General features: G+C 72.5%; 44 protein-coding genes and 2 pseudogenes (1 of these 46 running past the window's edge). 26 read left to right on the plus strand and 20 right to left on the minus strand.

Features of this window, described 5'->3' with window-relative positions; all coding sequences use genetic code 11:
- Positions 1-327: 327 nt before the first annotated feature.
- The 3 genes from ACFW6B_RS30300 to ACFW6B_RS30310 all read left to right on the plus strand — a co-directional run bounded on the left by ACFW6B_RS30300 (position 328) and on the right by ACFW6B_RS30310 (position 7458).
- Positions 328-1839 carry an MFS transporter gene (locus ACFW6B_RS30300; protein ID WP_386600914.1) on the plus strand — a complete coding sequence of 504 codons (1512 nt, stop codon included), beginning with the start codon at positions 328-330 and terminating at the stop codon, positions 1837-1839.
- A gap of 420 nt (positions 1840-2259) precedes the next feature.
- The gene (locus ACFW6B_RS30305) at positions 2260-4542 is read left to right on the plus strand and encodes a M4 family metallopeptidase (RefSeq protein WP_386600916.1); all 2283 of its coding nucleotides are present in this window, start codon (positions 2260-2262) and stop codon (positions 4540-4542) included.
- A gap of 372 nt (positions 4543-4914) precedes the next feature.
- Entirely contained in the window at positions 4915-7458 is a 2544-nt protein-coding gene (locus tag ACFW6B_RS30310) for a discoidin domain-containing protein (protein WP_386600918.1), read from the plus strand.
- A 75-nt stretch (positions 7459-7533) separates the two neighbouring features.
- On the opposite strand, the gene ACFW6B_RS30315 is transcribed toward ACFW6B_RS30310, so the two are convergent.
- From ACFW6B_RS30315 to ACFW6B_RS30330, 4 genes are all read right to left on the minus strand, one after another.
- Positions 7534-7851 carry a hypothetical protein gene (locus tag ACFW6B_RS30315; RefSeq protein ID WP_386600920.1) on the minus strand — a complete coding sequence of 106 codons (318 nt, stop codon included), beginning with the start codon at positions 7849-7851 and terminating at the stop codon, positions 7534-7536.
- 270 nt (positions 7852-8121) lie between these two features.
- On the minus strand, positions 8122-9075 hold the full coding sequence (locus ACFW6B_RS30320; RefSeq protein ID WP_386600922.1) for a Ppx/GppA phosphatase family protein: 954 nt from the start codon (positions 9073-9075) through the stop codon (positions 8122-8124).
- 200 nt (positions 9076-9275) lie between these two features.
- Positions 9276-9752, minus strand: coding sequence for an ATP-binding protein (locus ACFW6B_RS30325; RefSeq protein ID WP_386600925.1), 477 nt, complete (start codon positions 9750-9752; stop codon positions 9276-9278).
- A gap of 116 nt (positions 9753-9868) precedes the next feature.
- Positions 9869-10297 (minus strand): OsmC family protein, encoded by a 429-nt coding sequence (locus tag ACFW6B_RS30330; protein ID WP_386600927.1) that lies wholly within the window; start codon positions 10295-10297, stop codon positions 9869-9871.
- 167 nt (positions 10298-10464) lie between these two features.
- On the opposite strand from ACFW6B_RS30330, the gene ACFW6B_RS30335 reads away from it, so the two are divergent.
- The 4 genes from ACFW6B_RS30335 to pgm all read left to right on the plus strand — a co-directional run bounded on the left by ACFW6B_RS30335 (position 10465) and on the right by pgm (position 15172).
- Positions 10465-11232: an LmeA family phospholipid-binding protein gene (locus ACFW6B_RS30335; protein WP_386600929.1), complete on the plus strand. Its 768-nt coding sequence runs from the start codon at positions 10465-10467 to the stop codon at positions 11230-11232.
- A gap of 114 nt (positions 11233-11346) precedes the next feature.
- Positions 11347-12177, plus strand: a complete 831-nt coding sequence (locus ACFW6B_RS30340; RefSeq protein ID WP_386600931.1) for a PP2C family protein-serine/threonine phosphatase — start codon at positions 11347-11349, stop codon at positions 12175-12177.
- A gap of 192 nt (positions 12178-12369) precedes the next feature.
- The gene (locus ACFW6B_RS30345) at positions 12370-13365 is read left to right on the plus strand and encodes an MASE1 domain-containing protein (RefSeq protein WP_386600933.1); all 996 of its coding nucleotides are present in this window, start codon (positions 12370-12372) and stop codon (positions 13363-13365) included.
- Positions 13366-13531: 166 nt separating this feature from the next.
- On the plus strand, positions 13532-15172 hold the full coding sequence (pgm, locus tag ACFW6B_RS30350; RefSeq protein WP_386600935.1) for a phosphoglucomutase (alpha-D-glucose-1,6-bisphosphate-dependent): 1641 nt from the start codon (positions 13532-13534) through the stop codon (positions 15170-15172).
- Between the two features lie 40 nt (positions 15173-15212).
- Here pgm and ACFW6B_RS30355 read toward each other — a convergent pair.
- Positions 15213-15539 (minus strand): annotated as a pseudogene (locus tag ACFW6B_RS30355) (hydrolase); the annotation flags it as partial.
- Positions 15540-15586: 47 nt separating this feature from the next.
- Between ACFW6B_RS30355 and ACFW6B_RS30360 the strand changes: the two are divergent.
- A pseudogene (locus ACFW6B_RS30360) lies at positions 15587-15913 on the plus strand (hypothetical protein).
- Positions 15914-16195: 282 nt separating this feature from the next.
- Here the strand turns inward: ACFW6B_RS30360 and ACFW6B_RS30365 are convergent.
- From ACFW6B_RS30365 to ACFW6B_RS30385, 5 genes are all read right to left on the minus strand, one after another.
- The gene (locus ACFW6B_RS30365; protein ID WP_386600937.1) at positions 16196-16528 is read right to left on the minus strand and encodes a putative quinol monooxygenase; all 333 of its coding nucleotides are present in this window, start codon (positions 16526-16528) and stop codon (positions 16196-16198) included.
- Between the two features lie 187 nt (positions 16529-16715).
- Positions 16716-17519, minus strand: coding sequence for a phosphatase PAP2 family protein (locus ACFW6B_RS30370; RefSeq protein WP_386600939.1), 804 nt, complete (start codon positions 17517-17519; stop codon positions 16716-16718).
- A 1-nt stretch (position 17520) separates the two neighbouring features.
- Entirely contained in the window at positions 17521-18474 is a 954-nt protein-coding gene (locus ACFW6B_RS30375) for a YihY/virulence factor BrkB family protein (RefSeq protein WP_386600941.1), read from the minus strand.
- Positions 18474-20216 (minus strand): diacylglycerol kinase family protein, encoded by a 1743-nt coding sequence (locus ACFW6B_RS30380; RefSeq protein ID WP_386600942.1) that lies wholly within the window; start codon positions 20214-20216, stop codon positions 18474-18476. Before ACFW6B_RS30380 ends, ACFW6B_RS30375 begins: the two co-directional genes overlap by 1 nt.
- A 187-nt stretch (positions 20217-20403) precedes the next feature.
- The gene (locus ACFW6B_RS30385; protein WP_386600944.1) at positions 20404-20901 is read right to left on the minus strand and encodes a lamin tail domain-containing protein; all 498 of its coding nucleotides are present in this window, start codon (positions 20899-20901) and stop codon (positions 20404-20406) included.
- Positions 20902-21069: 168 nt separating this feature from the next.
- On the opposite strand from ACFW6B_RS30385, the gene ACFW6B_RS30390 reads away from it, so the two are divergent.
- The 4 genes from ACFW6B_RS30390 (at position 21070) to ACFW6B_RS30405 (ending at position 23079) form a co-directional block, all read left to right on the plus strand.
- Positions 21070-21330, plus strand: coding sequence for a DUF6400 family protein (locus tag ACFW6B_RS30390; protein ID WP_386600946.1), 261 nt, complete (start codon positions 21070-21072; stop codon positions 21328-21330).
- Entirely contained in the window at positions 21317-21574 is a 258-nt protein-coding gene (locus ACFW6B_RS30395) for a hypothetical protein (protein WP_386600948.1), read from the plus strand. Before ACFW6B_RS30390 ends, ACFW6B_RS30395 begins: the two co-directional genes overlap by 14 nt.
- 396 nt (positions 21575-21970) lie before the next feature.
- Positions 21971-22462: a hypothetical protein gene (locus ACFW6B_RS30400; protein ID WP_386600950.1), complete on the plus strand. Its 492-nt coding sequence runs from the start codon at positions 21971-21973 to the stop codon at positions 22460-22462.
- 248 nt (positions 22463-22710) lie between these two features.
- Positions 22711-23079, plus strand: coding sequence for an alpha-amylase (locus ACFW6B_RS30405; RefSeq protein WP_386600952.1), 369 nt, complete (start codon positions 22711-22713; stop codon positions 23077-23079).
- 60 nt (positions 23080-23139) lie between these two features.
- Here the strand turns inward: ACFW6B_RS30405 and ACFW6B_RS30410 are convergent, their stop codons facing one another.
- The 4 genes from ACFW6B_RS30410 to ACFW6B_RS30425 form a co-directional block, all read right to left on the minus strand.
- Positions 23140-23799 (minus strand): hypothetical protein, encoded by a 660-nt coding sequence (locus ACFW6B_RS30410; RefSeq protein ID WP_386600954.1) that lies wholly within the window; start codon positions 23797-23799, stop codon positions 23140-23142.
- On the minus strand, positions 23796-25463 hold the full coding sequence (locus ACFW6B_RS30415; protein WP_386600956.1) for a protein kinase: 1668 nt from the start codon (positions 25461-25463) through the stop codon (positions 23796-23798). Before ACFW6B_RS30415 ends, ACFW6B_RS30410 begins: the two co-directional genes overlap by 4 nt.
- Before the next feature lie 169 nt (positions 25464-25632).
- Positions 25633-26688: a PucR family transcriptional regulator gene (locus ACFW6B_RS30420; protein ID WP_386600958.1), complete on the minus strand. Its 1056-nt coding sequence runs from the start codon at positions 26686-26688 to the stop codon at positions 25633-25635.
- Positions 26689-26868: 180 nt separating this feature from the next.
- Complete coding sequence (locus tag ACFW6B_RS30425; RefSeq protein ID WP_386600960.1) at positions 26869-27438, minus strand: TetR/AcrR family transcriptional regulator; 570 nt, start codon at positions 27436-27438, stop codon at positions 26869-26871.
- A 71-nt stretch (positions 27439-27509) separates the two neighbouring features.
- Here ACFW6B_RS30425 and ACFW6B_RS30430 point away from each other — a divergent pair, with 71 nt between their 5' ends.
- The gene (locus ACFW6B_RS30430; protein WP_386600962.1) at positions 27510-28001 is read left to right on the plus strand and encodes an FBP domain-containing protein; all 492 of its coding nucleotides are present in this window, start codon (positions 27510-27512) and stop codon (positions 27999-28001) included.
- 173 nt (positions 28002-28174) lie between these two features.
- On the opposite strand, the gene ACFW6B_RS30435 is transcribed toward ACFW6B_RS30430, so the two are convergent.
- On the minus strand, positions 28175-28840 hold the full coding sequence (locus ACFW6B_RS30435) for a hypothetical protein (protein WP_386600964.1): 666 nt from the start codon (positions 28838-28840) through the stop codon (positions 28175-28177).
- 397 nt (positions 28841-29237) lie between these two features.
- Between ACFW6B_RS30435 and ACFW6B_RS30440 the strand changes: the two genes are divergently transcribed.
- The 3 genes from ACFW6B_RS30440 (at position 29238) to ACFW6B_RS30450 (ending at position 32301) form a co-directional block, all read left to right on the plus strand.
- Positions 29238-29660 (plus strand): ATP-binding protein, encoded by a 423-nt coding sequence (locus ACFW6B_RS30440; RefSeq protein WP_386600966.1) that lies wholly within the window; start codon positions 29238-29240, stop codon positions 29658-29660.
- Between the two features lie 56 nt (positions 29661-29716).
- A complete protein-coding gene (locus ACFW6B_RS30445) occupies positions 29717-30241 on the plus strand; it encodes a hypothetical protein (protein WP_386600967.1) in 525 nt (174 codons plus the stop codon).
- A 167-nt stretch (positions 30242-30408) separates the two neighbouring features.
- The gene (locus ACFW6B_RS30450; protein WP_386600969.1) at positions 30409-32301 is read left to right on the plus strand and encodes a glycoside hydrolase family 15 protein; all 1893 of its coding nucleotides are present in this window, start codon (positions 30409-30411) and stop codon (positions 32299-32301) included.
- A gap of 58 nt (positions 32302-32359) precedes the next feature.
- Here the strand turns inward: ACFW6B_RS30450 and ACFW6B_RS30455 are convergent, their stop codons facing one another.
- Complete coding sequence (locus tag ACFW6B_RS30455; protein ID WP_386600971.1) at positions 32360-33181, minus strand: maleylpyruvate isomerase family mycothiol-dependent enzyme; 822 nt, start codon at positions 33179-33181, stop codon at positions 32360-32362.
- A 349-nt stretch (positions 33182-33530) separates the two neighbouring features.
- Between ACFW6B_RS30455 and ACFW6B_RS30460 the strand changes: the two genes are divergently transcribed.
- The 3 genes from ACFW6B_RS30460 to ACFW6B_RS30470 all read left to right on the plus strand — a co-directional run bounded on the left by ACFW6B_RS30460 (position 33531) and on the right by ACFW6B_RS30470 (position 38981).
- Complete coding sequence (locus ACFW6B_RS30460) at positions 33531-33875, plus strand: DUF1330 domain-containing protein (RefSeq protein WP_386600972.1); 345 nt, start codon at positions 33531-33533, stop codon at positions 33873-33875.
- A gap of 672 nt (positions 33876-34547) precedes the next feature.
- Complete coding sequence (locus ACFW6B_RS30465) at positions 34548-35969, plus strand: alpha/beta fold hydrolase (protein ID WP_386600974.1); 1422 nt, start codon at positions 34548-34550, stop codon at positions 35967-35969.
- A gap of 207 nt (positions 35970-36176) precedes the next feature.
- Positions 36177-38981, plus strand: a complete 2805-nt coding sequence (locus ACFW6B_RS30470) for a hypothetical protein (protein ID WP_386600977.1) — start codon at positions 36177-36179, stop codon at positions 38979-38981.
- 127 nt (positions 38982-39108) lie between these two features.
- Here the strand turns inward: ACFW6B_RS30470 and ACFW6B_RS30475 are convergent, their stop codons facing one another.
- On the minus strand, positions 39109-40263 hold the full coding sequence (locus ACFW6B_RS30475) for a S1 family peptidase (RefSeq protein WP_386600979.1): 1155 nt from the start codon (positions 40261-40263) through the stop codon (positions 39109-39111).
- 422 nt (positions 40264-40685) lie between these two features.
- Between ACFW6B_RS30475 and ACFW6B_RS30480 the strand changes: the two genes are divergently transcribed.
- The 6 genes from ACFW6B_RS30480 to ACFW6B_RS30505 all read left to right on the plus strand — a co-directional run bounded on the left by ACFW6B_RS30480 (position 40686) and on the right by ACFW6B_RS30505 (position 50206).
- On the plus strand, positions 40686-41849 hold the full coding sequence (locus ACFW6B_RS30480) for a serine/threonine-protein kinase (protein ID WP_386600981.1): 1164 nt from the start codon (positions 40686-40688) through the stop codon (positions 41847-41849).
- Between the two features lie 212 nt (positions 41850-42061).
- Positions 42062-43834, plus strand: coding sequence for a hypothetical protein (locus tag ACFW6B_RS30485; RefSeq protein ID WP_386600983.1), 1773 nt, complete (start codon positions 42062-42064; stop codon positions 43832-43834).
- A 321-nt stretch (positions 43835-44155) separates the two neighbouring features.
- A complete protein-coding gene (locus tag ACFW6B_RS30490) occupies positions 44156-45433 on the plus strand; it encodes a family 16 glycosylhydrolase (protein WP_386600984.1) in 1278 nt (425 codons plus the stop codon).
- Between the two features lie 172 nt (positions 45434-45605).
- Complete coding sequence (locus ACFW6B_RS30495; RefSeq protein ID WP_386600986.1) at positions 45606-46802, plus strand: glycoside hydrolase family 64 protein; 1197 nt, start codon at positions 45606-45608, stop codon at positions 46800-46802.
- A gap of 185 nt (positions 46803-46987) precedes the next feature.
- Positions 46988-49081, plus strand: a complete 2094-nt coding sequence (locus ACFW6B_RS30500) for a SpoIIE family protein phosphatase (RefSeq protein ID WP_386600988.1) — start codon at positions 46988-46990, stop codon at positions 49079-49081.
- A gap of 258 nt (positions 49082-49339) precedes the next feature.
- The gene (locus tag ACFW6B_RS30505) at positions 49340-50206 is read left to right on the plus strand and encodes a YhjD/YihY/BrkB family envelope integrity protein (RefSeq protein WP_386600990.1); all 867 of its coding nucleotides are present in this window, start codon (positions 49340-49342) and stop codon (positions 50204-50206) included.
- A gap of 21 nt (positions 50207-50227) precedes the next feature.
- Here the strand turns inward: ACFW6B_RS30505 and ACFW6B_RS30510 are convergent, their stop codons facing one another.
- Positions 50228-52315 carry a SpoIIE family protein phosphatase gene (locus ACFW6B_RS30510; RefSeq protein WP_386600992.1) on the minus strand — a complete coding sequence of 696 codons (2088 nt, stop codon included), beginning with the start codon at positions 52313-52315 and terminating at the stop codon, positions 50228-50230.
- Positions 52316-52566: 251 nt separating this feature from the next.
- On the opposite strand from ACFW6B_RS30510, the gene ACFW6B_RS30515 reads away from it, so the two are divergent.
- Positions 52567-55059 carry a SpoIIE family protein phosphatase gene (locus ACFW6B_RS30515; RefSeq protein ID WP_386600994.1) on the plus strand — a complete coding sequence of 831 codons (2493 nt, stop codon included), beginning with the start codon at positions 52567-52569 and terminating at the stop codon, positions 55057-55059.
- Between the two features lie 31 nt (positions 55060-55090).
- Here ACFW6B_RS30515 and ACFW6B_RS30520 read toward each other — a convergent pair whose 3' ends face one another.
- Together ACFW6B_RS30520 and ACFW6B_RS30525 are read right to left on the minus strand one after the other, a co-directional pair.
- Positions 55091-56809, minus strand: a complete 1719-nt coding sequence (locus tag ACFW6B_RS30520) for a SulP family inorganic anion transporter (protein ID WP_386600996.1) — start codon at positions 56807-56809, stop codon at positions 55091-55093.
- Between the two features lie 52 nt (positions 56810-56861).
- A protein-coding gene (locus ACFW6B_RS30525; protein WP_386601069.1) for a cation-translocating P-type ATPase crosses the window boundary here: on the minus strand, positions 56862-57671 show its end. The gene runs 1908 nt beyond the window's last position; the window shows 810 of its 2718 coding nt (coding positions 1909-2718); its start codon lies beyond the right edge, outside the window; the stop codon is at positions 56862-56864.

Raw genomic sequence — 57671 nt, forward strand, 5'->3', positions numbered from 1 at the left:
ACTCCCCCGAGCTCTTCGAGCAGGGGGTACCCCCAGAGCACGCACCAGACGCCGCGAGGCCGCCCTTCGGGCGACGACGGGAATTTGACGACAGGCCCTAGGCCCAGCCGCATGGGGCCCGTTCCGGGGAACGGGCCCCATGGGCGTGCGCCCGTGAAAAACCGGGCCGGCCGGGCAGGAGCGCCCGCACGGCGGGAGCGGTTGTCACCGGCACGGAACCGTGTCCCCGCCGGGCGGGGCTTCGGCCCGGGCGGCGCGGCCCCGGGCCCGTGTTGCCTTCCGCCCCCCGCCCGAAGATGGTGGGGACGGCGGAGAGGAGTCCCCGGCGTGGAACCGGACGGGCAGGCAGACGGGCGGGGGGACCGCGCGCAGGCACCCGCCGAAGGGGCCGATCCGCAGCGGTGGCGCGCTCTGTGGGTCACCCTGACGGCCGGGTTCATGAGCCTGCTCGACGTCACCATCGTCGCCGTCGCCCTGCCCTCCATGCAGCACGCGCTGCACGCCTCCGCCCCGTCGATCCAGTGGGTCGTCTCCGGGTACGCCCTCACCTTCGCCCTGGTCCTCGTGACGGCCGGCCGCCTGGGCGACGCGATCGGCCGACGGCGGATCTTCCTGCTCGCGCTCGCCGCCTTCGTCCTGTGCAGCGCCGCGGCCGGCGCCGCGCCGACGATCACGCTCCTGATCGTGGCGCGGCTCGCCCAGGGCATGGCCGCCGGGTGTCTGGCGCCGCAGAACTCCGCCCTCGTCCAGCAGATGTTCCGGGGAGCCGAGCGGGGGCGGGCGTTCGGGCTCTTCGGCGCCACCGTCGGCATCTCCAGCGCGGTGGGCCCCGTCGTCGGCGGCCTGATCCTGATGCTCGCCGACGGGCCACAGGGCTGGCGCTGGATCTTCTACGTGAACGTGCCGGTCGGAGCCGTAGCCTTCCTGCTGGGCGTGCGCCTGCTGCCCAAGGTCGCCCCGAGACGGCGGGAACGGCTCGATCTGCGGGGCGTCCTGATGCTCGGCTGCGGGGTGCTCGCGCTGATGCTTCCGCTGATCCTGGCCGAGTCCGGCGGCGTACGGAGGCTGTGGTGGCTCTTCCCGGCGGGCCTGGGCCTCCTCGTGGTGTTCGCCCGGTGGGAACGGCGTCTGACGGCGGCCGGCGGGCAGCCGCTCCTGGACCCGCGCCTGGTGACGAGCACGCGCGGCTACGCGGCCGGAGCGTCCATCGCCGCCCTGTACTTCGTGGGGTTCGGCGGGGTGTGGCTGGTGTTCGCGCTGTACTTCCAGAACGGCCAGGGCTTCTCCCCGCTGAGGTCGGGGCTCGCGGTGACGCCCTTCGCCATCGGTTCGGCCGCGGCGGCCGTGGTGGCCGGACGGCTCGTCGAACGGCTGGGCCGGCTGCTGACCGTCTGCGGGCTCGCCGCGGTCGTCCTGGGGCTGGGCGGTGCCGTCCTGGTCCTGTGCCTCGTTCCGGGGGACAGGGCCGTGTGGTGCGCGGCTCCGGCCCTGCTCGTCGGCGGTCTCGGCAGCGGCTGTGTCATCTCGCCGAACGTCACCATGACGCTCCGGGACGTGCCGGTGCGGATGGCGGGCGCGGCGGGCGGCGCGCTGCAGACGGCCCAGCGGCTGGGCGGCGCCGTCGGTACGGCGGCGCTGCCGGGACTCTTCTACGTGGTGCTCGGCACCGGACGGCACGAGTTCCGCCCGGCCCTGGCGATCGCCGTGGGCTCCGGGATCGCGGCCGTGCTGGGCGCCCTCGCCCTGGCCGTCCACGACTGGCTGCGCGATCACGGGTCCCGGCCGCCGCGCCGCTCCTCCGCGTCGTCGCACGAGCACACCCGCGCCGGCCGGCCCTGAGAGGGACCCGCGGGAAGCCCGTATCGCGGGGCGCTGACTCCCTGTCAGGTTCACAGCCTCCGCACAGCGGCCGAAAAGATGTGACGGGCGGATGAACTCGCAGTAGACGATGATCAGTTCAAGCCGTTGTCTTGTCGCCTTCATGACAAAGACGCCCGGACGGTGTCACTCTGCTGATGAACGCTCACACATCGTTCACACCCCCTCCGCACGACCACCTCCCAGGCGCCACCCCTCTCCTCCACCCCACCCCCCACGCGACTCACACGACTCACGCGGCCCACGTCCGCGAGCGCCTTCGTGCGGTACTTCCCTGCTCCTGCCCGACCAGCCCTCCGACCATCGCGGACCGGCCGCATCCCGCCGGTCCCGGACGCTTGGGGCTCCACCCGAGCCGACCCCCCGCAGAAGGAGACGGCATTGAACCGGCAGCACACCTCCGTCCGTCGGCGCAGACGCGCCGCGGTCCTCGCACTCACCGCCGCGAGTTCCTTACTGGTCCTCGCCGTCCGGCCCGACTCCGCGGCCGCCGCCCCCGCGGACCCCGGCCCCGCCAAGGCCGCGGCCCGGATCGTCGCGGAACCCCGGTCCTCCGTCCTCCCGGCCCGGCTGTCGCCCGCCCGGCACGCCGCGCTGGTCAAGAGCGCGGGAGCGGCGGCGGGTGCCACCGCGGAGCGGCTCGGCCTCGGCGCCCGGGAGGAACTCGTCGTCAAGGACGTCGTCCAGGACAGGGACGGCACGACCCACACGCGCTACGAGCGCACCTACGCGGGACTGCCGGTGCTCGGCGGTGACCTGGTCGTGCACGAGAAGAGCGGCCGGAGCACCGTGTCCGGGACGAGCCGGGGCGCCCTCGCCGTGCCGAGCGTCAGGCCGGGCGTCTCCGCCGACGTCGCCGCGGCGAAGGCCCTCGCCGTGAGCCGGAAGGCGGCGGTCACGCGGTCCCGGGCCGACGGGGCGCCGCGGCTCGTCGTCTGGGCCGGCGGCACCCGGCCGGTCCTCGCCTGGGAATCGGTGATCGAGGGCGTCCAGCGCGACGGCACGCCCAGCGAACTGCACGTCGTCACCGACGCGGTCTCCGGCAAGGTCGCCTCCCGGTACGAGGGCGTCGAGACGGGCACGGGGACGGGCCAGTACGCGGGTGCGGTGCCGCTCTCCACCACGCTGTCCGGATCGACCTACCAGCTGGTCGACGGCGACCGTGCGGGCCACCGCACCTACGACCTCAACCAGGGAACCTCCGGCACCGGGACCCTGTTCACGGACGACAACGATGTCTGGGGCAGCGGCACCCAGAGCGACCGGCAGACGGCCGGCGTCGACGTCGCCTTCGGAGCGGCGGCGACCTGGGACTACTACAAGGAGGTGTACGGCCGCAACGGGATCCGCAACGACGGCGTCGCCGCCTACAGCCGGGCCCACTACGGCAACAACTACGTCAACGCCTTCTGGCAGGACAGCTGCTTCTGCATGACCTACGGCGACGGGTCCGGCAACGCCAAGCCGCTGACGGCGCTGGACGTGGCGGCCCACGAGATGAGCCACGGCGTCACCAGCGCCACCGCGAACCTGACGTACGCGGGGGAGTCCGGCGGCCTCAACGAGGCGACCTCGGACATCTTCGCCGCGGCGGTGGAGTTCCACGAGAACCTCGCGGCCGACGTGCCCGACTACCTGGTCGGCGAGAAGATCGACATCCGCGGCACCGGCGCGCCGCTGCGCTACATGGACAAGCCGTCCAAGGACGGTTCCTCCCGCGACTACTGGGACTCCTCGCTGGGCGGCATCGACGTCCACTACTCCTCGGGTCCGGCGAACCACTTCTTCTACCTGCTCTCCGAGGGCAGCGGCGCGAAGACCGTCAACGGGGTGTCGTACGACAGCCCGACCCGTGACGGCCTGCCGGTGACCGGCATCGGCATCGAGAACGCGGCCGGGATCTGGTACCGCGCGCTGACGACCTACATGACGTCGTCGACCAACTACGCCGGCGCGCGGGTCGCCACGCTGCGGGCCGCGGGCGACCTCTACGGGACGTACAGCCCCACCTATCTCGCCGTCGCCGACGCCTGGGCCGCCGTCAACGTCGGCGACCGCATCGCCCTGGGCGTCAACGTCACCCCGGTCGCCGACCAGACCTCCGGGGTCGGCCAGGAGGTGTCCCTCCAGGTGGGCGCGTACACCACCAACACCGGCGCGAGCCTGACCTACACGGCCACCGGACTGCCCGACGGCCTGTCGATCAGTGACACCGGACTGATCTCCGGGGTCCCCGTCACGCCGGGGACCAGCGACACGACGGTCACCGTGACCGACAGCACCGGCGCGTCCGTGTCGACGGCCTTCCACTGGCGGATCGCGTACGTCTACGCCAACGGCACGCGCGTGGACATCCCCGACGTGGGTCCCGCGGTCGAGTCGCCCATCACGATCACGGGCAGGCCGGGCAACGCCTCGGCGACCACCGAGGTCTACGTCGACATCGTCCACACCTACCGCGGTGACCTGACGGTCGACCTGGTCGGCCCCGACGGAACCGTGTACTCCCTGTTGAACCGCAGCGGGGGATCGGCCGACAACGTGGACCGGACGTTCACGGTGGACGCCTCCGCGCAGCCGGTCGACGGCACCTGGAAGCTGCGTGTCCGCGACCTCGCGTCGATCGACGTGGGCTACATCCGGCAGTGGAGGATCACGCCCTGATCCACGGCTGACCCACGACCGACCCACGACCGACCCACGACCGAGCCACGCCCGGCCGGACCGCCCCCGCGGTCCGGCCGTTCGGCGTCTTCAAGCCTTGACGGGTCCGAGCGGCTCCCCGACCGCCGACGGCACGCCTTGTCCCGGTCACAGCCCTTTTGGTGACCGGTCGACAAGGTTCAGGCGCACACGAGTTGAAGAAACTCGTGTCGCGGGACTTGCCACCATCATGGTTCATTACTTAAATCAAACCGTGAACTAAGAGAGCCGGAAGGTCAGTTCACAGTCCTCCCCCTCGTAAGCGGCTGTTTTCCCAGTCGCTCAGCAAGTGTGTCCGCTCCGCTCGTCACCCCACCCGCATGGAGTCACGGCATGAAACTCAGAACCCTGGGTGTCGCGCTGGCCGCAATGGCCGCGCTCGTCACCCTGCCCTTGCCAGGGCCGGCCGCCGCGGCCGAACTACCGCTGTCCCAGGGCAAGACGGCCACCTCGTCGTCGGACGAGAACGGGGGCACCCCCGCCTCCTACGCCGTCGACGGCAACACCGGCACCCGGTGGTCCTCGGCCGCCACGGACGCCCAGTGGCTCCAGGTCGACCTCGGCGCCTCGGCGACGATCACCAAGGTCGTCCTCAACTGGGAGGCCGCGTACGGAAGCGACTACCGCATCCAGACGTCACCGGACGGCAGCACCTGGACCGACATCAAGACGGTGGCCGGCGGCGACGGGGGAACCGACACCCTCGACGTCTCGGGCCAGGGCCGCTACGTACGGATGAACGGCGTCCACCGCGCTACCCCGTACGGCTACTCCCTCTGGGAGTTCCAGGTCTTCGGCACCAGCGGCACCGGCACGCCGGAGACCTGTGACACGGCCAACGCGGCACAGGGCAAGGCGGCCACCGCCTCCTCCGCCGAGAACGCGGCGAGCTCCGCCTCGGCGGCCTTCGACGGCAACACCGGAACGCGCTGGTCGAGCGCCTTCTCCGACCCGCAGTGGGTCCAGGTCGACCTGGGCGCCTCCACCGACCTGTGCCGGGTCGACCTCAACTGGGAGGCGGCGTACGGCAAGGCATTCCAGATCCAGTCCTCCACGGACGGCCAGAACTGGACGATCCTCAAGTCCGTCACCGACGGCACCGGGGGCACCGCCTCCTACGACGTCTCCGGCAAGGGCCGTTACGTACGGATCTACGGGACGACCCGGGGCACCGCCTACGGGTACTCGCTGTGGGAGGTCGCCGTCCACACCGGAACGGGCAGCAGTGTCCCGCCCGTGCAGGGCGGTGGTGACCTCGGGCCCAACGTCATCGTCGTGGACCCCTCGACGCCCAACCTGCAGGCCAAGTTCGACCAGGTCTTCGCCCAGCAGGAGTCGAACCAGTTCGGCTCCGAGCGCTACCAGTTCCTGATGAAGCCCGGCACCTACAACAACATCAACGCCCAGGTCGGCTTCTACACCTCGGTCTCGGGCCTCGGCCAGAACCCCGACGACGTCCACATCAACGGTGACATCACCGTGGACGCGGGCTGGTTCAACGGCAACGCCACCCAGAACTTCTGGCGTTCGGCGGAGAACCTGTCGATCACCCCGTCCAACGGCACCGACCGCTGGGCCGTGGCCCAGGCGGCCCCCTTCCGCCGCATCCACGTCCGGGGCGGCCTCAACCTGGCCCCGAACGGCTACGGCTGGGCCTCCGGCGGCTACATCGCCGACTCCAAGATCGACGGCACCGTCGGCCCGTACTCCCAGCAGCAGTGGTACACCCGTGACAGCTCCGTCGGAGGCTGGACCAACGGCGTCTGGAACATGACCTTCACGGGCGTCCAGGGAGCACCGGCGACGAACTTCGACTCCGGCCCGTACACCACGCTCGACAACACCCCGGTCTCGCGCGAGAAGCCCTACCTCTACCTGGACGGCAGTGCCTACAAGGTCTTCGTGCCCTCCAAGCGCACCAACGCGCGCGGTGTGTCCTGGCCGAACACGGCCGGTACGTCCATCCCGCTCGACCAGTTCTACGTCGTCAAGTCCGGCGCGACCGCGCAGACCATCAACGCGGCCCTCGCCCAGGGTCTCAACCTGCTGTTCACGCCGGGTGTCTACCACCTCGACCAGACGATCAACGTGACCCGGGCCAACACCGTCGTCCTGGGCCTCGGCCTCGCGACGATCATCCCGGACAACGGCATCGACGCCATGCACGTGGCGGACGTGGACGGCGTCAAGCTCGCCGGATTCCTCATCGACGCGGGGCGGTCCAACTCCGACACCCTGCTGCGGATCGGACCCTCGGGTTCCTCCGCCGACCACTCCGCCAACCCCACCACCATGCAGGACGTGTTCGTGCGGATCGGCGGTGCGGGCCCCGGCCTCGCCACCAACTCGGTCGTGGTCAACAGCGACGACGTCGTCGTCGACCACACCTGGATCTGGCGTGCCGACCACGGCGAGGGGGTCGGCTGGGACACCAACCGCGCCGACTACGGCCTCGTGGTCAACGGCGACGACGTCCTGACGACCGGCCTGTTCGTCGAGCACTTCAACAAGTACGACGTGCTGTGGAACGGCGAGAGGGGGCGCACGATCTTCTTCCAGAACGAGAAGGCGTACGACGTGCCGAGCGCCGCCGCCGTCACCCACGACGGCATCGTCGGATACGCGGCCTACAAGATCGCCGACTCCGTGGCCGTGCACGAGGCGTGGGGTCTGGGGAGCTACTGCAACTTCACCACGGACCCGTCGATCGTCCAGACGCACGGCTTCCAGGTCCCGGTGAAGACCGGGGTGAAGCTGCACAGCATCCAGGTGATCTCCCTGGGCGGCAAGGGCCAGTACGCCCACGTCGTCAACAACACCGGTGCCCCCACCTCGGGGTCGGACACCGTCCCGTCCAAGATCACGCAGTTCCCGTGATCCCGGACGGCGCCGGCTGACGGGCGCGCGGGTGCCGGTGCTCCACCCCGGTCCGGGGGAGCACCGGCACCCGTGTCAGATCCGCGTCGTGCCGCGAGGCGCGGCGAGCCGCACGTCATGGGCGCGGGGCGTCTCCGCGTCGGGCGGCCCCGCCGGTTCCACCCCCGCGGCGTGCGCGAGGAGACGGCGGGCCAGTTCACGCGCCTCGGCGGCGGTGAGCGAGGCCCACACCCCGTGCTCGTCGCCCTGGTCGGGACCGACGTCCAGCGTCACGCGGCCGATGAGCCGGCCCGGCGTGGACAGCCGCAGCTCCTTCACGGAGATCCTGCGGCCGCACGAGGTCACCAGAGGCGACTCACCCGCCCGTGGCCGCCGCTGTCCGGACTCCGTCATCGCACTCACGCCTTTCCACGAGCAGAACCGCCGGTGGGTCCACCGCTCCGGGTGGAACTCCGCGTTCCGGCATCCGCCGGACTGTTCAGGTCAGCGCCGGGTGGTACCGGTTTGTTCCCCACCCCCGCACGCCGCCCCCGCCCGTGGCGGGACGGCCCGGCCCGTCCTCGGGCCCCGTGCCGCGAACACACGGCCGTGTCCGCGTGGTTGACGGATGCCCGCCCGGTGCGCGGCGAAGGCGCGGACCGGGCGGCCGGCGACCGCTCCGCGTCAGCGACGGGCGGAGCCCTTGGTGCGCAGGGCCCCGAGGCGCTCCAGGAGCAGGCCCTCCCGGGTGGACCAGGGGGAGATCTCCACGCTCGTGGCCCGGCACGCCTCCATCAGGGCTTCCGCGACGAGCGCCCCCGCCAGGGACTGTCCGGCCCGGTGACGTGAGATGCCGGGCAGCCGGCCGCGGCCCGCGGACCCGTTCTCGGCGAGGACGCCCACCGCGGCCCGTACCTCGTCGAGGGTCAGCCGCTGAGGGGCGCGGGAGCGGTCGCGGCCCGCGGTGGTGTAGCGGGCGAGCTGCGTGAAGGTCTTGGAACAGGCGAGCACACGTCCGTCCGGGGCGGCGCGGGGCAGGTCGGTCACCTCGGCGAGTCGGCCGCTCAGATGGTCACGCACCTCGGCGAGGCGCCGCTTCGAGGACACGGCCTCGTCGAGCTTCCAGGCGCGGGTCACCGTCCGGGCGCCGAGCGGCAGGGAGTGGGCCGTCCGGGGCCGCGCGGACGTCCCGGACGCGACCTCCACGGTCCCGCCGCCGATGTCCAGCACCAGCAGGGAGCCGGGCCGCCCGCCCGCCCAGTGATGTGCGGCCACATAGGCCAGCCGGGCCTCCTCCTCGCCGGACATCACCCGAAGCCGGGTACCGGTGGCGTCGGCCACCTGGGCGAGGACCTCGTCGCGATTGGGCGCGTCGCGGATCACCGACGTGGCGAACGCGTACACCTCCGGGAGCGCGCCCTTGTCCTCGGCGAGGGTTTCGGCCACGGCCCGCTGCACGCTGCGCACGCCCGACTTGCCCAGACGTCCCGTGGCGTCCAGCGTCTCGTGCAACTGGAGCCGGACCTTTCGGGACAGCACCTCTTCCATGGCGATCCCGGCGCGGCGCCGCGCCACGGTGAGCAGAGCGCTGTGACACCCGACGTCTAGTACACCTGCCTGCCGCACTGTGTTAACCACCCGTTTCCCTGTCGAAGAGGATTCGCGAACTCACCATTGTCCCGTAAGCCGGTCATCGTGACACGGCACGATGAGGTTTTGGCTTGTCAGAAGCCCGTCAAGGGGTCACCGGGGTGTCACGGCGTCACCGGACGGCCGTAGAAGGGGATTTGGCGCGCGTCACCGCGCGCCCGCTGCCGCGCCGGTGATGCAGGGGGGCGTCAGGTGACGGAGTGACCCATGCCGTCGTCCGGCGTGTCGGCCAACGTCACCACGGCGGTGATCCGCTTGCCGACGGGCTCGCGGTGCACCTCGAAGGCGTGGCACAGGGCCATGACGATCTCCAGCCCGTGCTGGCCCACACGGCCCGCGTCGGCGGCGCGCGCCACCGGAAGGGCCGGGTCGGAATCCCACACGGTCGCCCTGACGGTGCCCCGGTCGACCGCCAGCGACAACAGGCACGGTCCGCTCGCGTACTTGACCGCGTTGGTGACCAGTTCGCTGACGACCAGCGGGACCACGCCCATCACCCGTCCGGAGACGGGCAGCCCGGCGACCGCCTGCACCCGCGTCAGGAAGTCACGGGTGAACGCCCGCGCCTCGGCGATGCAGACGGAGTCACCGTCGTACGCGACCGAGGCCTCGATCAGCGCGCTCCGTCGTCCCTGCTGTCCCGCTTCGCTCACCGGCTGGCCCATACGATCCGTCCCGCGTCCACCTCTTCGACTTTCGCCGTCTGCCCCGGAAATCCGGCTTCACTCCACCCGGCCGCGCATTCGTCCGCGGGGCCCGGCGCGGTCGGGGTTCGGCGCGCTCAGGGTTCGGTGACCGTCACGGTGACCGGGGTGCCGGTCTCGATCGTGCGGCTGACCGTGCAGAGCCGGTCGTGCGAGGTCTTGACGGCGCGGGGGAGGATGGCCCGGGCGCGGTCGCCGGCCTCGCCCTCCGGGAACGCCACGGAGAAGGTGACCGTGAGGCCGGTCATCCGGTTCCCGAGGTCGTCGCTGATCTTGTCGCCGGTCACCTCCAGGGTGAACCGCGTGGGCTCCGTGTGGCGGCCGGTCGCGACGTCGACATCGGCCGCGGTGCAGCCCCCGATGGCGGCGAGCAGCAGTTCGACCGGGGTGAACTCGTCCTCCCCGGTCGTTCCGAAGGCGATCGTCCCGCCGCGCGCGTTCGTCGCGGTGAAGTGCCCGGTGCCGGTCCGCTCGACGGTGACGCGGCGCAGGTTGTCGTGAGTCATACCGCCGACCCTAATGTCGCTCCGCCTCACCCGCCTCGGACGCGCCTTCGGCCGCCCGTGCCGTCCCGCGCCCCGCGCGACCGCCGTACCGCCGGATTTCCCGTGGAACCCACCCGTATGCTCCCGCAGGTACTCACCTTCCTGACCATGATCGGAGCCAACCCCTCGTGAACCGTCGCCGTCGTATCGTCGTCACCGCGGTATGCCTGGCCGCCGTGACCGCGGCAGTCGTGACCACCGACCTCGTCGTGGAGCACAGGGTGCGGGGCCGGGTCGCGGAGAGCGCCGAGTGCCGTCTCGGCGCGGCCGAGGGCATACGGGTCGACCTCGACGACACCCTGGCCGGACTCAAGGCGCTCACCGGGACGGTCGGCGCGGTCCACGTCAGTGCCGAGGGCGTACGCCGACAGGGCACCGACATGGACGTCGACGCGCACCTGCGCGACGTGTCGACCGACGGCGCCACGGCGGGCGGAACCGCGACCGCCACCATCGCCTACGACGCGCTGGACCGCAGCGCCGGTGTGCGGTCCGGTGCCGGTGCCGACGGGCTGAGGACGGGCACGGACGGCACGCGGCTCACCCTCACGGGTGCGGCGGGCGGTACCGGGCTGCCGGTCACGGTGGCCACCACGCTGTCCACGACGTCACACAGCCTCACCATCACCCCCGTAAGCGTCCTGCTCCTGGGCCGCGAAGTCCCGGTGTCGGCGGTCTCCGCGCTGCCGGGCGCGTCGGAGCTCGCCACCGAACTGGAGCCGCGCACCATCGACGTCCAGGAACTCCCGCGGGGCACCGCGCTCGTCGGCGCCCACGCCGAGAGCGCCGGTCTCGTCCTGGACTTCACGGTGGCTCCCACCGACGCGGAGCGGGCGGTCAGGACGGCGTCCGCGGCGTCCGCGTGCGCTTCCGGGAGGGGCCGGGCCGACGGCTGACCGCCGGCCGTTCCCGGTCGATGTCGGGTCCCGGCGTTCCGGTCGTTATCATCCGTTAGTGGTGCTTTTTTGGTATTAGCCTCTCTTCGTGCGGTTCTTCCTCCGGAGTGGTCGATGTCCCGCAAGCAGCCGGGGGGCGACGACGAGCTGCTCGCCAGGCTCGGATCGCTGACGGCCCAGGCACGTGAACGCGCGGAGTTCCAGCGCTCACAGGTCGAACTGGCCATCGCGCTGCAACGCGGCATGCTGCCGGGAGACCTGCCCTCCGCCCCGGGATTCGACGTCGCCGTGCAGTACGCGCCCGCCTGCCACGGCCTCAACGTGGGCGGGGACTGGTACGACGCCTTCCGGCTGTCCGACGGGCGCATCGGCCTGTCCATAGGCGACGTGCAGGGCCACAACACCGAGGCCGCCGCGTTCATGGGGCAGGTCAGGGTCGGCCTGCGCGCCCTCGCCTCCGTCACCGGCGATCCCGGGGAACTCCTCGCCCGGACCAACGACCTCATCCTGTCCCTCGGCTCCGACCTCTTCGCGACCTGCACCTTCATGCGGCTCGACCCGGCCACCGGCGTACTGGAGAGCGCGCGGGCCGGACACATACCCTGCGTCTGGGCGTCGGCCGACGGGAAGTCCGGCATCGCCGAGGACGAGGGCGGGCCGCCGCTCGGCATCATGGCCGGGACGCGGTACCCGGTGACCCGGCACCACCTCACCACCGGCGGAGTCTTCCTCCTGCTGACCGACGGTGTCGTCGAGGGTCCGGCGATGGACGTGGACGACGGGCTCGACCAGGTCGTACGCCTCGCCGGAGTCGCCGTCGGCGCGGGCCTGTCGGCCGGTTCGCTGGCCGCCGCGGTGATCAAGGGCGCCGAGGGGGTGGGACACGAGGACGACGCGGCCGTCCTCGTGGTCCGCCACGGCGCGCCCACCGTCCCGTTCCGGTGACACGCCCCTGTCCCGCTCCTGCGCCGCGCCCTTGTCCCGCTCCTGCGCCGCGCCCTCGTCCGGCCGCGGTGGCGCGGCCTGTCGTCCGGCCCGTGCGGCACGTCCGTGCGGCCGCGACGCGGCTGCCACGGTCACTCGCCGCACACGGGCGCTCGCCTCGCCGACGGGGCCCCGGCGGTGTCTGATGGCTCTGTGGTGGCTACACAGGTGATGCGCCGACCGGCCGTCATCGCTCTTCAGACGCTCTTGATCGCCGCCTGCTACTACGGAGCGGGGCGGCTGGGACTCATGCGGCGGCTCAGCGTCGAGGGAGCGGTGTTCACACCCATCTGGCCCCCCACCGGCGTGGCCGTCGCCGCCCTGCTGCTCCTCGGGATCCAGGCGTGGCTCGGGATCGCGATCGGGGCCCTTCTGGTCGTCCTGTCCCTCTCCTCGTTCTCCTCGCTCCAGCTCTCCGCGGCCGGCATCGTCGCGGGCAACACCGTCGCCCCGGTCTGCGCCTACCTCCTGCTGCTCGCGGTGCACTTCCGCACCGATCTCAGTCGGCTCCGCGACGGACTCGCCCTGGTGTTCCTCGCGGCCCTGGGCGCCATGACGATCAGCGCGACCGCGGACGTGGGCCTGCTGGTCGGCACGGACAAACTCGCCCCGGGCGACTTCTGGCCGGTCTGGCTGGCCTGGTGGGTGGGCGACGCGATGGGCGTCCTGATCGTCACCCCGGTCATCCTGATGCTGTACTCGATACGGGCCCCGGTGAGCCTGGTGCGATGGCGGGAGGCCGCCGTCGTCCTCGTCGCGGCGGCCGTCATGGTGCCGGTCGCCACCCGCAGTTCCCTCAGCATGCTGTTCCTGGTCTATCCGCTGCTGATCTGGGCCGCCCTGCGGTTCGAGCTCCCGGGCAGCCTGCTGTGCGCCCTCTTCGCCTCGGTCATGGCCACCGTCGCGGCCACCGAGGCGACGGGCCCGTTCCAACGGCTGAGCCAGAGCGAGGTCATGGTCAAACTGCAGGCCTTCAACGGGTCCATGGCCCTGACGGCCCTCCTCCTGTCCGCCGTGATCACCGAACAGCGCAACACCAGACGCTCCGTGGAACTGGCCTGCCAGGAACTGGTGGAGGTCCTCGAACACCTGACGGCGGGGAACCCCGCGCCCAGACCGCCTCCGGTGGAGGAGGACGGCCGCGCCTGACCACGGTGATCCGCTGCCGCTCACCCCTCAGGTGCCCGGCCGCTCCCGTGAAGGGGGCGCGGTCCGGCGCCGTCTCCGGCCGTCGCGGGCACGGTGCCGCCGTCCGGCCCGGTGGGGAAAGATGAGACCACCAGCGAAGAACCACCGATGCGGAGGTGCGGGCACAATGCAGCACGAGCGAGCGGGCCGTCCGGCCGGCCCCGAGGACCTCGTCGACGTGGCCCGGTTGGTCACGGCGTACTACGCGCTCCGTCCCGACCCGGCCGAACCCGGTCAACGCGTTTCCTTCGGTACCTCCGGACACCGCGGTTCGTCCCTGGCCACCGCGTTCAACGAGGACCACATCGCCGCGACCAGCCAGGCCATCTGCGAGTACCGCGACGGCCGGGGCACCGACGGCCCGCTCTTCCTGGGCGCAGACAGCCACGCGCTCTCGGAACCCGCGAAGGCCACCGCCCTGGAGGTGTTCGCGGCCAACGACGTGACGGTGCTCCTCGACGGCGCGGACGGCTACACGCCCACTCCGGCGGTGTCGCACGCCATCCTCACGTACAACCGCGGACGCTCCACGGGCCTCGCGGACGGTGTCGTGGTCACCCCCTCCCACAATCCGCCGGCCGACGGCGGCTTCAAGTACAACCCGCCGAACGGCGGCCCGGCGGGATCCGGGGCGACCTCCTGGATCCAGGACCGGGCCAACGAACTCATCAGGGACGGCCTCAAGGACGTACGGCGCGTCCCGTACGCGAGGGCGCTCGCCGCACCCGGCACCGGCCGGTACGACTTCCTCGGCGCCTACGTGGCCGATCTGCCGCAGGTGCTGGACCTGGACGCGATCCGCGCGGCTGGCGTCCGCATCGGCGCCGATCCGCTCGGCGGGGCCTCGGTCGCCTACTGGGGGCGCATCGCCGAACAGCACGCGCTGGACCTGACCGTGGTCAACCCGCTCACCGACCCCACCTGGCGGTTCATGACGCTGGACTGGGACGGCAGGATCCGCATGGACTGCTCCTCGCCGTACGCGATGGCCTCGCTCATCGAGCGGCGCGACCGCTTCCAGATCTCCACGGGCAACGACGCCGACGCCGACCGCCACGGGATCGTCACCCCCGACGGCGGACTCATGAACCCCAACCACTATCTGGCCGCCGCCATCGCCTACCTCTACACCCACCGGGAGCGGTGGCCCGCCGGTACGGGGATCGGCAAGACCCTGGTGTCGTCCGGAATGATCGACCGGGTCGCCGCCGACCTCGGCCGCCGGCTGGTCGAGGTGCCCGTCGGGTTCAAGTGGTTCGTGGACGGACTGGCCGACGGCTCCCTCGGGTTCGGCGGCGAAGAGTCGGCGGGCGCCTCCTTCCTGCGCCGCGACGGCTCCGTCTGGACCACCGACAAGGACGGCATCATCCTGGCCCTGCTCGCCTCCGAGATCACGGGCGTGACCGGCAAGACGCCCTCCGAGCACTACGCCGGGCTCACCTCACGCTTCGGGGAGCCCGCCTACGAGCGCATCGACGCCCCGGCGACGCGCGAGGAGAAGGCCCTGCTGGCCAAGCTGTCGCCCGCCCAGATCACCACCGACGAGCTCGCCGGGGAGCCGGTCACCGCGGTCCTCACCGAGGCGCCCGGCAACGGCGCGCCCATCGGCGGCATCAAGGTGACCACCGGGAACGCCTGGTTCGCGGCCCGCCCCTCGGGCACCGAGGACGTGTACAAGATCTACGCGGAGTCGTTCCTCGGAACCGGTCACCTGCGCCGGGTGCAGGACGAGGCGAAGGCGGTGGTCTCCGCGGCCCTGTCCGGCTGAGACCGCCCCGAAGGCGCCGTGGCCCCGTCCCACGGCGCCTTCAGCCGTACATCGCCACCCGGTACAGCGCCGCGAGCGCCTCGTCCACGGGATGGGGCTCCGGCGCCCCGGAGGGGCCGAGCCCGTTCCACCGCTGCGCGTTCACCGCGACCGCCATCAGCCTCCCGCCGGCCGCGCGGGCCATGGCCAGCGTCCCGCCGCCCCAGACCGTGCCGCCGTGGCCCCAGAAGGTGCCCTGCCCGGGGCCCTCCATGGGATGCAGGCCCAGGCCGTAGTCGATGGTCCTGAGTTCCTGGGAGACGACCGGGACCGTGCGCCGCATCTCCGCGAGCGACGACGGTCCGACGATCTCCCCGGCCAGCAGCAGCGTGGGAGGGAACTGGGGTTCCTGTCTCGAATGCGTGACCTCTGCGGATGGTGGTCGTTGGGTGGGGTGACGGGCTGTTCGGGCCGGATAGGGCTGGGGGTGACGGTGTGGGCGATTTGCGTTCGGTGGGGGCGTCGTTCGTGGTGCCCGGTCCGTCGGGTGTCGCGGTCCGTGACCGGCTGAAGGGCCTCACCAGCGATGGGTACGGGCATCGGACCGTCCAGGCCCGACCAGACGTCCCAGGGCGTGAGGCGTTGTTCATCAGCGGCCTCCGGCCGCGGGCCGCCCCCGCATCCCCGGACCACGGACACGATCCGTGCCGCCCGGACGCGGAGCGAACACGGGCGACCTGGGGGTACCTCCCACGCCCTTAAGGCAGTGGGGGAACCCAGCACCGTTCGGGGTGTTCGGCTGAGCATGGGGTCTGGCAACAGGACTCATTCCCGCTCAGTCCCTAGGAACGGTAGGCGTACGGCAGGTACTCGGCGAGGCCGTTGGTGTGGTTGAGCAGCATCCGGACCACGATCGCGTCGCCGTGCTCCGACAGCGCCGAGCGGGCCAGGCAGCCCGCGCGGCACTGTGGGAGGGGCGCGCCCGAGCGGCCGGGCCTCCTCCTCCGGGGCTGTGGCTCGCGCCGGGGTGCCCCTGGAGCATCCCTAGGGCTGTTCTTCGACGGCCATCTCGCCCAGGAGAGACCAGTCGTCCTGGGGGATCTTCACGTTCACGATGCGCGGTGTCGCGGTCAGGTGGCGGGGCAGGCTCTGCTGAGCGGCCTTGAAGTGCGCGGACTGTACGTGGGACGCCCCGGCCTCGTCGTCCCGGAAGGCCTCGACCAGGACGTACTCCGTGGGGTCGTCCAGGCTCCGGGACCAGTCGAACCACAGACAGCCGGGCTCGGCCCGGGCGGCCGCCGTGAAGTCGGCGGTGATCTCCGGCCACTTCTCCGCGTCCTCGGGGCGGACGCTGAACTTGGCGGTGATGAAGATCATGAGGGCTCCTCGGGTCGGGTGTCGAGCCATTCTGTGCCGTTCACGGCGGGTCGACACCATGACCCCGTAGGCCGATCGGGGGAACCACGGGCCGGGCCGGGCGTCCGGGAGCGCCCGCCGCCCCGTCCGTGGGCCCGGGCCGGCGAACCGTCTCCCGCGCCACCGTCCGCGGCGCCGGAACGGACCGTCAGGTGACGGTCCGTTCCCCGGTACCGCCGGGAGCCTCGTCCTCGGGCCGTTCGCCGGTGAGCTCGGGCTCCAGACCTCCGCCGACGTCGGCGTGAGGCCTCCCCGTGTCGGCGCGCCAGGCCTCGAACGCCCAGGCGGTCAGGGTGACGACGGTCAGACCGAGCAGCCAGCCGCCCAGCACGTCGCTGAACCAGTGGACGCCCAGCGCGACGCGGGTGAAGCCGACCCCGGTCACGGAGAGCACGGCGGCGGCCCAGCACGGCGCCCGCCAGGAACGCGGTACCAGGGGCAGCAGGACCAGCAGCAGGACGGCGAACGAGGTGGTGGCGGTCATGGCGTGGCCCGAGGGGAAGGAGAACCCGGGCGCCCGTGCCACCGGATCCTCCAGCGACGGACGTGCCCGCTCGACGACCGCCTTCACGAGAAGTCCGATGAGCCCGCCGGCCACCGCCGTCACCGCGGCCCACGCGGCCAGACGCCATGCCCGGCGACGCACCAGCCAGAGGGTCAGCAGCGCGACGGCGGTGCGCAGGGTGACCGGGTCCCAGACCAGGTCGGAGAGGAAGCGCAGGGTGCTCGTCCAGGCGGGATGGGCCAGGGCGATCTCGTGCAGCCGGCGGGCGGCGCCCGCGTCCAGCCGGCGCAGGGGCCGCCACTGCCCCTCGACCAGGACGAGGAGCAGGCCGAAGGGGACCGCGGTGACCGCGGCCGCCGCGGCCGCGCCGAGCAGCCGGGCGCCGAACCTGCGGTCCGCCGCCCGGCGACGGTCCCGCGGGTTTTGGACCGTGACGCGCGTCGTCATCTCAGACCCCCGGATCGGGCAGGACGGGACCGGGACGCCGTGCGCGCGAGGCTTCGAGCTGCGCGGCGAAGGCCAGTCCGAGGAACAGGGCGATCGAGGTCAGATACGCCCAGAGCAGGAGCGACATGAAGGCGCTGAGGGGGCCGTAGACCGTGTCGAAGGTGCCACTGACCTCCAGGTAGAGGCTCAACAGCCAGGTCAGCGCCGTCCACAGCACCAGGTACACGGCGGCACCGAAGACCAGCCAGGTGTAGCCGGGCTGGCGACGGCGGGGCGAGCGGCGGAAGACCGCGCTGGCCGAGACGAGGGCGAGGAGCAGGCCGGAGGGCCAACGCAGCACGCTCCAGGCGGTCCTGGCGCCTCCGTCGAGGTGATAGACCGTCACGACCGCGGACGCCAGGTCGTCGCCGGCCACCATCAGGACGAAACCGAGGCCGAGGGGGATTCCCGCGCTCAGGGACATGACCAGGCCGCGCAGGTACTTCCGGTGGAAGACGCGGTCGCGTTCGTTCCCGTAGATCCGGTTGGCGCCGCGCTCGATCTGGCACATCGCGGTGGTCACGTTGACCAGAGAAAAAACCAGCCCGAACCACAGGGCGACCTGCGCCCCGTCGCCCGCCGTGCGCCGGCTGCGGCGCAGCGCGTCGTCGACGACACCGGCGCTCGGTCCCGCGGTGATCCGGCGGATCGTCAGCTCGGCGACCCTGCCCACGTCCTCGGTGTGCACGGCGGAGGACAGGCCGACGAACGCGATGGCGAGCGGGACGATGGACAGCACCGTCTGGAGGGCGAGCGCGCGGGAATGGCTGAACCCGTCGGCGTAGCGGAACCGGACGAACGCGTCGCGCAGCAGGGGCCAGCCGCCGTACCGGCGCAGCGAGGCCAGGGCCTCGTCGGCGGACAGCTCGTCGCCGGACATGGCACGGGTCTCCGGGACCTTCGTCGCGGTACCCATCACTTCTCCCGGAACGGCAGCAGGACGGTCAGGGCGCCGGGCCGCACCTCCGCGGTGAGACGCCGGCCGGGACCCACCGGATCCCCGTCGAGTTCCCGGGACCGGGGCGTGTCGAAGGTGAGTTCGGCGCGCCGGAAGGTGAAGAACTCCACGGGGACCCCGTCGTGACGGCCGCCCTCGGCCGTGAGGGTACGCGCGGTGGACGGCCGGCGGGGCGTGACGCGCCCGCGCAGCAGCGTCCGCAGGGCCCGGAGCCAGCCGCCCGGTCCGCGCGGGTCGAGGACCAGGAGGTCGAGCAGTCCGTCGTCGGGACGGGCGGCGGGCAGCAGGGTGACCCCGCCCTGCACGGCCGCGACGTTGGCGACGAGCACCATGCGGGCCGTGCGGCGGAAGGCGGGCGCCCCGTCGAGCCGGATCGTCACCCGCATGCGCGGTGTGCGCAGGGTTCCGATCCCGGCCAGCGCGTACGCCGGCCAGCCGAGGGCGGCCTTGGCGCGCGGATCGGTGCGTTCCATCATCGCGGCGTCCAGACCGGCCCCGGCCATCGCGGCGAACCGGGTCGCGGGCAGGCCGTCGCCCTCGATGCTCCCGAGGTCGAGCCGGTGCGGAACGCCGTCCAGCGCGGCTTCGAGCGCGGCGGTGGGGGAGAGCGGCAGACCGAGGTTGCGGGCGAGCAGATTGCCGGTCCCGCAGGGGACGACGGCCAGGGGGACGCCGCTGCCGGCCAGGGCGTCGGCGACCGTGCGGACCGTTCCGTCACCGCCGCAGACCACGACGAGTTCCGCGCCCTCGCGGAGCGCGCGGGCCGCCTGTCCGGCCCCGGGGTCCTCCGCGGTGGTCTCCAGGAACACGGGTTCGCGGTGACCGTGCCGTTCGAGGGTCCGCCGCAGCTCGTGGCGCTCGGACTCGCCGGTCACCGTGGGGTTGAGGATGACGGCGGTCGTGCCGGGCGGACGCTCGTCGACGTGCGGGGCCGCGGGTGCGCCCTCCGTGGAGGGCGCGGCGGTCACGGACCGGTCGGCCGGCAGCGCGCGTCCCACGATCAGCAGGGACAGACCGCCGTTGACGAGCCCGCCCAGGACGTCCGTGGGGTGGTGCATGCCCCGGTACAGCCGGGCCGCGGCCACGAGCAGCGGCAGGAGCAGCAGCAGTCCGGCCACGATCCTGCGCCACGGTCCGCGGAGGCGGGAGAGCGCGAGAACCGCCAGACCCGCGTAGAGCGCGGTCGCCGCCCCGGTGTGCCCGGAGGTGTAACTCGACGTGGGCGGTGACGCGTCGAGGCGGTCCACGTCCGGCCGGTGGCGGTCCACCGACTCGGTGATCGCGAGGAAGACCAGCGACTGGAGCGATACGGCGACGGCGAGGAAGACCGCCTGACGCCACATCGGGAGGCGGGGCACGAGGAGCAGCCCCAGACAGGCCAGAAGCGTGCCGGCGACGACCGTGAGGGTGTTGCCGGCCTCCGAGGCGACGGACGACAGCGTGGTGAGGGTGCCGGTGCGGGCCTGTTCGAGGCGCTCGTTCACGGTGTCCTCGGCCGTCAGCGGCCACAGTCCGCGGGCGGGACCGGTGACGAGCAGTCCGAGGCCCACCATCGACGCCGCCTGGCACGCGGTCAGCGCGGCGACGCGGGCGGCGGTCCGGCCGGTGCCCCGGGGCAGTGCGAACGAGCGGGCCGCGCCCACTGCTTCGGTGCGGCCGCCGGTCGCTTCGGCGGCTCCCTCCGGTACGGCGGTCGGCATCGGGGTCTCCCAGGGGCAGCGCGGTGCGGCCGGTCTCCGCCCGGGACGCGCTTCCTCCCGGGTCCACGGCCGTCTGCCCCCGATCGCCCGGGACAGACCTGCCCGGCGCGGTCCGGACGAAGGCCCCGGCCCTCGTACGGCGTCCGGTTGCCGTACGAGGACCGGCCGGCGGGCCCCGGTGCCCGGTTCAGCCGTGGTACGTGATGTAACCGTTGCCGTCGCTGTCGTTGGCCGACTTGGTGTACGAGTGGACGTCCGCGCGGGCGCCGGACGACTTCACCAGGTAGATGGTGTCCTTGTCGTTGTTCCAGATGAAGTTGCAGTTCTGGCGGTAGACGACGTTGCCGGCGTCCGAGTCGGTGCCGCGGCCGCCGCGGAGCTTGATGGAGTCCCCGGGCTCCAGGTAGTGGTTCGACGGGAAGGTGAACTTGTTGCCCACCGCGTCCTTGACGACGTAACCCTTCAGGTTCACGGTCGTGCCGGACGAGTAGTTCTTGATCGTCAGGTACTCGTCCTTGGTGTTGCCGCTGGAGCAGCTGTTGGAGTCCCGGCCGGGCGCGTCGTACTGGACGCCCTTGATCTTCAGCGCGGACGAGTACTCCGTGGCCTGGGCCGGAGCCGTGGCGACGGCGGCGAACGTGCCGACGGTGGCGGCCGTGACGGCCAGGGCAGTGCGGATACGCATGAGGAAACCCCCCTCGGTGGTGCGGATGGAGCCCCAGGAGCATACCGATGATGTGATCAACGGATGACGGAGATGTGGGGGATTCGTGAGAACCGCCGGTCGCGGGACGGCTGTGACTTCGCCCACCTCCTCTTGTCCGGCAAGAGGGGCATTCCTAAGTTCTCTCCCATGGCCCCACGAAATCCCCCGCTCCCCGGCCCCGCGCCGGACGAGTTCTTCGTCGACCTCAGCGCCCACGAGGTCCTGCGGCAGACCCAGGTCCTGGCGGCTCTCGGCCCCGACTGGGACCCGGTGGAGGTGCTGCGCCAGGAGGAGGCCGCGTACGCGCTCCTGTACTCCGGGCTCGACGAGGAGCAGCGGCGCGTGTACGACGATCTCGTCGCGGCCGGTGTGCTTCCCCGCCGCGGAGACGGCCGTGCTGCCGCTTGACCCCCAGGCGGACATCGGGCGGCGGGCCTGGGTGGCGTGCCCGAACTGCGCCGACGGTCACGGGTGCGCCTCCTGCGGGCAGCGCCGGTCGTGCTCCGAGCACTGGCGCTACCTGCTCTCCACCACCGGGAGCCTGCTCCACCTGCAGTGCCCGTCGTGCACCCACGTCTGGGTCCACGAGACCGGATTCGGCGCCACCCGCTCCGTGTGGAACCGCATCACGGGCGGCCGGCCCCGGCGCTGACCCGACGGTCCCGCACCGCGGGCGCGGGATCCGCCCGCCCCTGATGACCCGCACGTCACGGCGGGGATATCCTCGGGGCCCCAGGCGGGTCGAACTCGTCCGACGCGCCGCTGTGGGAAGATCGCAACCCCGCGCGACAGCAGTCCGGGCCCGCGCACGCCATCGCTCGTAGATTCGAGGACGCTCGCGGCCCACCGGTGAATGACGGACCGGCCCGCGCGGGTAAAGAAACTCCATGCGCATCTGCGCGAACACCCCACTGCCGAAGGACTGCCGGTCTTGGACCTCCCACACTCAGAATCACCCGCCGCGCGACGTCCGGGACGCACGTGGACCGTCCGCATCTCCGGCCACAGCGACCGCACCGCGTCGGTCACGTGCTCCTCTCCCTGCGCCATGCCGCCGAAGTCCCGTGACCTCGCCGCGCTGCGCCGCTTCGCCGAGGCCCATGTCGGGGCCCACGCCCGCGCGGCCACCGTGCACGCGGACGCCGCCTGCGCCTGCCGGCAGTCGCAGTGCGCCTCCCACGAGGGCAGCCAGGTGCACTGCATGGGCAGTGTGCTGCTGGTGCTGCGCCATGATCCGGCCATTGCCCAGGTGTGGAACCTGATGGAAGTCTGCGCCGCCTGCGCCCCGTTGATGACGCACACCCGCGTCCTGGGCCGCGCGCTGCCGCGCACCCGCACGCCGTCCACGCCCTCCGCCCCGGCGGCTCCCGCCGGTGCCCCCGCGGCCGCTCCCGCGGTTCCCGGCGGCTTCAGCGCTCCCAGCGGGCCCGGTTTCAACAGCGCCGACGCGCCTCCGGCCCCCTCGCGCCGCCGCTCCGGCGGACGTGGCCGTGCTCAGTCCAGGCAGGGCCGGCGGGACCAGGGCAGATCGCGCGGCTGACCGTCGTGCCGCCCGCGCCCCGCTGACCCGTGGTCCCGCCCGCACCGGGCCGACCCCGCGCGCACGTCGTGCCGGAGGCGGGGGCAAGGCCCGGACCGGGGCATTTTCGCGAACGGCACCGACACGGTTGAGGGTTCATCATCGACTGAAAGATGTTGCATGCCTTTGCGCAATTCTTGCAGGCGTTGCAAGGTGGCACGCGCTGCGGCTCCACGGCCGCCGCTTTCGCCCACCTGAAGGACGCCTCCATGTTCACCACCAGCCGCTTCGTACGTCCGCGCGGGCTCAGGACGACCCTGGGCCTGTCCGTCGCGGTGCTGGGCCTGATGGCCGCCGCCGGCGCACCCGCCACCGCGCGAGACGCCGGCCGGGTCCATGGCGCCGCAGCCCTCGACGCGACGACCGTTCCGGACTGCGTCCACTACTACAGCGACTGGCGCTACACGACCGTCGTCAACGACTGCGGCAGCACCGTGGACGTCACCGTCCGGTACACCGACGGCCAGGGCGCCCCCTGCCGCACCGTGCTTCCCGGCGCGACCGCGACCTTCGCCGGCTACGGCCCCCAGCTCAACTACGTCACCGGTCTGAGCGCCTGCGCACCGTCGGAGGCGTGAGACCGCCGCACACCGTCCGGCCCGGGCGCCGGGATTCCCCCGCGCCCGGGCCTCCGGCCGTCATGGGCAGTCGTACGTGAGCTTCGCCGACACGGTGCGCCGCACGGGTGAGAGCAGGCGCAGCTCGGCGCGTGCCGCGTAGCTGCCGTTGCCCTGGAACGTCCACAGCAGGTGCAGTCGTGCCCGCTCCTGACCGCGGGTCAGGTCTTCGTGCAGGACCTCCGAGGAGGTGCCGTCGCTGCGGACCCAGCGGTACGTGAGTTCGCCCGCCCTGCCGTTGGTGGTGACCGTGCCCGTGATGTCGACGGTCCCGTCGCATCCGGGGGAGGATGACGCGGCGGAGACCGTGACGTCGTCCACCCGGAGGGACGGCGCGGAGCGGTGCCACAGGAGGAACGCGACGACGGCCAGCAGCACCACGGCCGGCAGCGCGTGCCGGCGCCAGGTCCGGCGCCGTACCGGCACGGACGCGGGCACGGCGACGGCCCGGCGGATCGTGTCGGCGTTCACGCCGGGGCCGAAACGCAGCAGGGTGCCCTCGACCCGGTCGGGACGGGCGTCGTCGCCCCTGGTGCCCGACAGGTCGACGGTCACCGGACTCCCGGTGAGGGCGAGCGTGTCGGAGGAGTCCGGCCGCTGGATCCAGTGGCTGGCCAGCTCGGTCGCGCTGTAGTCGTCGTCGGGGGAGGAGGCGCCCCGGGCGCTCTGGTTCTGGTTCATCCGATCGTGCACCGCCGGGTGAGGAGCTGCTGCCGGGCGCCGCCGTCGGCGGAGGCCGGCTGGGTGGTGGCCCGGACGCCCCAGTAGCAGTCCGTTCCCCGGAACGTGTGGTTCAGGGCGATGGTGTACTGGGTCGAACCGCTGCGCCGGTACGTCTCCGCCGCCCCGTCCTGGGTCCCGGACTGGCCGCTGACCTCACTGGTGAACCACGCGATCGTGAGGGTGACCGGTCCGGTGCCGTCGGTGGTGACGGTGACGGTCGCCTCCGCCGTCGTCGTGCCCGTCTGCCGGAAGCCGCTGAACGCGACGGACCTGACGCCGACGGTGGGGGTGGGGGTGGGCGACGGGGAGGCCGTGGTGGGCCCGGTCGTCGGGGTGGCCGGTGTCGCCGGAGGCGCCACGGTGGGCGACGCGGACGCCGTGGTGGTCGCCGACGCCGACGCGGACGGCTCCGCCGTGGCGTCCGTGGCCGAACCGGAAGGCGTGGGCGAGGCCGGGGCGGACGACGACGGGGAGGAAGAGGAGGACGGTGCCGGGGAGCCGGGGCCCGCCGTCGCCGTGGGGCCGCCGTCACCGGCGGGCCGCGCGCTGGTGGTGGCCAGCGCCTCCGCGGCCCCGCGGGGCGTGCCGAAGTCCGGGGCGTGCCGGTCGATGCCGTACGTCAGCAGGAGCGCCGCGACGAGCGCGGCACCGGACACGAGCAGCGAGCGGAGGCCCGGCTGCCAGGTCCGGAGCCAGTCGGACGTCCTGCCGAGGACCGTGCGCGCGGTGTCCGTGGCGTGGCGCGGGACGGAGGGGGCGGCGGGGAGCAGCAGGAGGCACAGGGCCGCGAGCGCCGCGAGTTGCCGACGGCCGCGCCCCTCCCAGTCCGGACCGTAGGCGCCGCCGGCGCTCGCCTCGAGTTCCGCGACGAAGTCCTCGGCGCGGGCGGGCCGTTGCTCGGGAGCCTTGGCGAGGCCCCGCAGGACGAGGGAGCGGACCGGCTCGGGGACCTCGTCGGCGGGGACGGCCGCGTCCACGTGCTGGAGGGCGAGTTCGGCCAGGTTCGCGCCCGTGTAGGGCTTGCGGCCGGTCAGGCACTCGAAGAACGTCGCGGTCGCGGCGTAGACGTCGGCGGCCGGTGAGGCGGGGGCGCCGGTCCATTGTTCGGGAGCCATGTACGAGGGGGTGCCCGCGATGCCGGCCGTGGTGCCGTCGGTGGCGGCGATGCCGAAGTCGACGAGCTTCGACGTGCCGTCGGGGCGGACGAGGACGTTCTCCGGCTTGTAGTCGCGGTGGACGACGCCGAGGCGGTGGGCGTCGGCGAGGCCGAGCAGGGAGCCCTTGAGGAGGACGAGAGCGGCTTCCGGGTCCAGGGGGGCCTGCTGGGTGAGCAGGGTCCGCAGGGACACCCCTTCCACCAGTTCCATGACGATGGCCGCGCCCTCGGGGCCCTCCACATACTCGTAGAGGCCGGCCACGTGCTCGCTGCGCAGCCCGCCGAGCAGCCGGGCCTCCGCCCGGAACTCCTGCACGAAGCCCGGCCGGGTGCGCAGCGAATCGCTGAGGTACTTGACCGCGACCGGATGTCCGGTCTCTTCGTGCACGGCCAGCGCGACGCGCCCGCTCGCCCCCGAACCGAGCTCGCGGGACTCGGCGTAGCCCGGTACCGCCCATGTGCTCATGACCCATGCCTCCCCAGGACGTGGGGCACGCGGGGCATTCCGGTCCCCACGCGCTCCAGCCGTCTGCAGTGAGACACGATCGGGGGCCGCTTCGGTTGCAGGACGGCCCGGAACGTGTCGCCGTGCGTCCAGGAGTTCGGTCGTCGCCGGGTCTTCGGCCGTCGCCGGGTCACAGACTCCGCGCGGGCCAGTCCAGCAGGCGGGCGCCTATGACCGCTGTCTGCAGGGTGTAGCGGTGCGTGGGGTCGGCCGGGTCGGCTCCGGTGAGCTGGCGGATGCGTTCGAGGCGGTACGTCAGCGCGCGCACGCTCAACGAGAGCCGGCGGGCCGCCGCGGCGGCGACGCAGCCGGTGTCGAAGTACGCGGTGAGCGTGTCCAGGAGCGGCCGGGCGCCGCCGCGGGCGGCCGCGAGCGGTCCGAGAGTGGCGAGGACCAGGTCGGCCATCGCCTGGCGGTCCCGGGTCAGCACCGGGTACACGAGCAGGTCGGCGGCGCGCAGCACGGGTGCGTCCAGGCCGAGCCGCTCGGCGAGTTCGAGGGCGTTCAGCGCCTCCTCGTACGACTGGGCGATCCCGCGGGCGCCGGGCTGGGGCCGGCCGACGGCCACCCGCCCGCCGTCGGCGGCCGTGTTCGCCTGCCGGGCGAAGTGGGTGAGGACCTCGTCCTGTTCACCGGGGGCGATGCACAGCATCCTGCCGTCCTTCGTGGTGAACAGGATGCTGCGGTCGCCGAAGCGGGCGATGAGGGACCGTTCCACCTGGCGGGGCACGGCCGCCGACTCGTCGTGGGCCGTGGGGCCCTGGGCGACGGCGACGGCGTGCGTGGGGGAGAGCCGCAGACCGAAGCGCTCCGCGCGCTCGGCCAGGCGGCCCAGGTCGCTGCGTCCGTAGAGGAGGTCGTCGATGAACTCCCGCCGGGCGGCCTCCTCCTTGCGTACGGCGAGGAGCTGGGCCCGGCCGTAGCCCTCGGCGAAGGCGTCGACGACCTGCTGGACCGCGGCGAGCGCGCCGTCGGCCGAGCCGGGTGAGGCGGGCCAGGCGGCGCGGGCGGCGGAGAGGTGGGCGCTGATGAGGGCGGGCAGATCGTGACCGGCGTCGGCGGCCCGTTCGCCCAGGCTCCGACGGGACTCGATCTCGTCGCGGGTGAGGCGTCTGCCGGTGGCGGAGACGTCCACCAGTATCCGGGCGTAGCCCTCCAGATACCGCTCGGGCGTCCACCGTTCCATCAGTCCGTCCCCCGGTTCTCGACAGTCCGGCGACGACTCCTCGACGGTGACCGGCACGCAGAGCCTAGGCAACACCGCCGGGAATCAGAAATGTGCATGTCACGCCTTGTGGTCCACGGTGTCGGCGGGGGAGCGCGAGGGCGGTCCTGTGCCGGGCGTCGGCGGGGCGGGGCGCCGGGCTCAGGGCGCGGGCCAGTTGCGCAGGAGGGCGTCGAGGGCGTCGAGGATGCGTTCCCAGCTTTCCGTGGAGTCGGGGGCGCTGTGGCTGAAGCCTCCACTCGACTCCAGGCTCACATAGCCGTGGAACACACTGCCGAGCATGCGGACCGCATGGGTCTCGTCCGGTTCCGTGAGGTCGTAGCCCCGCAGGATCGCCCGCATCATCAGCGCGTGCTTGACGCCCGAGCTCGCCGCCGCGGTCTCGGGGTCGAGCCTCAGCCGGGCGGCGGCGTAGCGGCCGGGGTGTTCCCGCGCGTAGTCGCGGTAGACGTTCGCGAAGGCGGTCAGGGCGTCCCGGCCGGCCCGTCCGGCCAGCGCGGCGGCGCCCCGCTCGGCGAGTTCCTCCAGTGCGAGCAGGGCGATGCGGGTCCTGAGGTCCTGCGAGTTCTTCACGTGCGAGTACAGGCTCGCCACCTTGACGTCGAACCGCCTGGCCAGCGCCGAGACGGTCACCTCGTCGAACCCGACCTCGTCGGCCAGTTCCGCCCCCGCCCGTGTCAGGCGTTCGGCGTTCAGTCCCGCGCGACCCATGCCCTTCCTCTCCTTCGACGTAACCGATTATGCATTTGCCTAAAGCTTTTAGGCAAATTACCGTGAGCCTTATGAAGCCGTTGACCGAGCAAGAGATCCGTACCGCGTTCGTGAACTGCACCAAGGGTGAGGCGAAGCGTCTCTCCGTCCCGCGCGACCTGGCCGAGCGGCCCTGGGACGACTTGGACTACCTCGGCTGGCGGGACCCCCAGGCGCCCGAGCGCGCCTACGTCGTGGCCGAGTCGGGTGACGGTCCGAAGGGCATCGTGCTGCGCTGTCCCGGTACGACGGTGGGGCAGTTGCGGCGCAGCATGTGTTCCCTGTGCGTGACCACCCACACCGGAGGCGTCTCGCTGATGGTCGCGCCCAAGGCCGGAAAGGCCGGGCAGCAGGGCAACTCGGTCGGCGCCTACATGTGCAGCGACCTCGCCTGTTCGCTGTACGTGCGGGGGAAGAGGGACGCGGGCGTCGGAGGGCGGATGCACGAGTCGCTGACGCTGGAGGAGAAGATCCAGCGGACCGTGGCGAACCTCGCGGCGTTCATCGCCAAGGTGACGGCCTGACCGGTGAGGTGAGGTGCGGGTGCGGTGTGCCTCGCGGCGTCGTGTGCCTCGGCCTGCCTCGGCTTGCTTCGCGGCGCCGGGCGGTGCGTGCGGCGGCGGGCCGCGGCGCGAACGCCGCGGCCGCGGCACCGGACTTCAGGGACTGCGCACGTCGCGCACCGGGACCGAGCGGTTCACCCGCCGTCCGTCTTCGCCTCCGCCTTGGCCTTCGCCCCCGCCTTCACGGGCTGTTCCGGGGCGGCCGGCGGCACCGACGGCTCTTCGGCGTCGATCGCCGTGTAGAACACGGAACTGCCCTGCTTGGCGCGGTGGGCATGGCTCTTGGCCACGAGGTTCTCGAGGCTGGTCCGGACGACATTGGTCTGGATGCGACGCTCGGGATGGCTCTGGCCCAGTGCCGTGGAGACCTCCGCGGCGGAGCGCGGTTCCCGCTGGTCCGTGAGGTAGCGGCGGATGAGTTCGATGAGGGTGGGCTGCGCGGGGGCGGGCTTGGCCTCGGGCTTCCCGGCCGCGGACGCCCGGGCCGCCGTGCTCTTTCCGCTGTCGGCCTTCCTCGTCCTCACGCGCTTGCCCTCGGCGGACTTGCCGGAGGTCTTCTGCCGGGGCACGGAGGCCGCCGCCGGCTCGGGGCCGGTCTCGACGGGCGCGGTCGTGGCCCCCAGCGCCTGCTGCAGGTTGGTGAGGACGGCGTGGTCGTGCCGCAGAGCGTTCAACTGCTGCTGCAGCGCCTCCATTTCCGCACCGATGCGTTCCTGGTCCTTGGCATTGCGCTCCAGGTCGGCGACCACCTGGGCCGTGTACTGCGATGTCAGTCCGGTGGGAGTCTTGGTGTCGGGCACGATGAGACCTCTCTTCGGTGCGCGGCCGGCACATGAACCCGCCGGAAGATGCCGTGGGACGGGGTGTGTTGGTGTCGGCCGGGCTGCATGGCTGGGCGACCGCACGTGGTGCGTACGCCCTGGCTAACAGATAGTACGGACAGTGTTGGCCCGTTGTTCCTTTCGCGTACGGGTTCGCCCCAAAGGGGAGTTCGGGTCATGTCCCGGAATTGACTCCCGCACATGTCGTCCGGGCCCCGCGGACGGCACATGGGCCCCGCCCGAACTCCTCGGCGGGAGACGTGGAGGGCCGTCCCGATGTGCGCGGGCATCGGTGGTGGTGCCGACTGCACGGGCGGCGCGCGGGTACACGACCCGTGCGGGAGGACACGGACGAGAGCGGAAACGAGGTCGGGCGATGGCGGTCAAGGCGATGGGCTGGGCACACTCGTTCCCGGTTTCCGGAGGGGTGAGCGCCGGGCGGCACTGGACCCGTCGGCACCTGGAGTCCCTCGCGTGGACGGCCGAGGAGCCCGAGACCGTGGACGCCGTCGTGCTGACGGTCTCCGAGCTGCTCACCAACGCCCACGTGCACGCCCACAGCGACGCGCGTCTCGTACTCACCTGGGACGGCGACTGCCTGCACGTGAGCGTCCACGACGAGGACCCCGCACCACCGCTCCAGCGGGACCCGGAGCCGGGAGCGGTGTCCGGCCGGGGGGTGGGCATCGTGCGGATGCTCGCGGACGAGTGGGGCATGAAGTGCCAGCGCCGCGGAAAGACGGTCACGGCGTGCTTCCGCCCCGCCGGCACCGGGCGGCAGGACGGCGACGGCGGCTGAGCCCGGACGGCCCCGCCCGGCGGGCGGGGCCCAGGACCGCCGCCTATGTTGGACGGGTGAGTGGCTCCAGCGTTCCGTCCGAGGGCGGGGATGGCGCCGACCGGTCGGTCGGCCACCGCACCGACTACGCGGGCGCCATCTACGGCTCGATCCTGGCCGCCTCCGTGGTGGCCACGGCCGGAACGGCGGGGGAGTACCCGCGGGTCCAGGCCGTCGCACTGCTGATGATCACCGGCCTGGTCTTCTGGGCGACCCACGTGTACGCGCAGCTCGCCGGCAGACGCATCTTCGGCCGGCGGCGGACCCTGCGCGAGATCCGCCGGATCGGCGCGCACGAGTGGTCCATCGTCGAGGCGGCCACCCTTCCCGCCGCCGCCCTGGCCCTCAGCGCGGCGTTCGGGACGACCGTGAACACGGGCCTGTGGATCGCCCTGGGCATCGCGGTGGCCCAGCAGGTCATGTGGGCGTGTCTCGGAGCCGCCCGAGCCGGCGCCTCCCGCGGACTGGTCGTCGTCGAGGGCTTCGTCAACCTGGCCCTCGGCCTGACCATCGTCGCCACCAAGGTCGTCCTGAAGCACTGAAGCACCGAAGCACCGAAGGCGAAGCACATGAAGAAGCGAGACCCCCCGAGCACCGGAGCCCCCGGAGCACCGGAGCACCGAAACACCCACGACCTCCCCCGCCCCCGGACGACTCATTAGCCTGGACCGGAGGGGGAGTCGCGGGGGACGGCCCGGAGGAGGCCGGTATGACCGGTACGGCAGACATGAACCCCGGGGCCGGAGCCTTCGGCGTGCCCCATGGCGCGCCCGGTGGCCCGTACGGCGCGGGAACCTCCCGCTACCTGCCCATCGCCGACCACGGCCTGATCGGCGACCTGCGCAGCGCGGCCCTGGTCGGCACCGACGGCACCATCGACTGGTACTGCTGCCCGCGCTTCGACGCGCCCAGCGTCTTCGCCTCGATCCTGGACGCCGACCGGGGAGGCTGCTTCGAACTCGCCGCGGACGTCCCGGCACGTACGAAGCAGTTCTACTTCCCCGACACGAACGTGCTGATCACCCGGTTCTTCGCGGACGACGGGGTCGGGGAGATCCAGGACTTCATGCCGGTCGTCGACAACTCGCGCGAGGCCGGCCGGCACCGCCTGATCCGCCGGGTGGTGTGCGTCCGCGGCACCCTGCCGTTCCGCGCGCGGGTGGCCCCGCGCTTCGCCTACGGGACGGTCCCGCACACCGTGCACGTCGACGCCGGCCACGCCGTCTTCGCCACGCCCGACCTCAGACTGGCCCTGACGGCCACGGTGCCGGTCGAGGCCGCGGGCCCCGACGTGTGGTCGCTGTTCAAGCTGCGCGAGGGGGAGTCCGCGGTCTTCGCGCTCGACCGGATCAGCGACGAGGTGGCCCCGCGCTTCTGCGCCGTGACGGAGGCCGAGCGGGAGTTCGAGGCCACCGTGCGCTACTGGCGGAACTGGCTGTCGCGGTCGCGCTACCGGGGCCGCTGGCGGGAGATGGTGCACCGCTCCGCCCTCACGCTGAAACTGCTCACGTACGCCCCCACCGGCGCCATCGTCGCCGCGCCGACGACCAGCCTGCCCGAGCGGATCGGCGGCGAGCGCAACTGGGACTACCGCTACGTGTGGATCCGCGACGCCGCGTTCTGCGTGTACGCCCTGCTGCGCCTCGGCTTCACCGACGAGGCCGAGGCGTTCATGGGTTTCCTCTCCGAGCACGTCCAGACCGGCATACCGGAGGACATCGGCCCCGACGGCCCGCTGCAGATCATGTACGGCATCGACGGGCGCCGTGACCTGCCCGAACGCGAGCTGACCCACCTGGAGGGCTATCGCGGGTCCGCTCCCGTACGCATCGGCAACGGCGCCGTCGGGCAGCTCCAGCTGGACATCTACGGGGCGCTCATCGACTGCCTCTACCTCTACGACAAGTGGGGGCAGCCCCTCTCCAGCGCGCACTGGGACAACATCCACGGACTGGTCGACTGGGTGTGCGAGCACTGGGACCAGCCCGACGAGGGGGTGTGGGAGACCCGGGGCGGCCGCAAACCCTTCCTCTACTCCCGCGTCATGTGCTGGGTGGCCATCGAACGCGCCATGCGGCTGGCCCGGCACCGCGGCCTGCCCGCCGACATCCTGCGCTGGGGCGACGCCCGCGACGCGATCTACCAGCGCATCATGAGCCAGGGCTGGTCCGCCAGGCGCAACGCCTTCACCCAGTGCGAGGGCAGCGACGTCCTCGACGCGTCACTGCTCATGATGCCGCTGGGCAAGTTCGTCTCCCCGACCGACCCGAAATGGCTCGCCACCCTCGACGCCCTGGGCGAGGACCTGGTCTCCGACTCCCTGGTCTACCGCTACGACCCGCAGACGAGCCCCGACGGACTCAAGGGAGAGGAGGGCACCTTCTCGATCTGCTCGTTCTGGTACGTCGAGGCACTCACCAGGGCGGGCCGCCTCGACGAGGCCCGGCTCGCCTTCGAGAAGATGCTCACCTACGCCAACCACCTAGGCCTCTACGCCGAGGAGATCGGCCACACCGGCGAACAGAGCGGCAACTTCCCCCAGGCCTTCACCCACCTCGCCCTGATCAGCGCCGCCTTCAACCTCGACCGCAGGCTCGGCTGACTCCCCGGGGCCGCGGCCCGGAGTCCCCGGGACCGCCGTGGCGGGCGGGCCGGTGCGCTCAGGGCGCGGTGAAGAGGCCGGGGAAGCGGGGCGCGAGCCAGGGTTTGCGGCCGCGGACCAGGATGCGGCCGCGGAGGATGGGTCCCACCTGCCCCTGGCGGCCGAGTGCCATCAGCAGGAAGGTGACCGGCTCGATGGAGATGGTGCAGTCCGGGCCGGCGGGCGGCCGTTCGTCGACGCTCACCGCGCCGTCGGCCAGCGTCACGCCGAAGGCGCCGCCGCCCCACAGCCGTACGGCGTAGCGGGCGTTCATGCCGACGACGGCGCTCGGTTCGGCCACCCGTGGCATCGCCGTGAGCAGGAACGGCAGCGTCAGCGCGACCCGGGCCCGGTCGAGCATGTGGGGCCGCCCCAGCGCTCGGGCGAGGTCGTAGCCGTGGCCGAGCATGTGCGTGAGCAGGTACGCCCCGAGGTCCTGCGGACCCATCGTGCCCAGCGGAGTGACCACGGGCCCCTCCAGAGTGCCTTCCTCCAGCGACGCGGCACAGGCGTCGGCGTGCTCGACGATCATCGCGGCCAGGGGTTCGGCACGCCGCTCCCCGAACTCCGCCAGCGACCGTTCGTTGGCGGCGGCGAGGCTCTGCGGTGTGCCGTCCCCGTAGGGGCGCGCGTGTCCGGCCGCGAGCCCGGCCATCAGCTCGTTGGCCAGCGCCAGATGCGCGGCCGCCTCGCCGACGCTCCACTCGGCCCCGGGGATCCGGCGCTCCGTGTCGGCGCCGGCCCGCAGCAGCGCGGCGATGTCCTCGGCGGTCCCGCGTATCGCCGTACCCAGTCCGTCGGGCAGCGGCCTCCGCACGTCCTGCCCAGCCACTGCGTCCACGTCGTCCGCCCCTCCTGTCGGGCCCGCCCCGCCCGGGCCGCGTGCGGACCGTGACGGGATGAGGCGCCATGTGCTCACCGGTCGTACAGAAGACCAGGCATCGGCGGCAGCGACAAGACCCTGAGCAGGGAGAACGCGCGCGGACGACGGGACTTGGAGGGCAAAGGGGGCAATCGCCCCAGAGGCGGGTCCGGTGGCGGGTCCGGTGGCGCGGAAACCCTCGCGGCCGCCCCGAGCGCCCCCCGGGCACGCTGTCCCGGGCCGCCGCTTACCCCTCGGGTAATCGACGCCCCCGTGAGCGGCTGGCAGGGTCGTCCGTGTACGGAGCCCGGACGACCGGAGGGACATCATGACCGCGTACGCCATAGCCCGTCTGCGGGAAGCCGCACCGCACCCCGAGACCGCCGAGTACATCGAGCGGATCGGTGCCACCTTCGAGCCGTACGGCGGCGGCTTCCTCGTGCACGCCTCGCGGCACGAGGTGGTGGAGGGCGAATGGCCCGGTCATGTCGTCGTGATCGGCTTCCCCGGGATCGCCGAGGCGCGTGCCTGGTGGGACTCGCCCGAGTACCGGGAGATCGCGCCGCTGCGCTCGCGGCACATCGACGGGGACATCATCCTGGTCCCGGGTGTTGTCGAGGGCTACGACCCGGCGGCCACCGCGAAGGCGATGAGGGAGGCCCTGGGGGCGTAGCCAGGGAGGCACGCGCCGGAGGGAACGGCGCCACCCGGACCCCGGGCGGCGCCGTTCCCTCCGGCGCGTCGTCGTCCGGGACGCCGATCGTGCCGTGAGCCGCCCGCGCGGCGGAGCCCACGCGCTCCCGGGAGCGGCCGAGGAAGTCCCGCAGATGACCCGCGCAGACATCTTGTCACTGAGTGACATCCACTTTTACTCTCCTGATGTGACTCGGGAGTAACTAGCGAGTGTCGAACGGGACTTCGGCCTCCGTCACTCCCGGGAACGAAGACAGGAACAGGGCGGCACGGGACAGCGGGAGACAGATCGGAACGGCGGGGCCGCAGCCACGAGCCCCCGGGCTCCGCCGGACCGACTCCCCGAGCCGTGCCACCCGGCCCGGCGTCGTACGACGTACGGGTGGACACCGCACCACGCGCCGCCGGCCGACGGCGCGCGGGCGGTTCCTTCGGCCTGTCCACCTCCGTGATGCGGCTGGGCGCGCGGTCCCGTCCTGTCCAAGTCCGCTTCCGGGCGACGCCTTTCCCCCCTCACCGACCCGTGACCGTCACCGGCAGTCCCGCCGTGGCGGTCCGGTCGGCATCCCCGAACCAGTACCGGTGTCACGCCATTGACGCCGCCGGCCGCCCGCACGACCCCCACGTTCTGACGAAGCAGGGAGTGAGCCGCATGCAACGACCCCACAGCACCGCTCAGCCGCATCCGGTGTCCATCAGCAGTCCTCGCGCCGGAGGGACCCCGCCCTCCACGCGCCCCGAGCCCGCCGCGCGCAACCGCGGCCGCCTCCTCGTCACCGCACTCGCGGTCCTCGCCTGCCTCGGCGTCCAGGCGATCCCCGCGGTGGCCGCCGACACCGGGAACGTGGTGTCCCGAGGTGTCACCATCCCCGCGTTCTACACGCCGCCCGCGAACCTCCCCGCCGCCGACGGCGCCCTGATCCGCAGCGAACCCCTCCCGCTCGCGATCAGCCTGCCCGGCCTCGACGGTCCGCTCCCCGGCACCGCGACCCGTCTGATGTACAAGTCGACGGACTCCAACGGACGGCCCGTCGCCGTGACCGGCGCCTACATCGAGCCCTCGGCCGACTGGAAGGGCGACGGCGCGCGCCCGCTGGTGGCCGTCGCCCCCGGCACCATGGGCCAGGGCGACCAGTGCGCGGCCTCCATGGGCCTCGAACACCCGATCACCCTGAACGACGAGACGGTCTCGGTCGGTTACGAGGACCTCGCCATCTACCGGCTCCTGGCCTCCGGCGTGGCCGTGGTCGTCACCGACTACGTCGGGCTGGGCGCGACCGACCGGCTCCACACGTACGTCGACCGCCTCGACGGCGGCCACGCCCTGCTCGACGCCGTACGCGCCGCCCGCGGGCTCACCGGGGCGTCCGTCACCGCCTCCTCGCCCGTCGGCCTCTTCGGCTACAGCCAGGGCGGCGGGGCCAGCGCGTCGGCCGCCGAACTCCAGCCCTCCTACGCCCCGGACATCACGCTGGCCGGCACCTACGCCGGTGCGCCGCCCGCCGACCTCACCGAGGTGATCAAGGGCATCGACGGCAGCGCCCTCGCCGGTGCCCTGGGCTGGTCCCTCAACGGCTTCCTGCAGTCCGACCCCGACCTCCAGGGCTTCGCCGACGCCCACATCAACGCCGCCGGGAAGGCCGCGCTGAAGGACCTCTCCACGATGTGCGTCGGAGACGCCATCTTCGGCTACGCGTTCAAGAAGAGCACGTCCTGGACGACGGACGGAAAGTCCGTCAGCCAGCTCGTCGCGAGCACGCCCGCCCTCCAGGACACGCTCGCCGACCAGCGCATCGGCAACCTGAAGCCGACCAGTCCGGTGCGCCTGGTCACCGGCGTCCAGGACGACATCGTCCCGCACTCCCAGGCACGCCAACTCGCCGTCGACTGGTGCCGCAAGGGCGCCGACGTCACCTACGAGGCCATCGTCCTGCCGAACCTCGGCGACAAACTGCTCCTCAACCACATGACACCCCTCCTCACCGACCAGGGCGACGCCATCTCCTGGCTGACCGACCGCCTCTCCGGCAGGCGCGCCACCTCCAACTGCTGGACGATGCCCCTCCAGCCCTGACCCCTGGTGCGGGCTCCGGCACCGGTCCACGGTGCCGGAGCCCGCACGTCGAAGTGCCCGACTCCGTCCTCCTGCGCGGGAGTTGAGGGCAAAACGCCGGTGCTGCGAGGCAACCCCCCGGCTTTCTCCACCGTCCTCGTGGGACGGGGGGAGCGCTTCGGGACCAACGGGGCGACGGGGGCTGATGCCGACCAGGAGGAGAAGAACTTGTTCCGTGTCCGGCGCACAGGAATCATCGCCGCGTTACTGATCGCGGCGGTCGCGGGATCACCAGGACCGGCCCAGGCCCGGCAGGACACGGCCGGCCCCGCGAGCTCCGCCCCGGCGGCGGCCGCCGACGGGGGACTTCCCGCCGGGTGGAGCGTCACCGGAGAGGGGGCGGCGCGGCAACTGGTCTGGCGCTCGGACGAGCCGGTGCCCCTCAGCGACTCGGGTGTTTCCTTCTACTCCGGGGACCGGCTCCTCGGCCGGCCCGTCGGCACCCCGGACGGCCGCTCCTTCCGGCTCGTACTGGGCCGGGCACAGCTCGGCAAGCCGTCCGGACTCCAGGCGCGGGCCGGGGAACGGCGTCTGGACGCGGCGGGCGCCGGACAGGACCGGCCCGTCGGGCCGGACGGCCCCGGGGAGCGGCCCGGCCTGTCGGCCCGGCCCGCGACGCGACTTCCGGCGAACGAGGTGGACCCCGGCAGACCGGGCTCCTACCGGACGACCACCGGTGACTACGAACTCCCCTCGGTCCGCCTGCCCGGCTTCCGCGAGCGCGTGGAGATGAAGGCCGTGGTGGTCGCGCCCGTGAACGCCCCGGGACACCGGCCGCTGGCCCTGTTCCTGCACGGCCGCCACACCACCTGCTACGGCGGCTCCGGCAACGAAGGCGCATGGCCCTGCCCCGCGGGGAGCAAACCCGTCCCGAGCCACCGGGGCTATCTGGCCGACCAGAAACTGCTGGCCTCGCAGGGATACGTGACCGTGTCCATCGCGGCCAACGGCATCAACGGCCAGGACGACATGGCCGAGGACGGCGGAGCGCAGGCCCGGTCGTCCCTCGTGCGGCAGCACCTGGCCCGCTGGGCGGGCTGGTCGGCGCACCCGGACTCCGCGCCCCCGGTCGTACGGCGGGCCGCTCCCGCGGACCTGTCGCGCGTCCTGCTGGTCGGCCACTCGCGCGGCGGCGAGGGCGTGAACCGGGCCGCCATGGACAGCCTGTACCCCGCCCCGGCCGACCAGGACGGCTACCACGGGCCGGTGCGCTGGCGCATCCGCGGCACCGTCCTCATAGGCCCCACGGTCTTCGGGCAGAACCCGGCGCCCGACGTGCCCTCCATGACGGTCCTGCCCGGCTGCGACGGCGACGTGTCCGACCTCCAGGGCCAGATGTACCTGGACGCGACGCGCGGGGTCAGCCGCGGTGCCGCCCTGCACAGCGCGGTCTACATGGTCGGCGCCAACCACAACTTCTTCAACAGCGAGTGGACTCCGGGCCAGGCCCAGGCGCCCGCGGAGGACGACTTCTGGGACGACGAGGAGCAGCCCGACCGGGTGTGCTCGCCGCGTGCCGGCACGAGATTGACGGCCCGTCAGCAGAAGGCCGCCGGCGCGACGTACATCGCCGCCGCCGCGCGGCTGTTCGTCGCCGGTGACGACCGCGTACGGCCGCTGCTCGACGGTTCGGGGCGGCGCGCCCCCTCCGCCGGTCCCGCGAGGGTTCTCACCCACGCCGTCGGCGGGCACCGCACCCCGGCGTTCCTGCCGGACGGACGGGTCTCCGTCGACGGTGGCAGGCTGTGCGACGAGGTGACCGAGGACGCGTCGGCGGCCTGTCTCGGCTCCGGCGCGAACGGTGCGTCGCCGCACTTCGCGTCGTGGGCGCCGTCGACGGAGCCGGGCCGGCGCGCCGTGGCGCTGCGGTGGACGGCCGCCGGCTCCGTGGTCCGGGTCCGCTCGGCGAGGCCGGTCTCGATCGCCGGCTCTCAAAATTTGGCGCTGCGCCTGATCGTTCCGCCGAACACCAGGGACGCCCGGTTCGACATCGGGCTGAGCGACGCCTCGGGCCACCGGGCCACCCTGGGGAGCGTCCGCCTCGACGGCCTGCCCGGAACCGACCGCACCGCCTCCTACTGGGGTCAGGAGGTCCGGCTGCCGCTGGCCGCCGCGATCCGGGCGGGACTCGATCCGCGCCGGCTGAGGTCCCTGGAGATCGTCCCGCGCACCGGGTCGGGGAAGGCGTGGCTCGTCGACGCGTGGGGCTGGCGCGCCGGAACGCCCGCGGTCCGGGCCGCGGACCTGGCGCGCGTCGACGTCGGCCGGCTGACCGTCGAGGAGGGTGACGCGGGGGCGCGGACCTACCGCGTGCCGGTGAAGGTCACCGGACACGGGAAGGGCACGGTCCGTCTGTTCGTCGTCGATCCGGCCACGGGCCGGACCACCTCGCGCGAGGTGACGGTACGGTCCGGCGGTCGGAACCCCGAGGTGCCGGTCGAGGTCCGGGGCAACACGCGCTACGGGTACGACATGTCGTACGACATCTTCGCGAAGGCGGTCCATGGCGTGGTGACCGGCGCCTACCGGGGCGGTGTCACCGCCCGCAACGACGACCCGATACCCGTCATCACGGTGACCCCGGCCTCCGCGAGCACCACCGAGGGCGGGAAACTGACCTGGCGGATGTCCCTCTCCGCGGCGGCCGACGTGGAGATCGCGGCCGAAGCCGTGGTCCTTCCCGTCACCTCCGGCACCGAACTGTCCACCACCGACGTCGATCCCGAGTGGCTGCGGATGTACTCCGGCGAGGATCCGCTGCCGTCACGGCCGCTGTCCCGGCTGCGCGGATTCTTCCTGTTCGCCGACGTCCCGCCCGGCCGGACGAGCACCGAGATCACCGTTCCGACCGTGAGGGACACGGTGACCGAGCCCGCGGAGACGCTGAGGCTGCAGCTGCGGCTCTACGACGACGGGACCGGATCGCAGGGCGACGGGCCGGAGTTCACCGGCACGGTGCGCGACCCGGCGTAGCCCGCCGCCGGACCGCGCGCCGGACGGACCCGGACCCCTCGGCTCCGGGCCCTCCGGCGGCGCGCGGTCCGGACTGCCCGCGGGCGCACCGGCCCGCCCGGCGCGCGGGCGGGCCGGTGCGGCCGGTTCAGGTGGTGTGGAGGGTGAGCCCGTAGCGGTTCAGGATCTCGTTCACGGGCTGGTACCAGGTCTGGCCTCCGCTGCTGCAGTTGCCCCAGCCGCCGGAGGTGACGCCCTGTGCCTGGTCGCCGCTGATGAACGAGCCGCCCGAGTCGCCGGGTTCGGCGCAGACGCTCGTCTTGGTCATCTGGCGCACGGCGCCCTGGCTGTAGTTGACGGTCTCGTTCTTCGCGAGGACGTTGCCGCAGTGCCAGTGGGAGGTCGAGCCGGAGCGGCAGATCGACGCTCCGACGGGGGCCTCGGCCGAACCGCGGACGAGCCGGTCGGAGACGGTGCCCCAGCCGAGGACGACGGGAACGGTCCACCAGCCGCTGCCCACGTTGACCCAGGCGTAGTCGTTGTCCGGGAACGAGGAGCCCTGGAAGTTGCCGATGTAGCTGCCGTCCCACCCGCGGACACCCGCCCCGGGCTGGCCGCAGTGCCCGGCGGTGACGAAGCCGCCGTACACCGAGAAGCCTATGGAGCAGCGGACGTTGCCGGTGTAGTAGGGGTCTCCGCCCACGGTGCCGGCCGCGAACGTACTCGGCGCCCGGCCGGTCTGCCGCACGACGACGGGACCGGACGCGCGGGCGCGCGTGACGAAGGTCCGGACATCGTTGTCGTCCTTGTGGGCCGACACCACGTCGACGACCACGGAGTTCGCCTTCGGGTCGACGTGCCAACTGCTCACGCCGGCCGGCGCGTCGAGCGCGTCGATGCGCGCCATGGCGGCGTCGAGCTGCCGTTCGCTGTGCTCGACGAGGGTGACGCGCGCGCCGGTCGCCTCCACGGCGTCCCGTGCCGCGGCCCCGGTGACGGCCACGACGAGCCTGCCGCTCCCGGCGTCGAACCAGGAGCCCCCGTAGGAGGCGCCGGCCGCGCGCCGGGCGGTGCGCTCGACACCGCGTGCGGCGGTCTCCTGGGCGAGCCGGGTGGTCGCCTGCTGCCGGGTGAGTCCGAGATCGTGCTGCATGGCCGAGATGAGCGCCGAGGAGGCCGGTGCCCGGGATGTCCCGGCGGCGAGGGGGGCTTCGGCGGCGGTGGCCTGGCCGAGTCCGAGCGTCGCGGCGCTGACGAGCAGGCCCGCGGATAAAGCGAAGCGAAGAACTGTGGTGCGTCTCACGGTGATTGCCTTTCGTCGATCCGATGGTCGGTGAGTGGGGCGAAGGGCAGGAGAGAGCGCTCTCAGAGTTGCGTGGAAGAGAGTAGTGTGAGGCTCCAACCAGGTCCATACCAATGCACGGACCGCTCGCTCGGTTCGGTCCGAAGTGTGCGGGCTTCCGGTGTTCTCGGCGGCCGGGGAACGGCTTCCCTCGCCCTCGTCGGCGTGGTCCCGGGAGGGCGTTCGGGGTCACTTTCCGTCAGGGTCCGGTGGCACACCGACCGGTTCTCCGCGATCTTGAGGCCGAGGGTGAACAGCGTCTGATCACTGTCGCGTTGGCAGTAGGCTCAACCTGCTGCGGCGCCCCGATGATCACTCATGCTCGGTAGGGAATCGACCCGTGGCGGACGACGAGATCCCAACTGAGTGAGGATGAAGCACAAGTGCTGATAGCGGGGCGGTATCGGCTGCAGACGGCTCTCGGGCGGGGCGCCATGGGGGAGGTGTGGCGGGCCTACGACGAGATGATCGGCAGGTCCGTGGCCGTGAAGCTGCTGCTCTCCCAGGACGCCGACCCGACGGCCGCGGCCCGGTTCCGTCTGGAGGCCCAGACCGCAGGCCTGCTCAACCACCGCCACGTGGTGGGCGTCCTGGACTTCGGGGCGTACGAGAACCGGCTGTTCCTCGTGATGGAGCTGGTCGAGGGCGACAGTCTCGCCGGTGTCCTCAACGACGCCGGGAGGCTTCCCGCAGGGCAGGTCGCGCGGATCGCGGCCGAGGCCGCCGCGGGGCTGGCCGCCGCGCACCAGCAGGGCATCGTGCACCGGGACATCAAGCCGGGCAACCTGCTCCTGGACGCCGAGGGAAGCGTCAAGATCGGCGACTTCGGGATCGCCCGCTTCATGGACGATCCGGCGGGCGGCCTGACCGCGACCGGGCAGATCGTCGGCACCAGCCTGTACCTGGCCCCCGAGCGTGCCCTGGGCAAGACCGCCGGGCCGCCCTCCGACATGTACTCGCTGGGCTGTGTCCTGTACCAACTCCTCACCGGCCGGCCGCCGTTCCAGGCGGGCAGCCCCGTCGCGGTCCTCCACCACCATCTCGACACCCCTCCCACTCCGCCGCGGGAGCTCGGCGCCGATCTGCCGCCCGCCTTCGAGAACTACCTGCTCGGGCTGCTCGCGAAGCAGCCCGAGGACCGGCCCACCGCGGTCCAGACGGCCGCCTGGTACAGCTCGGGCTCCTGGAAGGGGAATGCCGAGCCGCTCCCGGCCGCGATGCCGGAGCCGGGACGCCACCGGCAGGCCGTCAGGCCCGCGGGCCCCGCGACCACGTACGCCCTGCCGTCGGTCATGAGGGACACCTCGGGCGGCCACCGGTCGCGCAGGCGCCCGCGCTCGGGGGTCAATGAACTCCTCGCCGACCGGCGGCGGGTCGCGGGCGCGGCCGCCGGAGCCGTGGTCTTCCTGCTGGCGGTGCTCGTGGGCGTGGCGGTGTTCTCGCCCGACAGCAGCTCGGCCGAGACCCCGGATCCCGGTATCACCGGCGAGGTCAGCTCCTCCGCCACCGCCCCCACGGCGCCGGAGGGTTCACCCGCCGGTCCGTGACCGCCGGACGGCGCCGGCACCGCGCGGGCAACCGCGTCACCCGGGAGGGGATCCGCGCCTACGGCCTGAAGCGGTCCGCGTACGGAGACCGTCACCCCGACCGGCCGGGCCGCCCTTCCGCGGCGCCGGCGGGGTGACGGCTCCGCGCGGTCCGGGCAACCAATACGGGCCCTCGGCCGTCCATTGGACGAGGAACCCTGGAGGAGACGCCGATGGGGCTGGTGCGTTTACTGCTGCCGTTACCAAGAGCGGCGGCCCGGCTCGGTCCTGGCCCAGGGCGGCGGCTGCTCGGCGCCGCGCTGACCCGTTGCCTGGCCCCGGACTGGGTCCTGCTGCGGCCGCCCCCGCCGGAGCGCCGGCTGGCCTGGGCCGAGGAGGCGACGGCCGTGTACCGGGCGCTCGCCGGGAGGGAGGACGCCCGCCCGCGGGACCGGGACCTGCTGGCCCGCGCTCTCGTCTGGCACGCCTACACGCTGGTCCTCGTCGACCGCTGCGAACAGGCGTGCGCGGTGCTGGACGCGTCCACGGCCGTGCCGGGCGCGCGGTGGCCCCCCGCGCAACGGGCCCTCCTGCTGCACCTCCGGGCGCAGGCGCGGTACGGCCTGGCGCGACCGGACGACGCGCTGGGCCCGGCGGGGGAGTGCGTGGCCGCCTACCGCCGTCTCGTCCCGGCCCGGCGGGAACGGAGCCTGGGCGGCCTGCCGGGCGCGTTGCGCACCTACGCCCTGGTGCTGGCGGCCCTGGACCGCACCGAGGAGTCCGTGGCCGCCTACGAGGAGTGCGCCGGACTGCTGCGGGCCATGTCGGTGCGCGAGTTGAGCCGCGCGACACTGGTGCGCGTCCGCGTGCTGTGCGAACTCACCGCGGGACTGGTGGAACTGGGCCGCCACGAACAGGCGCTGTCCGTCGGCCGGGAGGCCCGGGAAGCCGCCGACGCGGTCATGGTCCGGGTCGCGCCCGAGATCGTACGCCCTTTGCGGGTACGGCTCTTCACGGATCTGGCTCGCTGCCTGGAGGTCACCGGCGACCCGTCCGCGGCGCGGGCGACCGCGGAGGAGGCCGTGACCGAGGCCCGGACCCTGGTGCCGGGGCGGGCGACGGCGCTCCGGGAGCGTACGGCAGGACAGCCCCTGCTCGTCATGGCGCTCGACTGCCTCGCCGACCGGCTCCGTGAAACGGGTTGCCTGGCGCGGGAGTTGAAGATCCGGCGGGAGGCGGTGGAGCTGAGTGCCGGCCTCGCCGCCGAGTGGCCCGCCGTCCACGAACCCCTCCACGCCGTGTGCCTCGAACGGCTGGCCGACTGCCACAGGGCGGCGGGCGACCGGCGGGGCGCGGTGCGCGCCGAAGAGCGCGCCGTGGCGGCGTACCGGCGTGCGGCGGACCGCGACCCCACCGCGCAGGAGCCGCAACTGGCCCGTGTACTGGAGGACTTGAGCCTCCTGCGGCAGGACGACGGAGACCACGGCGGCGCGGTGGGGGACGCCCGGGAGGCGGTGGTCCTCACCCGCCGTCTGGCCGGGGCCGACCGGACGGCCCATCACGTCCTGACGGCCCGCCGTCTCAGGGTGCTCGGCCGCGCCCTCCGCGGCGCCGGTGACCCCGGTGCGGCCGTCGCCTGCTGCACGCAGTCGGAGTCCATCCTCACCGACGCCTCGGAGGGCCCCGGGGCCGGCCGGTACGAGGCGTCCCTGGCCGCCACCCGCACCGGTCTCGCGCTCGCGCTCGACGGGGAGGCGCGCGCCCACCTGGCCGACGGCCGTGCCGACGACGCGGTCGCGGCGCTGCGCTCCCTGCTGGCGCTCACCCGCCGTACCGACGGGACGCGGGTCCACGCCCGCTGCGTCACCGTCTTCGCCCATGCCCGCGCGGAGTACGGGGAGTCGGTCGTGCCCGCCTGGACGCGGGCGACCGGGCAGGGGTTCCCGACGTTCGTGTACCGCCCGTCCGGAGCGGTGGACGGGGAGCGACCGCCGGGCGGGAACTGAGCTCCGGCGGCCGGCCGTGCGCATCCGCGACAGACGGGCGGATTGCGCTCGAAAAGCGGAACGCTTCTTCTTAAGTGCGGCTTAAACGCGTCTTAAGCAACCGTGGGTGTGGCTCGCTCGGGCAAGTAATCACTGGTCAGGGCGATTTGAGGTGTGCTCGCGACAGTTGGACGCTCAATGACTCGTGCGTAGCATCGGGGCTCACCGGTGCCGCCCATGCCGACGGAGAGCGCTCTCAGAACTTTGCTCCGCTTGCGGTGAAGACGGACGTGGCACGGGTGCAAACTCCCCCACGGACAAACAGACAAGGGGTGTTCAGCCATGGCTGTTCATCGCGCACGCCGATGGTCCCTCGGCGGACTGGCGCTGCTGCTCACCACGGGCGTCGCCGGTGGTGTCCTGTTCGCCGCCACGGGTCCGGCCGCGAACCGGGCCCACGCCGCCCCGGTCGCGCAGACCTGGTCCGACGAGTTCGACGGAGCCGCCGGAAGCGCCCCGGACTCCGCCAAGTGGACGCTGGAGACCGGTGGTTCGGGCAACGGCAACCACGAGCTGCAGTACTACTCGAAGAGCACGGACAACGCCGCCCTCGACGGGAACGGCCACCTGGTCATCACCGCGCGCAAGAACGGCGACAGCGGGCTCCAGTGCTGGTACGGAACCTGCCGGTACACCTCGGCCCGGCTCAACACCGCCCGGACCTTCACCCAGGCGTACGGCCGCTTCGAGGCCCGCATCAAGGTGCCGCGCGGGCAGGGCGTGTGGCCCGCCTTCTGGATGCTGGGCGACGACCTGGGCAGCGCGGGCTGGCCGAACAGCGGTGAGATCGACGTCATGGAGAACGTCGGCAAGGAGCCCGGCACGGTGCACGGGACCATCCACGGTCCGGGGTACTCCGGTGCGGGCGGCATCGGCGCCGCGTACACGCTGCCGAACGGCAGGGCCTTCGCGGACGACTTCCACGTCTTCGCCGTCGACTGGACCCCCACCGCCATCACCTGGTCCGTTGACGGACAGGCCTACGAGACCCGCAAGCCGTCCGACGTGAACGGCAACAAGTGGGTCTACGACCACCCGTTCTTCGTCATCCTGAACCTCGCGGTCGGCGGTGACTGGCCCGGCAGCCCGGACTCCGGCACCTCCCTCCCGCAGAGCATGACCGTCGACTACGTGCGGGTCACCGCCGCGGACTCCGGCAAGCCCTCCGCCGGGACCGGCACCACCGGCGCCCTCAAGGGCATCGGCGGCATGTGCGTCGACGTGGCCGGCGCCTCCAGCGCCGACGGGACGCCGATCCAGCTCCACGACTGCAACGGGGCCGACGCCCAGAAGTGGACCGTGGGCGCCGACGGCACCGTACGGGCCCTGGGCAAGTGCCTCGACGTGCGCGCCGCCTCCACCGAGAACGGCGCCCCCGTGCAGCTCTACACCTGCAACGGCACGAAGGCGCAGCAGTGGAACCTCGCCTCCGCCGGTGGCCTGACGAACACCGGCTCGGGCAAGTGCCTCGACGCCGAGGACAACTCCTCGGCCGACGGCACCCGTCTGCAGATCTGGACCTGCGCGGGAACGGCCAACCAGAAGTGGACGCTCGTCTGACCGGACGCCGTCCGACCTGTCGTCGCGCGGCCGGTCGTCGCGCGGCCGGGCACCGAGGCCCCGCCGCTCTCCCGAGCGAGCCCGGCCGAACCTCCCGGCGGCCTTTCCCTCTTCCCCCCAAAAAATCCCCCCACCGCCTCCCCAGGCGCAAGCACCAAGGAGCACACGGCACATGACTGCTCGTCACCAGCGGAACCTGACCCGTCGCAAGGCCCTGTTCGCCCTCGGCGGCGCCGCCGTGGCCGCGCCCGCCGCCGCCGCGATCGCGCCGTACGCCATGGCCGGCCAGACGGACTCCTCCACCAAGGCCGCCGACTCGCTCCCGCTGACGATCGTCAACGACAGCGGCTCGTTCGACAACGGCTCGGTGCACGTGTACATCGTCGGCAACCAGGACGGGAAGCAGGTCCGCGTCACCCAGGACGGCACGCTCGCGCCGATCTCCCTCTCGGACAACGGCGCCGACGGGTTCACCGACTACGCCCTCCCGCTGGCCGGGAGCGGGGAGACGCGGATCGACCTCCCGTTCATGTCGGGCCGCATCTACGTGTCGCTGGGCGCGAAGCTGAAGTTCAAGGCGGTCCGGGACGGCAACGGCGACGCGGCCCTCCAGTTCCCGGCCGGCTGGGTCGAGTCCGACCCCAGCTTCGGGGTGCTGCACGACTGTGCCGAGTTCACCTACAACTCCGCCGGCATGTTCTGCAACACGACCATGGTCGACATGTTCAGCGTGCCCATGAACATCCGGCTGAGCGGGGCCAAGGAGCAGACCACCGGAACCGTCCGCGACGGCGGACGCGCCGCCGCCTTCGCCGCGCTCAAGCAGAACGAGGACTTCGCGCCCCTCGTGATGGACGACCTCCGCATCATCGCCCCGGGCCACGGCCTGGACGCCGGCCTGTTCGCCAAGGACTACCTCGCCCCGTACATCGACGAGGTGTGGAGCACGTACACGGGCAAGGACCTGACCGTCACCACCAATGCCGGCACGTTCACCGGCCGGGTGCGCGGTGGCAGGTTCACGTTCGACGGACCCGCTTCCGTCTCGTTCGCCAGGCCCTCCACCCGTGACGTCCTCTTCTGCGACGGCAACCTCGCCGCGCCCAACGACGGCACGACCGGCCCGGTGGCCGCCGTGCTCGGCGCCGGGTTCAACCGCTCCACGCTGCTCAGCAACCCGGCACAGCCGACCACGTCCCCGGCCGACTTCTACCGGACCGAGCTCACCAACCACTACTCCAAGGCCGTTCACGCGGCCACCGAGGACGGCAAGGCGTACGGCTTCGCCTTCGACGACGTCGCCGACTTCGCCTCCTTCATCCAGGACGGCGCTCCCAAGGCGATCCGCCTGACCCTGTCGCCCTTCTAGGACCCCTTCCAGGACCCCGGCGCCCCGCCGGCACGGGCGGGGCACCGGATCCGGCCGCCGAGCGCCGGTGCGGACCGGGAACACCGGCCCGCGCCGGCGCTCCGGTCGCGCGTCGCCGCGAAGCGCATAGGGTGGAACCCTGACAAACCGGAATGTGCAGGTGGTCAACGGTCTACGGAAGTTTCATGGATGCATCGCTGGGCGGACATGGCCGACCGGACGCGGAGCTGGACAAGGCGGTTCTCGGGGCGCTCTTCTCCGAGTCGACCGTGGGGCTGCACGTCCTCGACACACAGCTTCGTCTGGTGCGCTTCAACACGGCGGCCCGCTACGTCAAGGCGTTCGCCCTCGAAGAGGCCCTGGGGCACCACCCGAGGGAATGGGCCGGTGACTTCTACACCGGAGACTACGAGGCGACGCTGCTCGAGGTGCTCGACACCGGTGCGCCCGCCCTGGACGTCGAGGTGCGCGGCCGTCTGCGTCCCGACCAGCCCGAGATCGTGCTGTCGGTCTCCTGCTTCCGGCTGGAGGACTCCACCGGCGGCGTCCTGGGGGTCGCCACGGCGGTGGTGGACATCACCGAGCGCGAGCGGGCGGCGGCGCGGCTGGCCCTGCTGGAGCGGGCGGGCGGGCGCATCGGCACGACGCTGGACATCTTCCGCACCGCGCAGGAGTTCGCCGACGAACTGGTCCCCGACCTGGCCGACACGGTCGTGGTCGAGGTCCTGGACTCCGTCCTGCGGGGCGAGGCCGGTGCCCCGGGCACCTTCCTGGACCACGGGGCCCTGCGGTGCACGAGCCGTCGCGCCTTCGCCCTGGACGCCGAGCGGTACCTCCCCTTCATCGGCGAGGCGATCAGCCTGTCCGCGGCGACCCCCTTCGCCCAGTGCCTGTCCGACCTCCGGCCCCGCGCCGTCCGGCACCTGGCCGCCGACACGGGCTGGCTGCAGCGTGAGCCGGTGCGGGGGCACCGCCTGACCGAAGCCGGGGCGCATTCGCTGCTCGTGCTGCCGCTCACCGCCCGCGGTTCGGTGATCGGGCTGGCCCACTGCTACCGGAACCACACCCCGTACGCCTTCGACGACGGCGACCTCGCGCTGGCCGCCGAACTCGCCGACCGGGTGGCCCTGTGCCTCGACAACGCCAGGCTGTACGCCAGGGAGCGTTCGGCCGGCCGCCTGCTCCAGCTCAGCCTGCGGCCGCCCCGGGTCCTCGGCCACGGCGCCGTGGAGACCGCCTCCAGCTACTGTCCGCTCGGCGCGGGCGGTGACTGGTTCGACGTCATCCCGCTGTCCGGGGCACGGGTGGCCCTGGTGGCGGGCGACACGGTGGGCCGGGGTCTTGAGGCCGCCGCCACCATGGGCGAGGTGAGGGCCGCGATCAGCGCGCTGGCCGTCCTCGACCTGGCACCCGAAGAGGTCCTGGAACGGCTGCACGCCCTGGTGACCCGGCTCCACGGGGAACGGCCGAGGCGTCCGGACGCCACGGCCGACGACGAGCGCCTGGACACCACCTGCCTCTACCTCGTCTACAACCCCGTCACCCGCCGCTGCGCGGTCGCCAGTGCCGGGCATCCGCCTCCCGTGCTCGCCCTGCCCGACGGGACCGTCGAGTACGCCGTGGTGCCCGCCGGGCCGCCGCTGGGCCGCGGTCTGGCGAAGTACGACACCGCGGAGTTCGACATCGCCGAGGACAGCGTCCTCCTGCTGTCCAACACCGCCATGCTGCGCGCCGTCTCGGACGACCCGCAGGAACAACTGGAGCGCATCGGCGACGCGTTGCGGCCGGTCGACCGGCCGTTGCAGGAGATCTGCGACGAGGTGCTCTACAAACTGGCACCGGAACAGATGGAGAACGACGCCGTCCTGCTGCTGGCCCGCACCCGCGTGCTGGAGGCGGACAAGGTCGTGTCGTGGACGCTGCTCAACCATCCGGCGTCCGTCGCCGAGGCCCGCTCCCGCGCCGAGCGCGTCCTGACGGACTGGGGACTGGAACGGCACGCCTTCACCGTCACCCTGGTGATCAGCGAACTGGTCACCAACGCGGTCCGGTACTCGGACGGTCCCATCGGCGTGCGGCTCATCCTCGACGGGTCCGCGGTCGTCTGCGAGGTGACCGACGACAGCAGCAGCGTCCCCCACCTCCGGCACGCCGAAGAGGTCGACGAGGGCGGCCGGGGCCTCTACCTCACCTGGCAGGTCAGCCGGCGCTGGGGGACCCGGCCCGAGTCCCGCGGGAAGACGATCTGGGCGGAGGTCGCCCTGTCCGAGGACGAATGACCGCGTCGGACGCCTGCCCGGACCCGGTCGGCGACCGGCCGGGGGCCCCGCCCCGGCCGCCGGGACCGGACGCGGACCACGGGCCGTGTCGGCCGTCCCGGCCCGGACGGCCGTCCGTTACGCTCGCAACGCCATACCGGGCCCGAGGATACGGAGGACAGGACGGCGGAGATCAATCGCGAGCGCCTCGTCCGGACGCTGACGTTCTGGCTGCGTCCCGCGTTCGCGCTGCGGGTCGTCAGCCGGTTCCAGAAGATCGTGGGCTTCGACCGCTCGATGGCCCTGGCGTCCAGCGCGCTCACCGCGCTCATCCCGCTCACGATCCTGATCGGCGCCGTGCTGAGCAGCTTCTCGGACTACGACGTCGCCGAGCGGATCATCCAGCGCTACAGCCTCACCGGCCAGGGCGCCGAGGCGGTCAAGTCGCTCCTCGACCCCGCCGAGAGCGCCAGCGCCAGCGTGGGTGTCTTCGGGGGCCTGTTCCTCTTCGTCTCCATGCTGAGCTTCGCCCGCGCCACGCAGCGCCTCTTCGAGCAGACATGGGAACTGGCCCCGCTCAGCGTCCGCAACACCAGGAACGGCCTGTGGTGGATCCTCGGGCTCGGCGGCTACGCGGTCGTCACCGGCTGGCTCCACGCGACCCTCGGGGGGAGCAAACTGGGCGTGGTGGCCGCGGTCTGCGAGGTCCCGGTGAGCGTCCTCTTCCTCGTCTGGAGCGGCTGGGCGCTGTCCGCGAAGCGCATCGCCTGGCGCGACCTGCTGCCCTTCGGCATCACGGCGGGCGTGCTGACCGCCCTGTACTCGGTGGGCGCGACCGTCTACCTGCCGCGCCTGTTCAACTCCTACGCCGGACGCTACGGGGCCATCGGCGCCGTCTTCGCGATGATCTCGGCGCTCTTCGCCGCCATGTTCGTCCTCGTCGCGTCGGCGGCCCTCGGCCGGGAGATGGGTGACGAACTCGACCGGATCAGCGCGGGCGACCGCCCCTCCGACGACGAGGTCCGCCGCGAATGGGACAGCGTGGTCGAACAGGCCAGGTCGAAGTGGCGCACCACGCGCGAACAGGTCTCCTCCCGCCGCCGCGCGAAGGACACGAAGAACGGTAGGGACACGAAGAAGCGGTAGGGAGACGAAGAAGCGGCAGTGCTACTCGGCGCGGGCGATGAGCAGGGCGACGTCGTCGTGGTCCTCGGAGGTGCGCAGACCGTACAGGAGGAGGTCGCAGATCTCCTCGAGCGGCCTGTCCGGTTCGTCGAGGAAGCCGAGGAGGACGTCCAGGCGGTCGTCGATGGGATGCAGCCGGGTCTCGACGAGCCCGTCCGTGTAGAGGACGAGCAGATCACCCGGGCCGAGTCCGACCGTCGTGGCCTCGAAGGGAACGCCACCGACACCCAGGGGAGCGCACGGGGGAAGGTCCAGCAGCGAGGGGGCGACGCCGGAACGGACCAGCGCGGGCGGCATGTGCCCGGCGTTGGCGATGCGGCACTGCCTGGTGTGGGGGTCGTACACCGCGTAGAGACACGTCACGATGTAGTGCTCCAGATCGCAGGTGATCTTGTCCAGGTGCTGGAGCACTTCGCCGGGGTCGAGGTCGAGGTCGGCGTAGGCGCAGGTGGCGGTGCGCAGCCGGCCCATGGTGGCGGCGGCGTCGATGCCGTTGCCCATGACGTCGCCCACGACCAGCGCGGTCCGGTCGCCGGCCAGCGGTATCACGTCGTACCAGTCGCCGCCGACCTCGCTGGTGGCCTGGGCCGGCTGGTAGCGGGACGCGATGTCCAGACCGGTGAGATGGGGCGGATGCTCGGGCAGCAGGCTGCGCTGGAGCGTGACGGCGGTGTTGCGGACGCTCTGGAACCAACGGGCGTTGTCCATGGCCACCGCGGCCCGGGTGGCCAGTTCACCGGCGAGCACCACGTCGTCCTCGTCGAAGGGCACCGGATTGCGGGTGCGCTTGAGGTCGAGGGCTCCGAGCACCTCACCGTGCGCGATCAGCGGCACCGCGAGATACGAGTGGACACCGGCCTGCGCCAGCAGGGTCGTGCCCTCGGCGTCGCGGGCGATGCGCGGCAGGTCGCGCTCGCTCACGTGCGGCACCAGGACCGGCCTGCCGGTGTGGACGCACAGGGTCACCAGGCGGTCACCGTCGTACGTGGCGAGGTCGCCGGGGGAGTCCGCGGCGCGCAGGGCCACGGTGGGGTGCGACGCCTTGAGGGCCAGGGCGCGGAAGAACTCCGGGCCGTTGTCCGGCCTGCGCTTGCGGCGGCAGGCCAGGACGGAGTCGAGGACGTCCACGGCGACCACGTCGGCCAGTTCGGGGGCGGCGATGTCGGCGAGCTCGCGGGCGGTCCGCTCCACCTCCAGGCTGGTGCCGACACGGGTGGAGGCACTGGCGACGAGCGCGAGGCGACGCCGGGCGCGGTCGGCCTCGGCGGCCGCGCGATGGCGCTCGGTGACGTCGACGACCGAGGCGGCCGCGCCCAGGACACGTCCGCCCGCGTCCTCCAGCCGGTAGAAGGACAGGGACCAGGCGTGTTCGTTGTCGGGATCGGCGGGCGGACGGCCCACGTGGTACTGGTCGAGCAACGGCGTGCCGGTGGTGAGCACCTGACGCAGCGCCGACTCGACGGTGTCCACGTCGGGGAAGGGCAGGGCCTCCCGCAGATGACGGCCGACGTGGTCCTCGGAGGGGATGCCGTCGATCCGTTCCAGCGCCGGGTTGACCATGAGGTAGCGCAGGTCGGGATCCAACAGGGCCAGTCCGATGGGCGACTGGTTGATGAGCCGCTCGCACAGGGCCAGATCGGTCTCGACGCGCTGGAGCAGGGCGTGGTCGGCCGCGATGCCCAGGGCGTAGACGTCCCCTAGGTCGTCCAGGAGCCGCATGTTGCGGAACTCCATGAGACGGGTGCTGCCGTCCTTGTGCCGGATGGGGAACGCGCCCGCCCAACTGCGTCCCGTCTCCAGGACATCGGCGAACAGCTCGGTCACGGTCTGGAGGTGCTCGGGGTGGATGATCAGACGCGCCGCGTACTTGCCGAGGGCCTCCTCCGCCGAGTACCCGATCAGCTCCTGGGCCTGCGGGGTCCAGAACACGATGCGCCCGTCGGCGTCGAGGACCAGCGCCCCCACGCGCAGGACGTCCAGCAGCCCGGACGGCCTGGACCGCCTGGACGGCCTGGGCGGTTCGGGCTCGTGGCCGCCCGTACTGTCGGACTGCGTGGACTCGGCTGTCATCCCTGACCCTCCTCCACCGGCCGGCGCGGTGCGCCGGGCTCCGTGGCCGCCGCCGGGCGCGCCTGTGGGCCGACCCCGGCCCTTCCATGCTGCGCCCTGCCCCCGGGCTTGCCCACTCCGGGGCCTTCGCCGTCAGGTCCGCGACCGGATGCGGGCCGCCGGGCGGCGCCGTACCGGGCCGGTGATCGTCCGCCGGGCCTGCGCATCGGGCGGACAAGCAGGAACATGGTCGTGTAGAGGATGAGGGCTTCATGGTTTCTGCGCAGGAAGGTTCCGGCGCGCCCGTGTCCGGCGGACCGGGCGGTCCCCTCGACGCGTCCACCGACGCGGCGGCGGTGGTGGACGGCGACGGGGTGGTGATGGGCTGGACCAGGGCCGCCGAGGCGCTCCTCGGCCACCCGGCGGCCGAGACGGTCGGCTCCTCGGCCGCCCGGCTCCTCGCGCCGCCCCAGGACCCCTCGCGGGTGGCGGCGGTCGCCGATCGCTGCCGCAGCGGGATGGGCTGGAGCGGACACCTCCCCCTGAGACACCGCGACGGCCGCCGTGTCGACGTGGACCTGCGCGTCTCCGCTTCGTTCCGCATGGGCGAGAGAGAGTGCTTCCTCGTCTCGGCCCGGGACCGCAGACGGCCGTGGACGGTCGGCCCGGCCTTCCTCGACGGGTTCCTGACCCACTCACCGGTCGGCATGGCGGTGCTCGACCTGCAACTGCGCTACGTCTGGATGAACGACACCCTGGAACACCTGGGCGGTGTGCCCCGCGAGCAGCGGCTCGGACGCCGGCTGACCGAACTGCTGCCGGGGCTGCAGGCGGAGACCATCGAGGGACTGATGCGCAAGGTCCTGGCCACCGGCGAGCCGATGGTCGACTACGAGTACCTGGGATGGAGCTGGGCCGACCCGCACCGCCGGCACGCCTATTCGACCTCCTTCTTCCCGCTGCTCGGCGCCGACAACTCCTACACCGGCGTCTGCTACATGGTCCTGGACGTCACCGACCGCTGGAACGCCCGGCAGATCCTGTCACTGGTCAACGAGGCCGGGACCACCATCGGCGGGACCCTCGACGTCATGCGCACCGCCCAGGAGATCGCCGACTTCGCCGTCCCGCGGTTCGCGGACTTCGTCGTCGTCGACCTCCTGGAGTCCGTCCTCAGCACCGAGGGCCACGGAGCCTGGCTGTCGGACGCGGGACCCGCGCCCGCCAAGCCGATGATGCGGCGCGCGGGCATGAGCTCGGTGCGGGAGGGGTGCCCGGAGGCCGTGGCCCGGATCGGCGACCGGGCGGACTTCCTGCCGCCGCCCCACGACGTGCACCTGCTCACCAGCGGCGAGCCGGTCCTCATGCAGGTCCTCGACCCTGACGACGACCTGTGGCTCACCGAGGAGCCCGAGAGGGCGGCCAGCATCCGCCGCTACGGGCTGCACTCCCTCATCTCCGTGCCGATGCGGGCGCGCAACACCGCCCTCGGACTCACCACGTTCCTGCGCTCGCTCAACCCGGTCTCGTTCCAGCCCGACGACGTCCTGCTGGCACGCGAGGTGGTGGCACGCGCGGCGCTGTGCGTCGACAACGCCCGCCGCTACACCCGCGAACACACGGCCGCGGTCACCCTCCAGCGCAGTCTGCTGCCCCACGCGCTGTCGGGCGGGACCGCCCTCGAAGTGGCCTCCTCCTACCAGCCGGCGGACCCGAGCGGCGGGGTCGGCGGCGACTGGTTCGACGTCATCCCGCTGTCCGGGGCCCGGGTCGGCCTGGTCGTCGGCGACGTGGTCGGCCACGGCATCACCGCGGCGGCCACCATGGGCCGGCTGCGCACCGCGGTGCAGACCCTCGCGGACATGGAACTGCCCCCCGACGAACTCCTGGCACACCTCGACGACCTCGTGCTCCGGCTCAGCGAGGAGCGCACCCAGGAACAGCGGGCCGGCCGGAGCACCACGGAGGCGGAGGCCGATCGCGACACCACCGCCTCCTTCCTCGGGGCGACCTGCCTCTACGCCGTCTACGACCCCGTCACCAGGCGCTGCACGATGGCCCGGGCAGGACATCCGCCCCCCGTGCTCGTCGCCCCCGACGGGCACTTCTCCTACCCGGAACTGCCCGCGGGGCCCCCGCTCGGGCTCGGCGGGATGTCCTTCGAGAGCAGGGAGATCGAGCTCGCCGAGAACAGCCTGATCGGCATGTTCACCGACGGCCTCGTGGCCGGGGCGCACTACGACATGGAACTCGGCATGGCCCAGCTCGGAGAGCTGCTCGCCCGGCCGGACCCCGACCTCGACTCGCTGTGCTCGGCAGCCGTGCGGCAGCTCGTGCCCGTACCCCAGGCCGACGACATCGCCCTGCTCCTGGCCCGCACCCACGCCCTGGGGGACGACCACGTCGTCTCGTGGGAGGTGCCGGTGGACCCGGCCGCCGTCTCCGAGACGCGGGCCCGTGCCACCCGCGTCGTCGAGGCGTGGGGACTCGGGGAACTGACCATGACCACCGAACTCATCGTGAGCGAGCTCGTCACCAACGCGATCCGCTATGCCGTACCGCCCATCCGGCTGCGACTGCTCCACGACACCCGGCTGACCTGCGAGGTCTCCGACGCCAGCAGCACCGCCCCCCGGCTCAGACACGCCCGGAGCACGGACGAGGGCGGCCGGGGCCTGTTCCTGGTGGCCCAGCTCTCCCACCGCTGGGGCGCGCGGCACACGGCGGAAGGGAAGATCATCTGGGCCGAGCAGGAGATCCCCTGAGGACCGCGGCCCCCCGGAGCCCGCCCCCGGTTCAGTCCTGGTCGCCGCACCAGGAACGGTAGGCGGCGACCGCCGCCGGCAGGGTGGGAAAGATCCGGTCCTCGCCGACGGACGTGCTCAGTCCGTACGCGTCCAGGTCGTCGCGCAGATCCTGCTTGACCCGCGCCATCGCGAACTCGACGCCCCGCTCCCCGAGTTCGCGGCGCAGCTCGTCCAGCGAGTCCAGGGCGGTGATGTCCACCTCGACATTGGCCTCCGCGTTCAGGACGAACCACCTGACGGGGGCCTCCTGTTCGTCCACCGCGAGGAGCGCGCTGCGCCGGAAGTCCTCCGCGTTGGCGAAGAACAGCGGGGAGTCGTAGCGGTAGACCAGCAGACCGGGGATCACCCGGGCGTCCGGGTAGTCGTCGACGTCGTGCATGCCCGCGAGGCCCGGCACGAGACCCTGGACCGCGTCGTGCGGGCGCGCCACCCTGCTCAGCAGCTCGGCGACCGACAGACCCACGGCCACCAGCACCCCGTAGAGGATGTCGAGGGCGAGGACGCCGACCAGACAGCCGAGGGCCAGCAGGAGTTCCCGGAGCCGGAAGGACGCCAGCCGCCGGAAGCCCGCCAGGTCGATCATCCGGATCGCGGCGTAGACGACCAGCGCGCCGAGGACCGCCGAGGGCGTGTCGGTGAGCAGCGGGCTCAGGAACAGCAGGACGGCCAGCACGGAGAGCCCGGCCGTGAGCCCGTACGCCTGGGTGCGCGCCCCCGTGGACTGCGCGAGGGCCGTACGGCTGGCGCTGCTGCTCACCGGGAACCCCTGGAAGGTGCCCGCGCCGAGGTTCGCGGCGCCCAGGGCCAGCAGCTCCTGGTTCGCGTCCATCGCGCCGCCGCCCTCCTCGGTCGTGAAGGCGCGCGCGGTGAGGATGAAGTCCGTGTACCCCACGAGCAGGACGCCGACCGCCGGCAGCAGCAGCTCGGGCAGGGTGTCGAGAGGGGGGAAGTCCGGGCGGGGCAGCCCGGCGGGGATCTCCCCGATCACCGCGAGACCGTGCTCCTGGAGGTCGAAGGCCGCGGACACGGCCGTACCCGCGACCAGGACCAGCAGCGGCCCCGGGACGCGCCAGTGCAAACGCGTGGCCACGTACAGGACGACCAGTGTCACGGCGCTGAAGGCCACCGTGGCGGGATGGATCTCGTCCAGGTTCCCGAGGAAGGAGGCCAGTTTCGGGAAGAATTCCTCACCGTCCGTCGGCACGCCGGTGAGCTTCGTGAGCTGATCCACCATCATGATCAGCGCCACGCCCGCCAGATACCCGATCAGCACGGGCCGCGAGAGCAGATCGGCCACGAAGCCCAGCCGCGCCGCCCAGGCCACCACGCACATCAGCCCCACGGCCACGGCGAGGGCCGAGGCCAGCACCGCGTACCGCTGCGGATCACCGCCGGCGAGCGGTCCCACGACCGTCGCGGTCATCAGCGCCGTCGTCGACTCGGGCCCCACCGACAGGAGCCGGGACGAGCCCAGGAGGGCGTACAGCACGATGGCGGGCAGGATCGCCCACAGACCCACGACCGGCGGCAGCCCGGCGACACTGGCGTACGCCATCACCTGCGGCACCAGATAGGCCGCCACCGTCACCCCGGCCAGCAGGTCCCCGCGCAGCCAGCCCCGTCGGTAGTGCCGGAACACGGGGAGTCCGGGCAGCGCCGGCACAGGGGGACGCCACTTTCCGCTCGGGATGTTGTGCTGCTTCGACACGGGCCAGTCCTTCGGATCGCGCCGACGGGTTCATGGGCGGGGACCCGTGTGGTCAGTCGGTGGCCCGCGCCCTGCGGGCCAGGAGCTTACCCACCTCCCACACGACCAGAAGAGCCACGGCGGACAACAGGGCCCAGCCGAACTGCCGTGCGTCGATCTCGGTGGTGCCGAGGATGCGGCGGAACCCGTCCATCTGGGTCACCGCGACCGCGAGGACGAACTGCGCGAGCGCCGTCCAGTTCATCTGCTTGCTGTCGAAAGTGCTCGGGGCCAACACCGAGTCCGTCTCGCTGCGGCATTCGAACGCGGCGACGATCAGACAGAGCGCGAACGCGGTGAACGCGATCGAGCTGCCGGTCTCGACACTGTCGTAACGGGACTCGCCCAGCTTGATCAGCCCGAGCAGGATCAGCGTGATCGCCAGACCGCTGAGACCGACGGTCACCATCACCGGCCGGGTCAGCACCGACTCTCCCCGAGGCCGCGGCCTGCGCCGCATGAGTCCCGCGCTCTCCTGGTCGAAGCCGAGCGCGAAGCCGAACGAGGCGTTGACCACGAAGTGGATCCACAGCACCTGCGGCGGGGTGAAGGGCTCACCGGCCGCGATGTTGAAGATCGTCGCACCGAGGAAGGTCAGGACGAACGTGACCAGCAACAGGAGCACGAAACGGATGTACTTGGTGAGGTTGTCGTAGAGCTTGCGGCCCTGCTCCACCGCGTACACGATCGTCGTGAAGTTGTCGTCGGACAGGATCATCCGCGCCGCGTTCTTCGCCACGTCCGTGCCGCTGCCCATGGCGATGCCGATGTCGGCGGCCTTGATGGCGGGGGCGTCGTTGACCCCGTCGCCGGTCATCGCGAC

This window comes from Streptomyces sp. NPDC058751 (assembly GCF_042746485.1).
Taxonomy (GTDB): Bacteria; Actinomycetota; Actinomycetes; order Streptomycetales; family Streptomycetaceae; genus Streptomyces.

Bases quoted from the DNA above. Each gene is read 5' to 3' on its own strand.
- ACFW6B_RS30310 (WP_386600918.1), top strand. From the start codon at position 4,915: ATGAAACTCAGAACCCTGGGTGTCGCGCTGGCCGCAATGGCCGCGCTC.
- ACFW6B_RS30315 (WP_386600920.1), bottom strand. From the start codon at position 7,851: ATGACGGAGTCCGGACAGCGGCGGCCACGGGCGGGTGAGTCGCCTCTG.
- ACFW6B_RS30325 (WP_386600925.1), bottom strand. From the start codon at position 9,752: ATGGGCCAGCCGGTGAGCGAAGCGGGACAGCAGGGACGACGGAGCGCG.
- ACFW6B_RS30330 (WP_386600927.1), bottom strand. From the start codon at position 10,297: ATGACTCACGACAACCTGCGCCGCGTCACCGTCGAGCGGACCGGCACC.
- ACFW6B_RS30340 (WP_386600931.1), top strand. From the start codon at position 11,347: ATGTCCCGCAAGCAGCCGGGGGGCGACGACGAGCTGCTCGCCAGGCTC.
- pgm (WP_386600935.1), top strand. From the start codon at position 13,532: ATGCAGCACGAGCGAGCGGGCCGTCCGGCCGGCCCCGAGGACCTCGTC.
- ACFW6B_RS30365 (WP_386600937.1), bottom strand. From the start codon at position 16,528: ATGATCTTCATCACCGCCAAGTTCAGCGTCCGCCCCGAGGACGCGGAG.
- ACFW6B_RS30370 (WP_386600939.1), bottom strand. From the start codon at position 17,519: ATGACGACGCGCGTCACGGTCCAAAACCCGCGGGACCGTCGCCGGGCG.
- ACFW6B_RS30375 (WP_386600941.1), bottom strand. From the start codon at position 18,474: ATGGGTACCGCGACGAAGGTCCCGGAGACCCGTGCCATGTCCGGCGAC.
- ACFW6B_RS30380 (WP_386600942.1), bottom strand. From the start codon at position 20,216: ATGCCGACCGCCGTACCGGAGGGAGCCGCCGAAGCGACCGGCGGCCGC.
- ACFW6B_RS30385 (WP_386600944.1), bottom strand. From the start codon at position 20,901: ATGCGTATCCGCACTGCCCTGGCCGTCACGGCCGCCACCGTCGGCACG.
- ACFW6B_RS30390 (WP_386600946.1), top strand. From the start codon at position 21,070: ATGGCCCCACGAAATCCCCCGCTCCCCGGCCCCGCGCCGGACGAGTTC.
- ACFW6B_RS30400 (WP_386600950.1), top strand. From the start codon at position 21,971: ATGCCGCCGAAGTCCCGTGACCTCGCCGCGCTGCGCCGCTTCGCCGAG.
- ACFW6B_RS30405 (WP_386600952.1), top strand. From the start codon at position 22,711: ATGTTCACCACCAGCCGCTTCGTACGTCCGCGCGGGCTCAGGACGACC.
- ACFW6B_RS30410 (WP_386600954.1), bottom strand. From the start codon at position 23,799: ATGAACCAGAACCAGAGCGCCCGGGGCGCCTCCTCCCCCGACGACGAC.
- ACFW6B_RS30415 (WP_386600956.1), bottom strand. From the start codon at position 25,463: ATGAGCACATGGGCGGTACCGGGCTACGCCGAGTCCCGCGAGCTCGGT.
- ACFW6B_RS30420 (WP_386600958.1), bottom strand. From the start codon at position 26,688: ATGGAACGGTGGACGCCCGAGCGGTATCTGGAGGGCTACGCCCGGATA.
- ACFW6B_RS30425 (WP_386600960.1), bottom strand. From the start codon at position 27,438: ATGGGTCGCGCGGGACTGAACGCCGAACGCCTGACACGGGCGGGGGCG.
- ACFW6B_RS30430 (WP_386600962.1), top strand. From the start codon at position 27,510: ATGAAGCCGTTGACCGAGCAAGAGATCCGTACCGCGTTCGTGAACTGC.
- ACFW6B_RS30440 (WP_386600966.1), top strand. From the start codon at position 29,238: ATGGCGGTCAAGGCGATGGGCTGGGCACACTCGTTCCCGGTTTCCGGA.
- ACFW6B_RS30450 (WP_386600969.1), top strand. From the start codon at position 30,409: ATGACCGGTACGGCAGACATGAACCCCGGGGCCGGAGCCTTCGGCGTG.
- ACFW6B_RS30460 (WP_386600972.1), top strand. From the start codon at position 33,531: ATGACCGCGTACGCCATAGCCCGTCTGCGGGAAGCCGCACCGCACCCC.
- ACFW6B_RS30465 (WP_386600974.1), top strand. From the start codon at position 34,548: ATGCAACGACCCCACAGCACCGCTCAGCCGCATCCGGTGTCCATCAGC.
- ACFW6B_RS30485 (WP_386600983.1), top strand. From the start codon at position 42,062: ATGGGGCTGGTGCGTTTACTGCTGCCGTTACCAAGAGCGGCGGCCCGG.
- ACFW6B_RS30490 (WP_386600984.1), top strand. From the start codon at position 44,156: ATGGCTGTTCATCGCGCACGCCGATGGTCCCTCGGCGGACTGGCGCTG.
- ACFW6B_RS30495 (WP_386600986.1), top strand. From the start codon at position 45,606: ATGACTGCTCGTCACCAGCGGAACCTGACCCGTCGCAAGGCCCTGTTC.
- ACFW6B_RS30500 (WP_386600988.1), top strand. From the start codon at position 46,988: ATGGATGCATCGCTGGGCGGACATGGCCGACCGGACGCGGAGCTGGAC.
- ACFW6B_RS30510 (WP_386600992.1), bottom strand. From the start codon at position 52,315: ATGACAGCCGAGTCCACGCAGTCCGACAGTACGGGCGGCCACGAGCCC.
- ACFW6B_RS30515 (WP_386600994.1), top strand. From the start codon at position 52,567: ATGGTTTCTGCGCAGGAAGGTTCCGGCGCGCCCGTGTCCGGCGGACCG.